At 71.4% G+C, this 55518-nt stretch carries 52 protein-coding genes, 7 tRNA genes and 1 pseudogene (1 of these 60 only partly in view); 21 read left to right on the forward strand and 39 right to left on the reverse strand.

The window, feature by feature from the left end; all coding sequences use genetic code 11:
• The first annotated feature begins 207 nt into the window (after nt 1-207).
• Entirely contained in the window at nt 208-1869 is a 1662-nt protein-coding gene (locus tag ACWDRW_RS15560; protein ID WP_451723467.1) for a hypothetical protein, read from the forward strand.
• Nucleotides 1870-1876: 7 nt separating this feature from the next.
• Here the strand turns inward: ACWDRW_RS15560 and ACWDRW_RS15565 are convergent, their stop codons facing one another.
• Nucleotides 1877-2422 (reverse strand): HIT family protein, encoded by a 546-nt coding sequence (locus ACWDRW_RS15565; RefSeq protein WP_451723468.1) that lies wholly within the window; start codon nt 2420-2422, stop codon nt 1877-1879.
• 78 nt (nt 2423-2500) lie between these two features.
• Here ACWDRW_RS15565 and ACWDRW_RS15570 point away from each other — a divergent pair, with 78 nt between their 5' ends.
• Nucleotides 2501-3160, forward strand: coding sequence for a potassium channel family protein (locus ACWDRW_RS15570; RefSeq protein WP_451723470.1), 660 nt, complete (start codon nt 2501-2503; stop codon nt 3158-3160).
• A 28-nt stretch (nt 3161-3188) separates the two neighbouring features.
• Here ACWDRW_RS15570 and thrS read toward each other — a convergent pair whose 3' ends face one another.
• From thrS to ACWDRW_RS15585, 3 genes are all read right to left on the reverse strand, one after another.
• Complete coding sequence (thrS, locus tag ACWDRW_RS15575) at nt 3189-5165, reverse strand: threonine--tRNA ligase (RefSeq protein ID WP_451723472.1); 1977 nt, start codon at nt 5163-5165, stop codon at nt 3189-3191.
• A 91-nt stretch (nt 5166-5256) separates the two neighbouring features.
• Entirely contained in the window at nt 5257-6477 is a 1221-nt protein-coding gene (locus ACWDRW_RS15580) for a hypothetical protein (protein ID WP_451723473.1), read from the reverse strand.
• On the reverse strand, nt 6474-7040 hold the full coding sequence (locus ACWDRW_RS15585) for a DUF4365 domain-containing protein (RefSeq protein ID WP_451723474.1): 567 nt from the start codon (nt 7038-7040) through the stop codon (nt 6474-6476). Before ACWDRW_RS15585 ends, ACWDRW_RS15580 begins: the two co-directional genes overlap by 4 nt.
• Nucleotides 7041-7208: 168 nt before the next feature.
• Between ACWDRW_RS15585 and ACWDRW_RS15590 the strand changes: the two genes are divergently transcribed.
• Nucleotides 7209-7934, forward strand: coding sequence for an exonuclease domain-containing protein (locus tag ACWDRW_RS15590; protein WP_451723475.1), 726 nt, complete (start codon nt 7209-7211; stop codon nt 7932-7934).
• 51 nt (nt 7935-7985) lie between these two features.
• Here ACWDRW_RS15590 and ACWDRW_RS15595 read toward each other — a convergent pair.
• Nucleotides 7986-8057, reverse strand: a tRNA-Val gene (locus ACWDRW_RS15595).
• Between the two features lie 39 nt (nt 8058-8096).
• Entirely contained in the window at nt 8097-8543 is a 447-nt protein-coding gene (locus ACWDRW_RS15600; protein ID WP_451723477.1) for an SRPBCC family protein, read from the reverse strand.
• 84 nt (nt 8544-8627) lie between these two features.
• Between ACWDRW_RS15600 and ACWDRW_RS15605 the strand changes: the two genes are divergently transcribed.
• Nucleotides 8628-10913 carry an SCO7613 C-terminal domain-containing membrane protein gene (locus tag ACWDRW_RS15605; RefSeq protein WP_451723479.1) on the forward strand — a complete coding sequence of 762 codons (2286 nt, stop codon included), beginning with the start codon at nt 8628-8630 and terminating at the stop codon, nt 10911-10913.
• A 7-nt stretch (nt 10914-10920) separates the two neighbouring features.
• Here ACWDRW_RS15605 and ACWDRW_RS15610 read toward each other — a convergent pair whose 3' ends face one another.
• The 7 genes from ACWDRW_RS15610 to ACWDRW_RS15640 all read right to left on the reverse strand — a co-directional run bounded on the left by ACWDRW_RS15610 (nt 10921) and on the right by ACWDRW_RS15640 (nt 18908).
• Nucleotides 10921-13659 (reverse strand): exo-rhamnogalacturonan lyase family protein, encoded by a 2739-nt coding sequence (locus ACWDRW_RS15610; RefSeq protein WP_451723480.1) that lies wholly within the window; start codon nt 13657-13659, stop codon nt 10921-10923.
• 95 nt (nt 13660-13754) lie between these two features.
• On the reverse strand, nt 13755-14345 hold the full coding sequence (locus ACWDRW_RS15615) for a hypothetical protein (RefSeq protein ID WP_451723482.1): 591 nt from the start codon (nt 14343-14345) through the stop codon (nt 13755-13757).
• 5 nt (nt 14346-14350) lie between these two features.
• On the reverse strand, nt 14351-15226 hold the full coding sequence (locus ACWDRW_RS15620; protein WP_451723484.1) for a carbohydrate ABC transporter permease: 876 nt from the start codon (nt 15224-15226) through the stop codon (nt 14351-14353).
• Nucleotides 15223-16179 carry a carbohydrate ABC transporter permease gene (locus ACWDRW_RS15625; RefSeq protein WP_451723486.1) on the reverse strand — a complete coding sequence of 319 codons (957 nt, stop codon included), beginning with the start codon at nt 16177-16179 and terminating at the stop codon, nt 15223-15225. The genes ACWDRW_RS15620 and ACWDRW_RS15625 overlap by 4 nt, the downstream gene beginning before the upstream one ends.
• Nucleotides 16180-16193: 14 nt before the next feature.
• Nucleotides 16194-17480 (reverse strand): ABC transporter substrate-binding protein, encoded by a 1287-nt coding sequence (locus ACWDRW_RS15630; protein WP_451723488.1) that lies wholly within the window; start codon nt 17478-17480, stop codon nt 16194-16196.
• An 815-nt stretch (nt 17481-18295) separates the two neighbouring features.
• Nucleotides 18296-18367: transfer RNA gene (locus ACWDRW_RS15635), tRNA-Val, on the reverse strand.
• Between the two features lie 88 nt (nt 18368-18455).
• Nucleotides 18456-18908, reverse strand: a complete 453-nt coding sequence (locus tag ACWDRW_RS15640) for a TIGR02611 family protein (RefSeq protein WP_451723490.1) — start codon at nt 18906-18908, stop codon at nt 18456-18458.
• Nucleotides 18909-19099: 191 nt separating this feature from the next.
• Between ACWDRW_RS15640 and ACWDRW_RS15645 the strand changes: the two genes are divergently transcribed.
• Together ACWDRW_RS15645 and ACWDRW_RS15650 are read left to right on the forward strand one after the other, a co-directional pair.
• The gene (locus tag ACWDRW_RS15645; RefSeq protein WP_004002642.1) at nt 19100-19513 is read left to right on the forward strand and encodes an SsgA family sporulation/cell division regulator; all 414 of its coding nucleotides are present in this window, start codon (nt 19100-19102) and stop codon (nt 19511-19513) included.
• A 291-nt stretch (nt 19514-19804) separates the two neighbouring features.
• Entirely contained in the window at nt 19805-20368 is a 564-nt protein-coding gene (locus ACWDRW_RS15650; RefSeq protein ID WP_451723492.1) for a CGNR zinc finger domain-containing protein, read from the forward strand.
• A gap of 175 nt (nt 20369-20543) precedes the next feature.
• Here ACWDRW_RS15650 and ACWDRW_RS15655 read toward each other — a convergent pair whose 3' ends face one another.
• Complete coding sequence (locus tag ACWDRW_RS15655; protein ID WP_176711650.1) at nt 20544-20696, reverse strand: hypothetical protein; 153 nt, start codon at nt 20694-20696, stop codon at nt 20544-20546.
• A 153-nt stretch (nt 20697-20849) separates the two neighbouring features.
• Entirely contained in the window at nt 20850-21284 is a 435-nt protein-coding gene (locus ACWDRW_RS15660) for a hypothetical protein (protein ID WP_451723705.1), read from the reverse strand.
• 196 nt (nt 21285-21480) lie between these two features.
• Here ACWDRW_RS15660 and ACWDRW_RS15665 point away from each other — a divergent pair, with 196 nt between their 5' ends.
• Nucleotides 21481-22008, forward strand: coding sequence for a DsbA family protein (locus ACWDRW_RS15665; protein ID WP_451723494.1), 528 nt, complete (start codon nt 21481-21483; stop codon nt 22006-22008).
• A 49-nt stretch (nt 22009-22057) separates the two neighbouring features.
• Here the strand turns inward: ACWDRW_RS15665 and ACWDRW_RS15670 are convergent, their stop codons facing one another.
• From ACWDRW_RS15670 to ACWDRW_RS15680, 3 genes are read right to left on the reverse strand one after another with little or no spacing between them, the layout of a single operon-like run.
• Nucleotides 22058-22882, reverse strand: coding sequence for a GNAT family N-acetyltransferase (locus ACWDRW_RS15670; RefSeq protein WP_451723496.1), 825 nt, complete (start codon nt 22880-22882; stop codon nt 22058-22060).
• Between the two features lie 52 nt (nt 22883-22934).
• Nucleotides 22935-23756, reverse strand: a complete 822-nt coding sequence (locus tag ACWDRW_RS15675; RefSeq protein WP_451723497.1) for an aminotransferase class IV — start codon at nt 23754-23756, stop codon at nt 22935-22937.
• Nucleotides 23753-24796: a chorismate-binding protein gene (locus ACWDRW_RS15680; protein WP_451723498.1), complete on the reverse strand. Its 1044-nt coding sequence runs from the start codon at nt 24794-24796 to the stop codon at nt 23753-23755. The genes ACWDRW_RS15675 and ACWDRW_RS15680 overlap by 4 nt, the downstream gene beginning before the upstream one ends.
• 189 nt (nt 24797-24985) lie before the next feature.
• Here ACWDRW_RS15680 and ACWDRW_RS15685 point away from each other — a divergent pair.
• The 5 genes from ACWDRW_RS15685 (at nt 24986) to ACWDRW_RS15705 (ending at nt 25442) form a co-directional block, all read left to right on the forward strand.
• A tRNA-Gly gene (locus ACWDRW_RS15685) sits at nt 24986-25058 on the forward strand.
• Between the two features lie 40 nt (nt 25059-25098).
• Nucleotides 25099-25172 (forward strand) — tRNA-Cys (locus ACWDRW_RS15690).
• A 1-nt stretch (nt 25173) separates the two neighbouring features.
• Nucleotides 25174-25245 (forward strand) — tRNA-Val (locus tag ACWDRW_RS15695).
• A gap of 19 nt (nt 25246-25264) precedes the next feature.
• Nucleotides 25265-25336, forward strand: a tRNA-Val gene (locus ACWDRW_RS15700).
• A gap of 34 nt (nt 25337-25370) precedes the next feature.
• Nucleotides 25371-25442: transfer RNA gene (locus tag ACWDRW_RS15705), tRNA-Val, on the forward strand.
• Between the two features lie 65 nt (nt 25443-25507).
• On the opposite strand, the gene ACWDRW_RS15710 is transcribed toward ACWDRW_RS15705, so the two are convergent.
• From ACWDRW_RS15710 to ACWDRW_RS15725, 4 genes are all read right to left on the reverse strand, one after another.
• On the reverse strand, nt 25508-25798 hold the full coding sequence (locus ACWDRW_RS15710; protein ID WP_451119578.1) for a TFIIB-type zinc ribbon-containing protein: 291 nt from the start codon (nt 25796-25798) through the stop codon (nt 25508-25510).
• A 79-nt stretch (nt 25799-25877) separates the two neighbouring features.
• Nucleotides 25878-26852 carry a phosphotransferase family protein gene (locus ACWDRW_RS15715; RefSeq protein WP_451723500.1) on the reverse strand — a complete coding sequence of 325 codons (975 nt, stop codon included), beginning with the start codon at nt 26850-26852 and terminating at the stop codon, nt 25878-25880.
• A gap of 322 nt (nt 26853-27174) precedes the next feature.
• Complete coding sequence (locus ACWDRW_RS15720; protein ID WP_315884701.1) at nt 27175-27354, reverse strand: hypothetical protein; 180 nt, start codon at nt 27352-27354, stop codon at nt 27175-27177.
• A gap of 196 nt (nt 27355-27550) precedes the next feature.
• Nucleotides 27551-27826, reverse strand: a complete 276-nt coding sequence (locus ACWDRW_RS15725; RefSeq protein ID WP_451723502.1) for a hypothetical protein — start codon at nt 27824-27826, stop codon at nt 27551-27553.
• A 196-nt stretch (nt 27827-28022) separates the two neighbouring features.
• On the opposite strand from ACWDRW_RS15725, the gene ACWDRW_RS15730 reads away from it, so the two are divergent.
• Entirely contained in the window at nt 28023-29375 is a 1353-nt protein-coding gene (locus ACWDRW_RS15730) for a serine/threonine-protein kinase (RefSeq protein WP_451723707.1), read from the forward strand.
• A 51-nt stretch (nt 29376-29426) separates the two neighbouring features.
• Here ACWDRW_RS15730 and ACWDRW_RS15735 read toward each other — a convergent pair whose 3' ends face one another.
• The 9 genes from ACWDRW_RS15735 to ACWDRW_RS15775 all read right to left on the reverse strand — a co-directional run bounded on the left by ACWDRW_RS15735 (nt 29427) and on the right by ACWDRW_RS15775 (nt 41792).
• Entirely contained in the window at nt 29427-30245 is an 819-nt protein-coding gene (locus ACWDRW_RS15735) for a TrmH family RNA methyltransferase (protein ID WP_451723503.1), read from the reverse strand.
• A 64-nt stretch (nt 30246-30309) separates the two neighbouring features.
• On the reverse strand, nt 30310-31542 hold the full coding sequence (cobA, locus tag ACWDRW_RS15740) for a uroporphyrinogen-III C-methyltransferase (protein WP_451723505.1): 1233 nt from the start codon (nt 31540-31542) through the stop codon (nt 30310-30312).
• A 404-nt stretch (nt 31543-31946) separates the two neighbouring features.
• Complete coding sequence (gene cobT, locus ACWDRW_RS15745; RefSeq protein ID WP_451723508.1) at nt 31947-35729, reverse strand: nicotinate-nucleotide--dimethylbenzimidazole phosphoribosyltransferase; 3783 nt, start codon at nt 35727-35729, stop codon at nt 31947-31949.
• Nucleotides 35730-36095: 366 nt separating this feature from the next.
• On the reverse strand, nt 36096-37316 hold the full coding sequence (cbiE, locus tag ACWDRW_RS15750; protein ID WP_451723509.1) for a precorrin-6y C5,15-methyltransferase (decarboxylating) subunit CbiE: 1221 nt from the start codon (nt 37314-37316) through the stop codon (nt 36096-36098).
• Nucleotides 37317-37381: 65 nt separating this feature from the next.
• Complete coding sequence (locus ACWDRW_RS15755) at nt 37382-38020, reverse strand: GNAT family N-acetyltransferase (RefSeq protein WP_451723511.1); 639 nt, start codon at nt 38018-38020, stop codon at nt 37382-37384.
• A 139-nt stretch (nt 38021-38159) separates the two neighbouring features.
• Nucleotides 38160-38990, reverse strand: coding sequence for a MetQ/NlpA family ABC transporter substrate-binding protein (locus tag ACWDRW_RS15760; RefSeq protein WP_451723513.1), 831 nt, complete (start codon nt 38988-38990; stop codon nt 38160-38162).
• Between the two features lie 67 nt (nt 38991-39057).
• Nucleotides 39058-39783 carry a methionine ABC transporter permease gene (locus ACWDRW_RS15765; protein ID WP_451723514.1) on the reverse strand — a complete coding sequence of 242 codons (726 nt, stop codon included), beginning with the start codon at nt 39781-39783 and terminating at the stop codon, nt 39058-39060.
• A complete protein-coding gene (locus ACWDRW_RS15770; RefSeq protein ID WP_451723516.1) occupies nt 39780-40820 on the reverse strand; it encodes a methionine ABC transporter ATP-binding protein in 1041 nt (346 codons plus the stop codon). Before ACWDRW_RS15770 ends, ACWDRW_RS15765 begins: the two co-directional genes overlap by 4 nt.
• A 321-nt stretch (nt 40821-41141) precedes the next feature.
• Nucleotides 41142-41792 carry an HAD family hydrolase gene (locus tag ACWDRW_RS15775; RefSeq protein WP_451723518.1) on the reverse strand — a complete coding sequence of 217 codons (651 nt, stop codon included), beginning with the start codon at nt 41790-41792 and terminating at the stop codon, nt 41142-41144.
• Nucleotides 41793-41861: 69 nt separating this feature from the next.
• On the opposite strand from ACWDRW_RS15775, the gene ACWDRW_RS15780 reads away from it, so the two are divergent.
• Nucleotides 41862-42221 (forward strand): hypothetical protein, encoded by a 360-nt coding sequence (locus ACWDRW_RS15780; protein ID WP_451723519.1) that lies wholly within the window; start codon nt 41862-41864, stop codon nt 42219-42221.
• A 1-nt stretch (nt 42222) separates the two neighbouring features.
• Nucleotides 42223-42639 carry a hypothetical protein gene (locus ACWDRW_RS15785; protein WP_451723520.1) on the forward strand — a complete coding sequence of 139 codons (417 nt, stop codon included), beginning with the start codon at nt 42223-42225 and terminating at the stop codon, nt 42637-42639.
• Here the strand turns inward: ACWDRW_RS15785 and ACWDRW_RS15790 are convergent.
• From ACWDRW_RS15790 to ACWDRW_RS15800, 3 genes are all read right to left on the reverse strand, one after another.
• A complete protein-coding gene (locus tag ACWDRW_RS15790; RefSeq protein WP_451723709.1) occupies nt 42629-43126 on the reverse strand; it encodes a GNAT family N-acetyltransferase in 498 nt (165 codons plus the stop codon). The two genes, ACWDRW_RS15785 and ACWDRW_RS15790, sit on opposite strands and share 11 nt — an antisense overlap.
• A 45-nt stretch (nt 43127-43171) precedes the next feature.
• On the reverse strand, nt 43172-43687 hold the full coding sequence (locus ACWDRW_RS15795) for an RNA polymerase sigma factor (protein WP_451723522.1): 516 nt from the start codon (nt 43685-43687) through the stop codon (nt 43172-43174).
• A 75-nt stretch (nt 43688-43762) separates the two neighbouring features.
• Complete coding sequence (locus ACWDRW_RS15800; RefSeq protein ID WP_451723523.1) at nt 43763-44929, reverse strand: glycerophosphodiester phosphodiesterase; 1167 nt, start codon at nt 44927-44929, stop codon at nt 43763-43765.
• A 367-nt stretch (nt 44930-45296) separates the two neighbouring features.
• Here ACWDRW_RS15800 and ACWDRW_RS15805 point away from each other — a divergent pair, with 367 nt between their 5' ends.
• Entirely contained in the window at nt 45297-45968 is a 672-nt protein-coding gene (locus ACWDRW_RS15805) for a lysophospholipid acyltransferase family protein (RefSeq protein ID WP_451723525.1), read from the forward strand.
• 53 nt (nt 45969-46021) lie between these two features.
• On the opposite strand, the gene ACWDRW_RS15810 is transcribed toward ACWDRW_RS15805, so the two are convergent.
• The 5 genes and pseudogenes from ACWDRW_RS15810 to ACWDRW_RS15830 all read right to left on the reverse strand — a co-directional run.
• Nucleotides 46022-47545: an MFS transporter gene (locus ACWDRW_RS15810; protein WP_451723527.1), complete on the reverse strand. Its 1524-nt coding sequence runs from the start codon at nt 47543-47545 to the stop codon at nt 46022-46024.
• Nucleotides 47542-48090 (reverse strand): TetR/AcrR family transcriptional regulator, encoded by a 549-nt coding sequence (locus ACWDRW_RS15815; protein WP_451723528.1) that lies wholly within the window; start codon nt 48088-48090, stop codon nt 47542-47544. The genes ACWDRW_RS15810 and ACWDRW_RS15815 overlap by 4 nt, the downstream gene beginning before the upstream one ends.
• A gap of 81 nt (nt 48091-48171) precedes the next feature.
• Nucleotides 48172-49143, reverse strand: a complete 972-nt coding sequence (locus tag ACWDRW_RS15820; RefSeq protein ID WP_451723530.1) for an aldo/keto reductase — start codon at nt 49141-49143, stop codon at nt 48172-48174.
• A gap of 57 nt (nt 49144-49200) precedes the next feature.
• Nucleotides 49201-50628 carry an argininosuccinate lyase gene (gene argH / locus ACWDRW_RS15825; protein ID WP_451723532.1) on the reverse strand — a complete coding sequence of 476 codons (1428 nt, stop codon included), beginning with the start codon at nt 50626-50628 and terminating at the stop codon, nt 49201-49203.
• An 81-nt stretch (nt 50629-50709) separates the two neighbouring features.
• Nucleotides 50710-51030: pseudogene (locus ACWDRW_RS15830) on the reverse strand (argininosuccinate synthase); the annotation flags it as partial.
• A gap of 308 nt (nt 51031-51338) precedes the next feature.
• Here ACWDRW_RS15830 and ACWDRW_RS15835 point away from each other — a divergent pair.
• The 5 genes from ACWDRW_RS15835 to ACWDRW_RS15855 form a co-directional block, all read left to right on the forward strand.
• Entirely contained in the window at nt 51339-52181 is an 843-nt protein-coding gene (locus ACWDRW_RS15835) for a hypothetical protein (RefSeq protein WP_451723533.1), read from the forward strand.
• Nucleotides 52182-52310: 129 nt separating this feature from the next.
• On the forward strand, nt 52311-52898 hold the full coding sequence (locus tag ACWDRW_RS15840; protein ID WP_451723535.1) for a pyridoxamine 5'-phosphate oxidase family protein: 588 nt from the start codon (nt 52311-52313) through the stop codon (nt 52896-52898).
• A gap of 3 nt (nt 52899-52901) precedes the next feature.
• Nucleotides 52902-53597, forward strand: coding sequence for a L,D-transpeptidase family protein (locus ACWDRW_RS15845; protein ID WP_451723537.1), 696 nt, complete (start codon nt 52902-52904; stop codon nt 53595-53597).
• A 74-nt stretch (nt 53598-53671) separates the two neighbouring features.
• Nucleotides 53672-55054, forward strand: coding sequence for a ferredoxin reductase family protein (locus ACWDRW_RS15850; protein ID WP_451723539.1), 1383 nt, complete (start codon nt 53672-53674; stop codon nt 55052-55054).
• A gap of 29 nt (nt 55055-55083) precedes the next feature.
• A protein-coding gene (locus ACWDRW_RS15855) for an FMN-binding protein (protein ID WP_451723540.1) crosses the window boundary here: on the forward strand, nt 55084-55518 show its 5' portion. The gene runs 366 nt beyond the window's last position; the window shows 435 of its 801 coding nt (coding positions 1-435); the start codon lies at nt 55084-55086; the stop codon falls past the right edge of the window.

Genomic DNA, 55518 nt, shown 5'->3' on the forward strand with positions numbered 1-55518 from the left:
ACCCCGGGGGGGGCCGGCCCCGGGGCCACCGGCCCCCCCCCCTCCTTTTTTTTGTCCACGCCCCCCCCCCGTGGGGGGGGAGGGCTGGGGCCGCCCCCCGACGAACTGTCGGTGGCTACGGATACGCTGATGACCTGATCAACAGGTGTGCCGGGTACGGAAGTCGGGAAGGCCGCAGGACGACAGTGGCGGCGATCGGGGGCGGGAATGACCGTAGGGATTGAGGACGTCTTCGGACCGCAAGTTCCCCTCACGGGCGACGAGGGCCAGACGGCCACCTTCGCCCTCGCCTCCGCGGCCTACCGGGACAACCCGGTCGAGGAGATCACCAAGGCCAACAACGAGTGGCACGAGACGACCGTCAAGGGCGGCCAGAAGTGGGCCGGCGGGCTCTTCCGGCCGAACCTGGGCGAGGCGTTCTCCCGGGCGGTGATCGAGCGCATGCTCGGCACCGGACGCAAGCCGCTGATCCAGTCCTTCGGGACCGAGCCGCAGGTCGTCGTCGACCACTGCCTGGCGGCCTACCGGCTGCGCCGGGACCGCGACAAGCGGCTGTCCGCCGTCATGATGGTGTGCGGCGTGCTGTTCCTGCCCGGACTGCTGGTCTGGCTCCTGGTGTTCATCCTGCGCACCAACATCGACAAGAACACCAACAAGAGGGCCTCCGCCCTCGCCACCGCCCTGCTCGTCGCCATGGGGGCGCTCGCGGTCCTCTTCCTGGTCCGGATGCCGTTCGCCGGATTCTGGGGCTGGTACGCGCGCGCCTGCGTGGTCGCCCCCGTCCTGGGCTGGTTCTGGGCCAAGCAGATCTGCGAGCGCTCGACGAGGGACCTGCGCGCCCGCTGGGACGGCCTGCTCGCGGGCAGCAGCGTCGGCGCCCAGGTGCCCGAGGCGGTACCGAGCAGCCCCAGCGAGGCCCGGGCCGAGCAGCTGCGCCAGTCACTGGCCAAGCTCAACCGCGAACAGCACTCCAACGCCGTCTTCTACGCCGGGCCCAAGGGCATCCTCGGCATGGGCACCCGCTGGGGCAGCTGGCAGCTCGCCGAGGACCTCACACCCGCCGACCCCTCCCGCGAGATCAACCCCTTCCGCAGCTGGGACGTCATCCGCGCCATCCACGACAGGCTGCGCATGCTGGAGCGGAACACGATCAACACCGGCGGCTTCCCCAAGGCGTCGGTACGCCACTGGATCGTCACGCCGATCGGGGAGAACGCCAAGGGGGTGGCCCGCACCGAGCAGTCGGCGGACGTGGAGGCCTTCCAGCACAAGCCGCACTCCATACAGGAGATCTGCAACAAGCAGCAGTTCGGCAGCGGTGACCGGCACTACCTCGGCGTGCAGTGGACGCTGTGGGACGGCCAGTTGATCCTCACCATGATGATCACCGTGACCGTGCTGCACGAGACGCTGCGCATCGAGGTGACGGGACACGCGCTGGGCCCGGTCAACCCCCTGTTCATGGGGAAGCCCGAGGACCCGACGAAGGAGGTCACGAAGTCCTTCAAGCCGTGGGAGACCCGCACGGTGAAGCTCCCGCTGGTCCCCACCAACGAGGTCGTACGGCTCGCCGTGCGCGCGCCGCTGTCGTGGTACCCACCGCTGCTCAACTGGCTCGGCGGGACGATAAGCCTGCCCGAGCCGTTCGGCCTGCGACACGTCTGGGCGGACAAGCCGTGGCGCCACCGCTTCATGGCCGACGACGCGATGCGCGCCGCGACGCCCGTGCTGCGCGTGGTGCACGCGGCGGCGATCCGGGTCCTCGAGGACAACGGCGTCGACACGGAGAAGTTCGGCAACCGGTCGGCGTTCCTCAGCGGCGCGGTCCAGGACCCGTCGCCGAGGAAGGCCGACCTGTACGACGCCTGAGCCGGCCCTACGCCGGCCAGGCCTCCGCCAGCATCTTGCGGGTGTCCGCCAGCAGCTGCGGCAGCACCTTCGTGTGGCCGACCACCGGCATGAAGTTCGTGTCGCCTCCCCAGCGCGGGACGATGTGCTGGTGGAGGTGGGCCGCGATGCCGGCGCCGGCGACCGTGCCCTGGTTCATGCCGATGTTGAAGCCGTGCGCGCCCGACGCCGTCCGCAGTGCCGTCACCGCCTGCTTGGTCAGAGCCGCCAGCTCGATCGTCTCGGCCTCGGTGAGGTCGGTGTAGTCCGCGACGTGCCGGTAGGGCACGACCATCAGGTGGCCGCCGTTGTAGGGGTACAGGTTCAGCACCGCGTAGACCTGCTCACCGCGCCGGACGACGAGCCCGTCCTCGTCGGACTTGGCCGGGATCGAGCAGAAGGGACAGCCGTCGTCGGCACCGGGGCCGGTCGGCTTGTTCTCGCCCTGGATGTAGGCCATCCGATGAGGTGTCCACAGGCGCTGGAACGCGTCCTGCGTCCCCACTCCCCACTGCTGCTCCGGCTCACTCGTCATGCGTGCAGCATATGGCTTCGTCCGTTCGCGGCGTGTCGCCGGGGCGACGGGAGCGCGGCCACCGGCCAAGCTGGGCCGGTGGACGAAGACAGCCCTTACCGGCGCTGGGAGCAGCGCACCGAGATCCCGCTGTTCCTGGCGTCGCTGCTCTTCCTGGCCGCCTACGCCGCCCGCGTACTGGCGGTGAGCATGCCTGCCGTCTGGAAGGACGTGTGCGGGTACACGATGATCGCGCTCTGGGTGCTGTTCGCCTTGGACTACCTGGTGCGCTGGCGACTCCTCGGGGGGCGCCTGCTGCGCTTCGCCAGATCCCACTTCCTGCACACGGTCGTGGTCGTCCTGCCGCTCCTGCGGCCGCTGCGGATCGTGCCGCTGTACGACGTCATCCAGCGCCGGCAGGGGGAGCCCCGGCTCCCCCTGCACGCGCGCGTGATCGCCTACGCGAGTCTGGCGACCCTGCTGCTCGGCTTCGCCGGCTCGCTCGCGGTCTACCAGGCGGAACGCGGGGCGCCGGGAGCCGACATGCGGAGCTTCGGGGACGCGCTGTGGTGGGCGGCGGCGACCCTCACCACGGTCGGTTACGGCGACATCACCCCGGTCACCGTGCGCGGCCGGACGATCGCGATCGCGATGATGGCCGGCGGTCTGGCCCTGCTCGGGGCGGTGACGGGATCGTTCTCCTCGTGGCTCCTTCAGGTCTTCTCCCGCGAGAGCGACAACAGGCCCCCGGAGAAGTGAGTCTCTCCGGGGGCCCTGAGTCGTGGGATCAGACCTGCGTCCGCTCCTCGACGACCTGCGCGATCTTGGCGATGGCCTCGTCGAACGGAATGCCGTTCTCCTGCGAGCCGTCGCGGTAGCGGAAGGAGACGGCGTTGTTCGCCATGTCCTCGTCGCCCGCGATGACCATGAAGGGCACCTTCTGCTTCTGGGCGTTGCGGATCTTCTTCTGCATCCGGTCGGAGGAGGAGTCCACCTCGACCCGCAGGCCCTTCTTCCTGGCGGCCGCGGCGAACTTCGCCAGGTAGTCCACGTGCGCGTCACCGATCGGGATGCCGATCGCCTGCACCGGGGCCAGCCACGCCGGGAAGGCGCCCGCGTAGTGCTCCAGCAGCACCGCGAAGAACCGCTCGATCGAGCCGAACAGAGCCCGGTGGATCATGACCGGGCGCTGCTTGGCGCCGTCCGCGCCGGTGTACTCGAGGTCGAAACGCTCCGGCAGGTTGAAGTCGAGCTGGATCGTCGACATCTGCCAGGTACGGCCGATGGCGTCCTTGGCCTGAACCGAGATCTTCGGACCGTAGAAGGCGGCGCCGCCCGGGTCCGGGACCAGCGGCAGCCCCTGCTTCTCGGCGACCTGGCGCAGCGTCTCGGTCGCCTCCTCCCACACCTCGTCGGAGCCGACGAACTTCTCCGGGTCCTTGGTGGACAGCTCCAGGTAGAAGTCCTCCAGGCCGTAGTCGCGCAGCAGACCGAGGACGAAGGTGAGCGTCTTGTCGAGCTCTTCCGACATCTGCTCGCGGGTGCAGTAGATGTGCGCGTCGTCCTGCGTGAAGCCCCGCGCGCGGGTCAGGCCGTGCACGACGCCGGACTTCTCGTACCGGTACACGGTCCCGAACTCGAAGAGGCGCAGCGGCAGTTCACGGTAGGACCGGCCGCGCGCGTCGAAGATCAGGTTGTGCATCGGGCAGTTCATGGGCTTGAGGTAGTAGTCCACGCCCTCGTCGAGCTGCATGGGCGGGTACATGCCCTCGGCGTACCAGTCCAGGTGCCCGGACGTCTCGAAGAGCTTCCCCTTCGTCGCGTGCGGGGTGTAGACGAACTCGTAGCCCTCTTCCTCGTGCCGGCGGCGGGAGTAGTCCTCCATCACGCGGCGGACGATGCCGCCCTTGGGGTGGAAGACGGCGAGGCCGGAGCCGATCTGCTCCGGGATGGAGAACAGGTCGAGCTCGTTGCCCAGCTTGCGGTGGTCGCGCTTCTCGGCCTCGGCGAGGAAGTCCAGGTAGCCCTTGAGCTCGTCCTTGGACGGCCAGGCGGTGCCGTAGATGCGCTGGAGCATCGGGTTCTTCTCGCTGCCGCGCCAGTAGGCGGCCGCGTTGCGCATCAGCTTGAACGCGGGGATCAGCCGGGTCGAGGGCAGGTGGGGACCGCGGCAGAGGTCCTTCCAGCACAGCTCGCCGGTCTTGGCGTCCAGGTTGTCGTAGATGGTCAGCTCGCCGGCGCCGACCTCGACGTCCGCGCCGTCGTCCGAGGAGGCGGAGCCCTTGAGACCGATCAGCTCCAGCTTGTACGGCTCGTTCGCCAGCTCCTCACGAGCGGCCTCGTCGGTCACCACGCGGCGGGCGAACTTCTGCCCGCGCTTCTGGATCTCCTGCATCTTCTTCTCGATGGCCTTGAGATCCTCGGGCGTGAACGGCCTCTCGACGTCGAAGTCGTAGTAGAAGCCGTCCTTGACGGGCGGGCCGATGCCCAGCTTGGCCTCGGGGAACAGCTCCTGCACGGCCTGGGCCATGACGTGCGCGGTGGAGTGGCGCAGGATGTTCAGACCGTCCTCGGAGGAGATCTCGACGCCCTCGACCTCCTCGCCGTCGGCCGGGACGTACGACAGGTCCTTGAGCTCGCCGCCCACCCGCGCGGCGATGATCGAGCGCTCGCCTGCGAAGAGCTCGGCGGCCGTAGTGCCCGTCGTCACCACGCGCTCTTCCCGCTCGGAATCGCGTTGGATGATCACACGGACGTCTGACACCGGTCTCTCCTGACTGCAGGTGGGGTGCGGCGCCATACCGGGAGCGCGCGCATTACGGGATCGTACCGACCCGCACCCGCCCAGGGCGAAATCAGTCCCCTCCGCAGGCCTCCTCGAAGAAGTCCAGATTCTCCTGGAGCGACTTCATCAGCCGGTCCCGTTCGGCCTCGTCCACCTGCACGGGTACGACGCCGGAGACGCCGGTGAGCTTGCGGAACCCGCCCCGGCTCTCCAGCCGGCCGTGCACCCGCACCGGAAGTCCGACCAGGTGGGCGTGGCCGGCGATGCGGTAGGCCTCCTCGTCCAGGGTGAGCCGGACGTGCGGGATCTCGGCGCCGGCCAGCACCCGCAGTCGTACCGTGCCCTCGCCGCGCGGGCCCGAGCGGCGCATCCGGACCACCGCGCCGGTGACGCGCACCGACACCGACGGCTCCTCGCGCAGATAGCGGGCCCCGGCCTCGCGCAGGACCGGCAGATCGCCCGGCGAGAACTCCACGGCCTCGGCGCCGGCCGCGCAGTCCCCGGGCACCCCGGCGGCGGGCGCCCACTCCACGGCGACGCGGGCGCCCTCGGTGCCCCGGACCAGGGCGATCAGCGCCTCGGTGAGCTCCCGGCTGACGCCCGCCTCGACGGCGCCGTCGAAGGCGTCCATGCCACCGGTGGCCCGCCGGTAGTCGATGGCCTCGCGGGCGGCGTACAGCGCCTGGTACAGGCGTACGGCGAGCGGGCGACCGGTGCCGACGGGCACGAAGGCGGTCAGCCGACGGCCGCCTGCCGGGGAGCCGACCAGGACGTTCTCCAGCATCGCGGCGGCGGGGCGGCGGTGGCGGGCGCCGTAGTAGCCGGCACGGGCGCGTGTGGCGAGGGCGGCGGCGAGGAGTGTCTGGCGGGCGGAGGCGCGCAGTTGCTCCTCCACGGTCCACGAGGTGGTGCCCGCCGGTCCGGTCGGGACGTCCCGCCACCAGCGGATCTCGTCGCTGGGCACGGCGAGGGAGACCAGCACCTCGCGTGCGGAGGGCGTGCCGCTGCGGGACAGGGCGACGAGCGCCTCGCCGAGCAGGTCCTCGCTGTCGGGGAAGGCGCGGCTCTCCGGGACGAGCAGGCTCGTACCACCGCCCCCGGGGCCGGGCGGGATCCAGCGGCCGTAGCGTCCGGCGGCGCCGCCGCGTCGCTGCCAGCCGTGCCGGCGCAGCAGGGCGCTGAGGACGGCGGGGTCGACCTGGTCGGGCTCGGGCGGCCGGTGCCAGACGGCGGCGTCGACGGGGTGCGGCCGGACCGGCCGCAGCGGCTCCTCGATCGGGCGGTGCGTCATGGTCTGCCTCCCGTCCCGACCCGCGTCATGATCTCGCACAGCGCACGGTCGTCGAAGATGCGTGAGGTCGGGATCCGCACCGTGGTCCGGGTGCGGCCGGTGATGGGATGTCCGGCGAGGTTGACCCAGTAGCAGCAGTGCCTGAGGTCGAGCCGGTCGTGGCTGGCGCGCAGCCAGTCGTCCTGCGAGCGCGGGACGAGCATCACGACGAGGATCTTGTGCACGGAGACCGGGGTGCGGGCGAGCTTGCGCAGGTGGTCGTTGTCCAGCGTGAAGGAGAAGGTGCGGCCCGGCGGGTTGGGCGGGACCTGGTAGGTCGCCTTGAGCTGCACCTTTATGGTGACCTCGTCGTCGACCGTGTGTCCGGGCGCGCTGTGGCTGACGTGCCAGTCGATGCCGTTGTCCGGGAACGGCTGGGACAGCGAGCAGCCGGCCGCCGCCGCGACGGCGTGCAGATATCCCACCTGCAGTGTCTCCATGCAGGCGGTGGTGGCGAGTGTGCCGCGATGAGGGCCCGTGCGTTCGGGCAGCAGCCCGCCCCGCTCGGGCTGCGCTATCGCCATGACCAACAGCCTTCCCCGCAAGGTGAATCCCCGTGGCGGGCCGCTGAACTGCAAAGACCCGCACTCCTGTTGTGTCCTTCCGGCGTACGGCGCAAACAGCCCGGGTATCACCAAACGGGCAGAAGACGGTGCGTCAGCTGCCGTGTTTGAGCGAGGGGTTGGGTAGGTATGGCGAGCTGGTATGAGGGCCCGCTGGCGGCATTCGACACGGAGACGACGGGCGTGGACGTCGAGACCGACCGGATCGTCTCGGCCGCCGTCGTGATTCAGGACGCCCCCGGGACCCGGCCGCGGGTCACCCGGTGGCTGGTGAACCCGGGCGTGCCGGTGCCGGAGGCGGCGACGGCGGTGCACGGACTGACGGAGGAGCATCTGCAGCGCAACGGCCGCTGGCCGGCGCCGGTGATGCACGAGATAGCCGAGGAACTGGGCGAACAGGCCGCCGCGGGCCGCCCGCTGGTGGTGATGAACGCGCCGTTCGACCTGACGATGCTCGATCGTGAGCTGCGCCGCCATCGGGCCTCGTCCCTGGACCGCTGGTTCGAGACGGCTCCGCTGCTGGTGCTCGATCCGAGGGTCCTGGACAAGCATCTGGACCGCTACCGCAAGGGCCGGCGCACCCTGACCGACCTGTGCGCGCACTACGGCGTCACGCTGGACGGCGCCCATGACGCGGGCGCGGACGCGCTGGCCGCGCTGGATGTCGTACGGGCGGTGGGGCGCCGTTTCGCGGCCCGGCTCGAACGCCTCTCCCCCGCCGAACTGCACACGCTGCAGGCGGTGTGGCACGCGGCACAGGCCCGGGGTCTGCAGGCCTGGTTCGCGCGCAGCGGCAGCGAGGAGGCGGTGGACCCGGCGTGGCCGCTGCGTCCGGATCTTCCGGCTGCGGCCTGAGGCGCGGCATGAAGAAGGCCGGTCCGCGATGCGCGGACCGGCCTTTCCCGGTGGGCGATACTGGGTTCGAACCAGTGACCTCTTCGGTGTGAACGAAGCGCTCTCCCACTGAGCTAATCGCCCGGGAACGCACTGAACAATACAGGTCCTCGCGGCTTTCCTTCAAACCGCTTCCAAGTGCGCGGTCAGTCCCCGCCGTCCGGCCCGCATCATCAGCCAGTGGTTGCCGCGGAAGACCGGTCGCCCGGGAACGGCCAGGCGCCGGAGCAGCGGCTTGCAGACGTCGACCTCCTGGTCGTAGCGGGCGAGGCTGCCCGCGGCGGCCGGGGTGATCGTCCAGCGCGCCCAGCCTTCGATGTCCCCGGACATGGCGATCTCCAGCACCCCGGCGTCCGGATCACGCCGCGCCTCCCGCGCGGTGAACGTCATGTCGTACGGCAGCAGCGAGCGGATGCGGATCACCGCGCTGACGTCGTCGAGCCGGTTCACCTCCCGCACCTGGGGCCACCACACGGGGTACTCCTCGGCGCGCTCCAGGGCGTCGTAGACCACGGCGGGCGACGCGGGCAGGGCCCACAGGCTGCGGAAACGGTAATGGGACCAGTCCATGGGCCGAGTGTGGCACCGGATCTGAGTACGTACTGAGTACCCGCACTCATGTCGTACGGCGTGACCCGGACCACACTGCCATGCATGACGCACATTCCGTCCCCCGCCGAGGAGTTGCGGCTCCTCGACGCCGAGCTACGGCAGCTGGACGCCCGCAGGTCCCAGTTGCTCGCCCGCCGCGGCTGGCTGATCGCCGCTCAGGAGGTGCGCCGCAAGGCGCCGGTCGTCGCTCCCGCGAGCTCCGAGGCCTCCCCTCCGAGCGTGCAGAACGTCCTGCTGGTGCTCGGCGGCGCCCTGCTCACCATCGCCGCGATCGCGTTCACGCTGGTCGGCTGGGGGCACCTGGGCATCGTCGGCCGAGCCGCGGTGCTGGGCGCGATCACGCTGGCGACGCTCGCGGCGCCGCTTCCGCTCCTGACGCGCGGTCTGCGCTCGACGGCGGAGACGGTGGCGGGGATCGGCCTGGCGCTGACGGTGCTGGACGCCTACGCGCTGCACGAGGTCGCGCTGGCCGGGGTGGACAGCCTCGGTTACACGGCGGTCGCGGCTGCGGTGCTGGCCGCCATGTGGGCGGCGTACGGCTTGCTGCCGAGGACGGCCGAGCTGCGCCTGCCACTGCCCGCCGCGCTGGCGGCGGCCCAACTCCCGCTGCCGCTGTGGGCGTTGGCCAGCGACTCCGGGTGGTACGGCCTCGCCACCGCCCTGCTGCTCACGGCCGGCCTCGACACGGCTGTGGCGCTCCGGGTGCCTGCCCGTGCCGTGCGGATCGCCGCGGTCGTCGGCGCGTACGGCATGGGCGCCGGGGGCGTTCTGACGGCCGGGGGTCTGTCCTGGACGGCCACCGGTCCGAGCGCCGCCGCCCGTGCGGCGGCGCTCCTCCTCCTGGGGGCGGCGATCGCGCTGACCGCGGCCTGGCGTACCGCGACTCCGGCCGCCCCCATCGGCGGGCTGCTGCTGGTCGCGGCGCTGGGAGGCGTCCCGCGCGTGGTGCTGCCGGAGGCCTGGACGGTCCCGGCGTATCTGGTGTTCGCCATCGCCCTGCTGGCGACGCTCCGCGTCTCCCGCGTCCCGGAACCGGTTAGGCAGGGCCTGACGCAGGCCTCCGCCGCCGTCCAGGCCCTGGCCCTGCTGTGGGCGGCGCAGGTCGTGGCGGTGACGCTGTTCGGCCCGCTCGCCTGGATCCTCCAGCCGTGGTCGGGCGCCCCCTCGGACAGCCGGGCCGCGGTGACGGCCGAGGTGCCCTGGCCTTTGGCGGCACAGACGGCTCCGCTCGTGCTGGCCGCCGTGGCCGCGGTGCTGGCCCGCACCGCCCGCCCCGGGGCGAGGCCGACAGCGCTGGTCCTGGCGTGGGCGACGGCTCTGGTGCTCCCACCGGTGCTGGAACTGCCGTACGAGGTGGGCTTGTTGACGGCCGTGGCGGTGGCCGCGCTGACCGTGACCTCGATGCCGGTCCTGGCGCTGGTGGCCTCCGCCCACGCCGCGCTCCTCGCCCTGGCCGCGCAGTCGGCGACGCTGACCGTGCTGACGGCGCTGACGCTCCTGTTCGCGGCGGCCTCCCGGCGCCGGGCCCTGACGGCCGCCCCGGCCGCTCTCGCCCACGCCGCCGCCCTGGCCTGCGCGATCGGCGCGGCGGCGGACTGGGCACCCCAGCACACGGCCCTGCTGGTGCTGACGGTGCCGGTCGCCGCGGCCCTGCTCGCCGCACGCCTCGACGCCGCGGCGAGGCCGCCGGTCGAGATCACCGGCGCCGTTGCGGGGCTGCTCGCCATCGGCCTGACGGTCACCGACCCGCCGATGCTGGCCCTGGTCCTGGCCCTGTCCGGCGTGATCACGGCGGGAACGGCGATCCGACCGGACCGCCGCCCCGTCGCCTACGCCTCCGCCGCCCTCTTCGTCCTGGCCACCTGGGTCCGCCTGGCCGCCTGGGAGATCGGCACGCCCGAGGCGTACACGCTCCCGGTGACGATCCCGGCCCTGCTGGTCGGGTTCCTGCGCAGGCGCCGGGATCCCGGGACCTCGTCCTGGACCGCGTACGGAACGGGCCTGGCCGCGACCCTGCTGCCGAGCCTGGCCGTGGCGTGGGCCGACCCCCACTGGACGCGCCCCCTCCTGCTGGGCCTGGCGGCCCTGTCGCTCACCCTGCTGGGCGGCGGGCACCAGCTCCAGGCGCCGCTGGTGCTCGGCGGCGGGGTGCTGGTCCTGGACGCCCTGCACGAACTGGCCCCGTACATCGTCCAGGTGACCGACGCCCTCCCCCGCTGGGCCCTTCCCGCACTCGCCGGTCTCCTGCTGCTCGCGCTGGGGGCGACGTACGAGCAGCGCATCCGGGACGTCCGACGGGTGCGGGAGGCGCTGGGGAAGATGAACTAGCCTGCTGCTAGGGCATCTTGTCTCCCAGCAGTGCCAGGTTCTCGATGGCGGCGAGGCCGTACAGCGCGGTGTCGTTCGTGGACACCCAGGCGGCCTCGCTTCCGGGGACCAGCGTGAGGGGCCCGCTCAGCCGCTCCGTCTTCCAGGGCGCGGACTCCTTGTACCCGTCGGAGTTGTAGAACTTCTCCCAGGCCCGCTTGGCCAGCTTCTCGTCCCCGGTCTTGACGGCCGCGTAGGCGTCCAGCCGGGAATGCCCCTGGAACAGCAGCAGGGTCCCGAAGTTGGCGCCGTACCGGGCCGCCTGCTCGGCCTTCGTGGCGTTGAAGTACCGGCAGTAGTCGAAGTAGGCCTCGTTGAACTCCGGCATGTCGACCAGGTCGATGAGCTCGGCACACAGCTCGTTGAGCCCGAAGACGGCGGACAGATGCGAGACCCCCACCACCGGCTGCTCGGCGATGGCGAACTTCCCCGTGTCCAGGTCGTACAGCCCGGTCCCCTGCACGAACCCGTTCGGCTGCGCGGCGATCGTCTCCATGGTCGACAGCACGCGCGCCTTGGCCTTCTCCCACTTGGGCCCCTTGCGCTCCCACTCGGTCAGCCAGGCGGACACCAGGCCGCTCCAGTCCGTGCCGAAGCCGATCGAGAGTGCGTGCCGGTCGGGGGTGTACGGCTCGGTGCGGATCTTGCGGATCGGGTCGAGCACGAGGAACGTCTCGTCGGAGTCGACGTTTGCGTGCATGAGGTCGCCGACGCGTTCGTCACCGGTGAGGAAGTAGTAGTAGCGCCGGTAGGTGGTGTTGGCGATGCGCTGCTGCTTGGCGCTGTCGGCATAGTGCTGGACACCGTGCCGGGTGCCGAGGCCCGCCCATTCGCCCAGGTGGTAGACGTCCACCTCGCCGGTGTGCCGGGTCATCGCCTCCGCGAACCGGAAGACGTCCGCGCGCCCGGAGCGCAGATACGCGAACCAGAGCCACAGGTCCGGCGACAGCTCGGAGTTGTCCCAGGCGTAGCCGCCGATGTCGTACCGCCACTGGTGCCGGACGGTGTCGTAGGTGTGCATGATGTCGCCGTAGTCCCAGAAGCCGTACCAACGGCGCATCTCCACCTGGTCCTTGTAATAGGTGAAGAGGAAGTCGAGGTGGTCCTCGATCCTGGCCTTGGCGGGGGTGGAACGGTCGGGCTCGGAGTACAGACCGGGGCCGAAGACACCGGCCTTGATGAGCTGCTTGGGCGGCGCGGCGAGCTGGGGCAGTACGCGTACGGCGTCGACCTGCCGTGCCAGGGCCTCGGCTGAGGGAGTCGACTCATTGGCCCAGAAGAGGAGTTCGGAGGTGCGGGCGATGCCGTACGGCGTCCCGAACCCCGGTTCGTAGTCCTCGTAGGTGATGTTGAGGCCTTCGAGCTGCTCGGGGAAGGTGTCCTGGCCCATACCGTCGTGGTAGAAGCGCAGGTCCATGGGCTGGGCTTCGGGCGACCAGAGCCAGAGGGTGACCTCGGCCGCCTCGGTGTGGGCGTCGCGGATGTCGAGCTGGGCGGGAAACTTCTCCCAGAAGTCCCGCAGGCCGAAGGAGAGTCCGCCGCTGACGCCTCCGACGTAACCGAAGCCGTTCGCGCGGCCGCCGCCTCCGGCGCCGATCCAGCCGTACCCCTTCTTCGTCCGCTTGCGCAGGGTGAAGCCGTCGGCGGAGAGCTGGGAGAGGGTGTAGTCGCCCCACTCGGGGATGTACTGCAGGCGGGTGGTGACCCGCTGGTCCCAGGTGGCGGGGTCGGGCAGCTTCTGCCCGGCGAACTGGGCCGCCTGGACGGCCGCGCCCGGGTCGCGGCGCAGGCCGGTGACGCCCTTGACGGCCTCCCGGAGCATGCCGGTGCCCTCGCCGCCGATGCGGATGTGGCGGTCGTACGACTGATCACGCATCGGGACGGTGAAGCGGACGCCGAGGCCGCGGACGAAGTCGCCGCTCGCCTTGCCGGGTTCCTGGGTGCCGTCGTAGGTGACGGTGTGCACCATGCGGAAGGAGTCGGCGCCCGCGTAGAAGTACAGCCGGATGGAGAACGGCAGCCAACTGCGGTTTCCCTTGCGGTGCTTGCCGTCGATGCGGACGACCGCGCGGACCGGTCCGTCCTGTTCGACGGTGACCTCGGAGATCGCCCCGTCGAACCGCTCGGTCTTCACCGAGCCCTGGTCCTCGTCCTCGATCTCGGGCTGTCGGATCAGGACGAGCCGGCCGTCGCGGGCGATCTCCGTCGAGCCACGGGTGACCGACTTGATCAGTGTGGCACCGGACTTGCCGATCCTCGCGGTGATGACGCCGGTCGAGATGTCGATCGTGCCGCCGCTCTTGTCGACGGTGACCTTCTTCTCCGGCACGGCGGCCTCGCCCGCGGCCAGGGTGAGCTTGCCGGGGCCGCCGGAACTCACCGCGTGCGCGGTCCACTTGAGCGATCCGTCGGGCCAGTGGGCGAGCGGCCAGGTCTGGACGGGCACGGCCTTGCCGTCCGCGTCGGTCAGCGCGAACATCTGGTCCTCCTGGAAGGCGCCCTTCGGCCAGGGCACGCCGACGGTCGAGCCGGGCGCGGCACCGAGGCCGCCGTCCTCCAGCCAGTCAAGGGTGACGGGGTCGCTGTCACCGGCGGCGGCTCCGGGCGCGGCCTGCGCGTCCTTCGCCCCCAGCGCCCAGCTGAACTGCGCGGCGGCTCCGGCGACGGCGGCCGCCTTGAGCAGGGACCTGCGAGGAATGGGGGACATGGCCTTTCCTTCCGTGCGGATGGATTGGGCAGGGGCATGACAGAGAGGGGTACGACGCGCAGGGGGCGCCGACCTGGTGCGTGGGCACCGCCGGATCAGCGGTGCCGGTACCGCGCCTCCACGGCGACGGCCGCCGCCGCCACGGCCCCGAGGACGGGGACCGCCAGCGGTGCGACGAACGCGGCGGACAGGGCCACCACGGCGAGGCCGGTGATGATCAGGAAGGATCCGGCGGGGTCGAGCACGGTCCGCCGCCCGGCGTCCGCGAGCAGCGCCCGCCAGGAGGCGTCCGGCGTCCACACGGCCGCCGCCCGCAGCAGGGCCGCGGCGAGCCCGATCAGCGCGACGAGCCCGACGGCCCCGACGACCGGCCCACCGGGCAGCCCGGCGCGCGCGGCCTGGACGTCCACCCAGACCGCCGCGCCCGCCGCCCATCCGGCGAGCCCGACGACCCACCCCCCGCGCACCGCGTCCCGGAAGTCGGCGACGAACTCCCGCCAGCCACCGGCCTCATGGCCGGTACGGCGCCGCAGATGCCGGGCGCCGGCGGCGAAGGCGGCGGGGTAGGTGACCAGACCGAGACAGGCCACCGCGATCCACACACCGGTGAGCAGGCACTCGGCGAACACCGCGAAGCGCTCGCCGAACACGGACTCCCTGCGAACTTTCCCTCGCGCCTCGGCCATGGTGGTCAGCCCTTCAGACCGGAGGTCGCCATGCCGTCGATGAGGTAGCGCTGGAAGGCCATGAAGAAGGCGATGACCGGCACCAGCGCCACCAGGGACATCGCGATCATGCTGCCGTAGTTGGAGATGCCCTCCTGGTCGCGGAACATCATCAGGCCCAGCGAGACGGTGTACTTGTCCGGGGTGTTGAGGTAGATCAGCGGCCCCATGAAGTCGTTCCAGGCGTTGATAAAGGTGAAGATGGCGCTGGTGATGAGCGCGGGCCGGCACAGCGGCAGCACGATGGACCAGTAGGTCCGCAGGTGCCCGCAGCCGTCGAGCTTGGCGGCCTCGTCCAGCTCACGCGGCAGACCGCGCATGAACTGCACCATCAGGAAAACGAAGAACGCCTCCGTGGCCAGGAACTTGCCCGCGACCAGCGGCACCAGCGTGTCGACGAGCTCCAGGTTGCGGAACAGCACGTACTGCGGGATGAGCAGCACGTGGTACGGCAGCAACAGGGTGCCGATCATCAGCGTGAACAGCAGGTTCCGCCCCGCGAAGCCGATCTTGGCGAAGGCGTACGCGGTCAGCGAGCTGGACACCACGACGCCCACCACGGCCAGGACGGCGTACATCAGCGAGTTCATGAAGAAGGTGCTGATGGAGATGCCCGAGATGCCGTCGGCGAGCCCGGAGAAGTTCGCCCAGACCGGCTCGGTGGGCAGCAGGTCGAGGCTGGCGATGATGTCCTTGCTCGGCTTGAACGAGGCGCCGACGACCCAGACCACGGGATAGAGGACGACCGCGAGGACGGCGAGCGCGCCCACGTGCCAGGCGATCGAACCGGTGCGTCGACGCTCGTGCTTGGCGCGTACGACGGGACGAATGGCGGTGGTCACTTGGCGGCCTCCTCGTAGTGCACCCACTTCTTCTGCGACCAGAACAGGACCGCCGTGACCAGCCCCACCGCGACCACCAGCGTCCAGGCCATCGCGGAGGCGAAGCCCATCTGGGCCTCCTTGAAGCCCTTCTGGTAGAGGTAGCAGGTGTAGACGAGCGTGGCGTCGGCCGGTCCGCACCGGGTGTCGGAGACGACGTAGGCGGAGCCGAACACCTGGAAGGCGTGGATGGACTCCAGGAGCACGTTGAAGAACAGCACCGGCGAGATCATCGGCAGCGTGATGTTCCAGAACCGGCGGAACGGACCGGCCCCGTCCACCTCGGCGGCCTCGTACAGCTCCCGCGGGACCTGCTTGAGGCCGGCCAGGAAGATGACCATCGGTGCCCCGAACTGCCAGATGCTGAGCGCCACCAGGGCATAGATGACGTAGTCCGGATTGCCGATCCAGCCGCCCACGTCCATGCCGAAGATCTTCTGCGTCCGGTCCACGACCGCGTCGTCCGAGAACAGCGCCCGCCACACGAAGCCCACGGAGACGCTGGCCCCGATGAGCGAGGGCATGTAGAACGCGGCCCGGTACAGGCCCTGTCCGCGCCGGCTCTGCGCGAGCAGCAGCGCCACGCCCAGCGCGAGCAGCAGCTTCAGCGGGGTGGCCACGACGACGTACTTCAGGGTGACCTCGACCGACTTCTGCCAGCGCGGGTCCTGGAACATCGTGGTGAAGTTGTCGAGGCCCACCCACCGGGGCGGCGTGAACAGGTTGTAGCTGGTGAACGCGTAGTACAGGGACGCGATCATCGGCCCCGCCGTGAGCAACAGGAACCCCGCGATCCACGGCGACATGAAGAGATAGCCGGCGAGGTTTTCGCGGCGCCGCCCGCGCCGCCCGGCGGCGGGCGCGGCGGGCCGCTTCCCGGCCGGGCGCACGGGCGCTTCCTTGACGAGCGTCATGGTGGTACGTCCCCTCAGCCCGCGAACGCGGCCTTGGCCTCGCTGAACAGCGCCTTGGCGGCATCGGCCGGCTTGGTCTTGCCCTGGGCGACCTCACCGCCCAGGCGCAGGAACGCGGCCTCGATGACGTCGGCGCCGGACGGGTGCGGGGTGATCTTCCCGAGCACTCCGGCGTCGGCGACCTCCTCCTCGTACGCCTTGACGCCCTTGTTGTTGTCGTCGGTGGGCGTGAACGCCTCGTACTGCTCGGTGGTGGCGAGGATGCCGCGGTCGTAGCCCATGATCTTGCCGACCTCGGGGTCGTGCACCATGAAGTCGATGAACTGGGCGACCTCCTTCGGGTGCTTGGTCCCGGAGAAGGCGCTGAGCATCAGCGAGCCGAGGTACTGGCCGGTGTCCTTGCCGTCCGTGGTGGGGATCGGCGCGAGCCCGTAGTCCGACTCGCCCTCGCCCTCGTAGCGGATGGAGAAGTTGTCCCAGGTGAACTCGGAGGCGGCGAGGCCCGCGGAGAGACCGGACTTGGGGGCGACCTGCTCGATCTTCTTGGGGTCGGCGACGAGCCCGGACCTGACCCGCTTGTAGCCGTCCTCCCACCACTGCGTCAGATCGTCCTCGGTGAAGCCGAGATCGGAGTCGGTGAAGAAGGCCTTGCCGTTCTGACGGAGATACAGGTCGTAGAGGTACATGATGCCGAAGTAGCCCGTGTCACCGGAGATCTTCAGCTTGTCCTGGATCGTCTGGAGGGCGTCGAAGTACTCGTCCCAGGTCCAGCCGAACTTCGCCTCCACGCCTGCCTTCTCGAAGGCCTTGAGGTCGACGACGAGAGCCATCGTGTTGGCGCCGACGGGGATGCCGAGCTGCTTGTCGTCGACCTGACCGTTCGCCAGAACGCCGTTGCGGAAGTTCTCCAGGCTCAGATTCCCGGCATCCGCCTGGGTCTTGAGGTCCATCAGAACTCCGCGCTTGTCGTACTTGCGCAGGAACCCGACGGCATTCTGGAAAACGTCCGGCGGATTTCCACCGGAGGCCTGCGTCTGGAACTTCTCCCAGAACGCGGCGTAGTCGGTGAATTCCGGCTTGATCTTGATCTTCGGATACTTCTTCTCGAAGAGCGCGATCGTCTTCTTGATGGCGATGGTGCGCGGCTCGCCACCCCACCAGGCGTAACGGAGCGTCACCGTCCCGTCGCCGGAGCCACTGTCTCCGCCGCACCCTGTGGTCGCGGCCAACCCGAGCGTGGCGGCCGAAGCGCCGGCCACCTTGAGGATCGTTCGCCTCTCGACATTCCTGCTGGTTCCCACAGTCGGGCCCTCCCCGCGGCGTCGTTGCCGATTGCATGAATCGTTTCAAGTAAGCGCTTGCTGGCACAAGTTACGGAGGGCCTCGGGGTGCGTCAATGATTAGGACAGGAATTTCTTGGGGCGCGGGTGAGCGAAGTGGCCGGGAGCGGGGGCGGATCGTCGCGTGCGGCGGCGAGTTGTCGCAGGTGGAGTGGGTGGGGTCGGCCGGTCGAACGGGCCGTGGGGCGTCGGACGCGGGGGCGCCTCGGCCGAAAGTCGTCCGGGGGTGGCGGCCGGACGGGCGGGAGCGGGCGTGCGGGTGGCCGGGGGCGGGGGCCGGGGGCGTCTCTTCTGCCGATCAGGCCCGGGGGTACACCGAGCGCCGTCGCCGGCTCTCGAGCCCTGCGGACGGGCTCGCCCGGGGACCGGGGACGGGCTTCTCGGGCCTGGTCACGGGCTTGATCGGGATCTGGCGGCGGGCTCGCCCCGGCCTGGCCACGAGCTTGATCGGGGCCTGGCGACGGACTCGCCCCCGGCCTGGCCACGAGCTCGCTTGGGGCCTGGCGACGGACTCGCCCCCGGCCTGGCCACGAGCTCGCTTGGGGCCTGGCGACGGGCTTGATCGAGGCCGACGATGGCCTCACTCGGGGCCTGGCCCGACGGCTTCTCGCCGCACACCGGACCCCGGAAACGGCGTCTCGCGGCACACGGGACCCGGAAACGGCACCGTTCTCGCGGCGCACCGAACCCCGGAAACGGCACGGTGTCCCGCAGCGCTCCGAGCCCGGAAACGACTGCGGCCCGTCTGCTCGAAGCAGACGGGCCGTGGTCCCGGGTGGGCGATACTGGGTTCGAACCAGTGACCTCTTCGGTGTGAACGAAGCGCTCTCCCACTGAGCTAATCGCCCGGGCGCAGGAAGAACATTACCCCATGTCAGGGGGTGCCTGTGACCAGCGCGGACGCGGCCGGGGCGGCGCCCGCACCCCCTCGGCGGATCACTGGTCCTTGATCTTCCAGGGCATCACGACGCCGAACTTCCACAGGTAGATGCCGCCCAGGACGGCCACGATCACCAGCCCGGTCGAGGTCAGGATGATGTTGCGGCGGCGCACCTTGGGATCGAGGGCGCGCTGCGCGGCCTCGGTGACCTTGCGCTTGGTCCAGCGGAGCACCAGCTGGGCCCAGACGAACTCGGTGGCCCAGATCGCCATACCGCCGAAGATCACGACCCAGCCCGGGCCGGGCAGCGGCAGCATGACGATGCCGAGCGCCACGACCGCCAGACCGATGACGAAGACGCCCACCTGCCAGCTGAGGTGCAACAGACGGCGCGCCTTGATGAACTCGGGCGCCCGCGAACCGAGCCCCTGCTCGCTCCTCGCACCGTCCACTTCGGCCTCGTTCGACGCCATGGCCACCTCGCCAGGCTCGCTACTCCCCGTATTCATACGGCCAAACCCTACCGGAGAGAAACCAGTCACCGGAATGGTCGTACCTCGCGAACGGGTCGTCGGCCGGAAGAGTTACGTAAAGACACGCAAAACACTCAGAGGGGTTTACAACGGCACCGTAGGTGGCATGTCGATTTCGCCGACGTGCGAATCCCCGAGCGCACACTGAGCGAAAGGCCCTGGCGCTTATGAACACCACGGTCAGCTGCGAGCTGCACCTGCGCCTCGTTGTGTCGAGCGAGTCCTCCCTGCCTGTCCCCGCAGGCCTGCGGTACGACACGGCCGACCCCTACGCCGTGCACGCCACCTTCCACACCGGAGCCGAGGAAACCGTCGAGTGGGTGTTCGCCCGCGACCTTCTCGCGGAGGGCCTGCACCGGCCCACGGGCACCGGAGACGTCCGAGTCTGGCCGTCGCGCAGTCACGGTCAGGGGGTCGTGTGCATCGCCCTGAGCTCTCCGGAGGGCGAGGCCCTCCTCGAAGCCCCGGCACGGGCCCTGGAGTCCTTCCTGAAGCGAACAGACGCCGCCGTGCCGCCCGGCACGGAACACCGGCACTTCGATCTCGATCAGGAGCTCTCACACATCCTGGCGGAGAGCTGAGGCGGGCCGCCACGAAGCCGCCCGGCGCCGTCGACTCGGGGTGACGGCTCGGGCCACGACAAACAATCGCATACGGTATGCGCCGACGCAGTCACCGTGGGTCACTCACGGTGACGGCGTCGGCGTGCGTGGGATCCCTGCGGGCGCGGCCTGATCTCGCGGTTCGCGGGCACATTCGGTTGCCCCCGGCTACCACGTCCCTGGCGCGGCCGTGCCGTCGTCGGCGAAGCTACTACCATCGGCCAGCATCGGCGGGCGCCCGCGCCCGACCCTCAGGCCAGGGAGCGAAACGTGCTGATCACCCACGACACCCGGTGCGCCCTCGACGCCGTGGTGGATCTGGTGAACACCGCGCCGGAGGAGGACGACCCGACGGCGGAGGCGTTGCCGGACGTCGCGGCGCTCGCGGACTTCGTGCGCAGGCACGAGATCAGCGATGTCGGGGTGCTCTCGGAGCTGGATCTGTCCGCGGTGCGCAAGGTGCGGGAGAAGTTCGCGCGGGTCTTCGCGGCGCCCGACGCGCGGACGGCCTCCGGCCTGATCAATGAGCTCGTCGCGGCCGCCGGCACCACTCCGCGGCTGACCGACCATGACGGTTACGACTGGCATGTGCACTACTTCGCGCCGGGCGCGTCCGTGGCCGACCACCTCGCGGCCGACTGCGGCATGGCCCTCGCGTTCTTCGTGGTCGCCGGTGAGCAGGAGCGACTGCGCCGCTGCGAGGCACCCGACTGCCGCCGCGCCTTCGTCGACCTCTCCCGCAACCGCTCCCGCCGCTACTGCGACAGCCGCACCTGCGGAAACCGCCTGCACGTAGCCGCATACCGAGCCCGCCGCAAGGAAGCGGCGGGCTGAGACAGGGCCCGACGGGGCCGGACCGAGCGGCAGAGGACCGGGGCCGGTCGGTCGGGGCCGAGGTCGAGGGCGAGCGCTATACGGTGACGTCGGACAGACCCCGGGGATCTTGATGGTGCTTGCCTCGGTGTCGTCGCGGGCCCCGGCGGGTGGCGCCGGGGGCCGCGGGTACGGCTCAGAGCAGCAGCAGGTCGTGCAGCGCAGCCATGAGCAGCAGACACCCGATCACCGCAAGGAAGATCATCAGCGGTGGCTGGGAAAGGGCGAAGAGGCATCCACGCGGCTCGTCCTGCGGCGGCGCGGTCTCGCTCTGTGTCGTGTCCAGCATCTCGCGGCGATGATGACGCAGCCGACCCGCCCGGCGCGATCAACACGCCCGGAAGAAGCGGGAGTTCGCCTTAATCCGCGATGTCCGTTCCAGGTCGTGATCGGTTACGGACGGGCGGCGACCCACTGTGTCGTTTCAGCCGACGTGCGGCCGTCATATGCCGTGCTTCTTGAGGATGGCCTCGATGTCGCTGAAGTCCTCCTGGGGCGCCGCCGTCGGCTTGGCCGCCGATCGCGAGCCCGAGCCCAGCGAGGGCGCCGAGGCCGCCGGGGCCACCGCGCCGCGCCGCTCGGCGCGCGCCTCCTTGCGCTCCTTGCGGGTGCCGCCGCCCTCACGGCGCCGCTCCACGGCACGGGTGCTCGCGAAGAGCAGCCAGGAGGCGCCGAGCACGCCGAAGCCCGCCCAGGCGGTGGGACTGAAGGCGGTGTCCGCCAGCCACTCGACCACTCCGGTCATCACCAGCCCCAGCGGGACCAGCGCGTACGCGGCGATACGAGCGGCGGACAGGTAGCGCTTGCGGTACGCCGTGACCGCCGCGATGCCCAGGCCGGCCGCGGCGACGGCGGAACAGACGGTCTCGGCAATCATCCGGTCCTCCAGACAGGATTCGGTCATGCACGGTGCGCGCGGTACTTCGTCCCTTCCATCCTGCACCTGCGAGACCCCGCCGGGCCATGGTCCGGCCGGACATCAGGGACATCTCCGGGTCGGCTCCTCCGAAGGTGCCGGTCGGGGGTGCATCCCTGATTGGGTCGCACCGGGCCCGGGCTGGGAGACTGGGCCCATGAGCGACTCCTCCCCCGTCCGTCCCACCGCCCCCGTCCTCGACGTGTGGTGCGAACTCCAGTGCTCCGACTGCCGTACGGCCCTCGTGGACCTGAAGGCCCTGCGCGCCCGCTACGGCGACCGGCTGGAGCTGCGGCTGCGGCACTTCCCGCTGGAGAAGCACAAGCACGCCTTCGCCGCCGCGCAGGCCGCCGAGGAGGCCCTCGAACAGGGGCAGGGATGGCCGTACGTCGAGGCGGTCCTGGGCCGGGTCGAGGAGCTGGACCGTAAGGGAGAACCCCTCCTGGTCGAGGTGGCCCAGGAACTCGGGCTGGACGCCGAGGAGTTCGACACCGCGCTGATCGACGGCCGCCACATCCTGATCGTGGACGCCGACCAGGCCGAGGGCAAGGCGATCGGCGTCACCGGCACTCCGACGTACGTCATCGGCGGCGAGCGCCTCGACGGCGGCAAGAGCCAGGAGGGCCTGCGCGAGCGGATCGAGGAGATCGCCGACCGCCTGCTGGCCGAGACCGGCCAGGCCTGAGCCGAGGCCGGTGCTTCGGGCTCGGCACCGGGTGGTCGTCCCTCCGGCCTCAGAGCAGGTTCTTGTACATCGAGTAGCCCACCGGCACATAGCCCAGGGACTCGTAGAGGCGCTCGGCCGGCGTGTTGTCCGCGAAGACGTTCAGGCCGATGACCGGCTTGCCGGCGGCCACCGCCTGGGCCTCGGCCAGCAGCATCAGCGAGCGGCCGTGGCCCCGGCCGCGGAAGCGCTCGTCGGCCTCGACGTCGAACACGAACGCCTTCTCCCCCGCCGTCGACACCCACAGGGTGCCGACGGGGGTCCCCTCGTGCTCCAGGACGCTGATCAGCACGTCCTCGGTGTCCAGGCCCTGCGGCAGCAGTCTGGCGAAGTCGCTCAGGGCTTTGGCCCACGCCTCGCTCTCGGGCACCCCGCGGTCGATCCAGCTCTGCGCGTAGTGCGCGTTTCCGTGCTCCACCCACGGCCCGTACTCGGCCTGCGTCATGGGGCGGCCGCGGCTGCCCTCGGGCAGTTCGGGCGGGGTGCCGGTGAGCCGCTTCTCCATGCCGCGGTTGCGGTGGACGTAGCCCAGCGCGGTGGCGAGACGCAGCGCGGCCTCGGCGTCGCCCGGCACCCGGATCTCGACGCGCGTGCAGCCCCAGCCGCGGGCCACCTCCTCGGCGGCGAGCGCGGCCACGGTGCCCCGGCCGCGCCCCCGGTCGGGCTCCGCGATGCTCAGATCGCTGATCTCCGCGACGGTCGGCCCGAAGACGGGGTGCGTGGCGATGCGTATCGCGCCCACGGGACGGCTGTTCACGCACACCTGGAAGTGGCGGGACAGCGCCCCGTCGGCATCGCGCTGGAGCGGCTCGGTCGGCCGCAGGGTCGTGGTCATCACGGGTGTTCTACCCGCGATGGGGGCCCACGTCAGCTTCTTTTCCCCCGACTCAGGGATCTTGGTCCTGGCCGGACCTCTCGTCGAAGATCCGCATGGCCTTGGCGGTCACCGGGCCCGGGGCGGCGGACAGTTCGCGCTGGTCGACCCGGTGCACGGCCTGGACGTCGCGGAGCGTCGACGTCAGGAAGATCTCGTCGGCCCGCTCGAGCACGTCCAGCGGCAGGTCGGTCTCCCTGGCGCCGGTCCACTCCACGACCAGCTCGCGGGTGATACCGGCGAGGCAGCCGGAGGCGAGCGGCGGGGTGTGGATCTCGCCGTCCAGGACGACGAAGACGTTCGAGCCCGTGCCCTCGCAGAGCCGCCCGACGGTGTTGGCGAACAGCGCCTCGGAACCGCCGTGTTGGTGGGCGCGGGCGAGGGCGACGACGTTCTCCGCGTACGAGGTCGTCTTCAGGCCGGTGAGGGCGCCGCGCTCGTTACGGGTCCAGGGGACCGTGATCACGGCGGTGGTGTCGGGGCGGCGGGTGGTCTCGCCGAGGGCGACGACGAGGGTCGGGCCGTGCTCGCCGCGGTCGGAGCCGAGGGGGCCGTGGCCGCCCGTGTAGGTGATGCGCAGCCGGCCGAGCGGCATCGGATTGGCCTCCAGTACGGCCGTACAGGCGCGGCGGACCTCGTCGTGGTCGGGGTCGGGCAGACCCAGGCCGCGCGCGGAGCGGGTCAGCCGGTTCAGATGCCGGGTGAGCGCGAACGGCTTGCCGTCGGTCGCCTTCACCGTCTCGAAGATGCCGTCGCCCACGGTCAGCCCGTGGTCGAAGACGGAGACGCGGGCGGACTCGATGTCCTGGAGCCCGCCGTCGAGCCAGATCGTCACTGCAGTGCCTCTCCACTTGCCTCGTACTGTCCCGACGCTACCGCGAGCAGCCGGGAGGCTTTCAGTTCGGTCTCCCGCCATTCGCCGTCGGGGTCCGAGCCCCAGGTGATGCCGGCGCCGGTGCCGAAGCGCAGCACGCCTGCCGCGCGGTCGATCCAGAAGGTGCGGATGCCGACGGCGAGCTCGCCGGTGCCCCGGTCCGCGTCGACCCAGCCGATGCCGCCGCAGTACGGGCCCCTGGGCGCCGTCTCCAGCGCGTCGATGATCCGCAGCGCACTCGACTTCGGGGCGCCGGTGACCGAGCCGGGCGGGAAGGCGGCGGCGAGCAGCTCGGGCCAGCCGGCGTCGGGGCGCAGCGCGCCGCGCACGGTGGAGACGAGGTGGACCAGGCCCGGGTGCTTCTCCACGGCGCACAGATCGGGGACGCTGACGGAGCCGGTGGCGCAGACGCGGCCGATGTCGTTGCGGACCAGGTCCACGATCATCACGTTCTCGGCGTAGTCCTTCTCCAGGAGGTCCGCCTCGGTACGACCGGTGCCCTTGATCGGTCCGGACTCCACGATCCGGCCGTCCCGGCGCAGGAACAGCTCCGGGGAGGCGGTGGCGATCTCCACGCCGTGCCCCGGCAGCCGGATCGTTCCTGCGTACGGCGCCGGGTTGCCGCGGGCCAGCAGCGCGGTGAGGGCGTCCACGTCGGCGTCGGGCGCGACGGGCGCGGAGAGCACCCGGCAGAGGTTCGCCTGGTAGACCTCGCCCGCCGCGATGTGCTCGCGGATGCGCCGGACGCCCGCGGTGTAGGCGGCGCGGTCGAGGGAGGACGTCCAGTCCTCCGCCGCCGGGCCGTGCCAGGCGCCCGGCACCGGGGCGGGCACGGGCGCGTCCCGTACATCCTGGAAGCGGGCGCAGGTCAGCCGCCCCTCGAAGTCCGCGGCGACGGCCCAGAAGCCGGTGGAGTCCAGGGCCGCTGGATCACTGGTGACGTCGAGGAGGCCGGTGGCGAGACGGTCGCCGAAACGGGCCAGAGGAGGGAGGTCGAGCACGTTGTCGAGTCTATGGCGGGTGTCACCCGGGTGACCTGGGCATGTCCTCGTGGGGGCTCTGACCACGTCGGACTGCAGGCGGAGCGGGGGTGCGGCGCAGCACGCTGCACAAACGCGTTTTTGTACTGGCCCAGGAATCCGCTAGAGTTCAACACGTCGCCGGGACGCGCAAGCGGAACGGAAAGACAGGCGAACGTAGCTCAGTTGGTAGAGCGCAACCTTGCCAAGGTTGAGGTCGCGAGTTCGAACCTCGTCGTTCGCTCGGAAGAGCAAGGGGGATCATCCCGAACCCCCACACTCCTGGTGGAGTGGCCGAGAGGCGAGGCAACGGCCTGCAAAGCCGTCTACACGGGTTCAAATCCCGTCTCCACCTCCAAGGACGATTAGCTCAGCGGGAGAGCGCTTCCCTGACACGGAAGAGGTCACTGGTTCAATCCCAGTATCGTCCACTGGATCTCCGGATCCCCCGCGCGATTAGCTCAGCGGGAGAGCGCTTCCCTGACACGGAAGAGGTCACTGGTTCAATCCCAGTATCGCGCACGCAAGATCCACGACCCTCGGGTCGTGAGCCCGAGGACGATTAGCTCAGCGGGAGAGCGCTTCCCTGACACGGAAGAGGTCACTGGTTCAATCCCAGTATCGTCCACACACCGACAAGCCCCGGCCGCCGCTGAGCGACCGGGGCTTCGTCGTGCGCGCGCCGCTCCCGCCTCAGCTGGAGAACAGCATGTGGCCGAAGCTCTTGTGGCGCTTGTGGCCGTAGTGGCCGCCGCCGTGCTGCGGGGCACCCCATGCGGGGGCCGCGGGGGCGGGGGCCGCCGGGTAGGCCTGGGGGGCCGGGGGCGCCGGTGGGGCGGGCTGGGACCACTGGGACTCCAGGCGGGTCAGGGCCTCCAGCTCGCCGTAGTCGAGAAATATCCCGCGGCAGCCGCTGCACTGCTCGATCTGGACGCCGTTGCGGTTGTAGGTGTGCATCGGGGCACGGCACTTCGGACACTGCATGTCGGCTCAACTCCTCGCCGGTCGGTCCTGCTTCGCGTATCGCCAGGACAGACTCTGTCCGGCTGCGGTCGGTTGCACCCTACTTGGCTGATTCGTACGTCAACTCGGGCGGGGTCGAGGCCATTCGACCGCAGGCGTCGATGAGGGACCGCTCGACCTCGTCGAGGGCGCGGCCGGCCTTCGTCGCCTTGGCGATCGCTGTGGCTGCCGTCTGGACGGTCAGGGCGCGGGCGGGGATGTCGAGGGTGGGCCACGGGTCGCCGTGCGGGGCGAGAGCGGGGCCGTGGGCGGTGCGGTACGCGGTGAGGAAGCGGGTCCACTCGTCGGGCGCGAGGAGTCCGCAGGCGTACCAGGCGGCGGGGCGGGCGAGGTCCCAGGCGGGAACGCCGGTGCCGAGGTCGTCGACGTCGATGAGGCGCCAGGGGCCGTTCTCGGCCGGGTGGCGGACGAGCTGGCCGAGGTGGAAGTCGCCGTGGCACAGGGTGGAGGTGCCAGTGGTGCCGGGCGGCATCGGGGCCTCTGCCCGGGCCCACGCGGGGAGGGTGTGCCAGGCGTGGAGGACGGCGGTGGCGGCGCTCTCGAGCGGGGTGGTGGCCTGATGCCGGGTGGCCGAGGCTCTCATCCGGTCGATGGCTCGGGCCGCCTTCTCCGGGCCGCGCATGGGGGGCGTGCGCGGCAGGGGTGGGTGCCGGTGGAGGCGGGCGAGGAGGGTGGCGGCGGCTTCCCAGGGGGCGGCGTCGGGGGCGTGCGGATCCACGGGCGTGCCGTACGGCCAGCAGGTCGTCAGGCGGTCGCGGAGGGGGGTCGCGTGCGGGGTGAGGGGTGGGAGGAGGACGTCGGGGAGGGCTGTGGCGGTGGCCAGGCGGACGGTGAGGTGGATGGGGTCGGCGTCCGGGGCGTGAGCCTTGGCGACGGTGTGCGCGTGACGGACGACGGTGGCGTCGGGGCGGTCGGCGAGGGTTTCGGGGGTGCCGCAGGGGCAGGGGGTGCTTCGTGCGTGGGCGGCTGCTGTGGCGGCGCGGGTGAGGTCCGGCACGAGGGGGTTGGCGGTCACGTGGCTCCCTGCGGGGGATGTGTCTGCGGTGAGGGTACGCAGGGGGCGGTGCCGTGCGGGAGTGCGGGGCGCCGGGGCTGGGTGGGAGTGGCTCACGCTTGCCCGCGCTTGCGGGGTGGCTCCCTCAGAGGGGCCCAAGCCCACCCGTGCCGCCCGGCGGTACGACTGCCCGCGGCTCCGCCGGTTTGCGCGGAAAAAGGTAATGCCGGCGCAGCTCCCCAGCTGCGCCGGCATTGTTGCCGTCCGCCGCACCCCCGTCCCCACGGGGTTTCATGGGTGGATGTCCCCGCCCGGACCGCTCTTCCGGGCCTGGGGTCGCCGCTCAGCGCCCCAGCATCACTCCCACGGACGACGCTTGTGTGGCCACCGTCTCCCAGCCGTCGAAGACGAGGAGGAGCAGGGCCGCCAGGGGAAGGGCCATCAGTGTCGCCACCAGCGGGTGGCGACGGCCCTGGCGGCGCGTCTGTGTGCGGAGCAGTGTCCGCGGAGCCGTCTGGGCCATGGTCCCTCTCCTGACCGTTCTGTTGTCCTTGGCAGCGGCGGGTGTCTGACCTCGGGGGACGAGTGCTGCACCCGCCGCTTGACCTCAAATCTACGGGCGCGGCCCTCGTCGTACGTCATGCCCTCGTACCGATTGCCGGGCCTCCCGGAGGATGAGCCGTCACCTGCGGAGTACTCCCCTGGGTGGAGACGGAGTCCTAGGTCTCGGGGTCTTCCCGGAGGGGGCGCCCGGTGTGCCCCGCTTTCTCCGAGGCGTCCTCGCGCGGCACCGGCTGCTCGACCAGCGCCAGGACCCGGTTCGCCATGAAGCGGGCCGTGCGCACGACCGATCCGCTGCGCGTGACTTCGCTCACTTCCACGACACCTCGGCGTACCGCCGTCTCCACCCGGCGGCCCGCCCTGCTCGCCACCACCTCGTACGTGCGGGTCGTGTCCCCCGCGTCCACGACTATCTCCACGCGATCGCCCTTCACGGGTTCAATCCCCCTTCTGTGACGGGTGGTTGGGATCAACGGCAGGGCGAAGTCGGCCTGTTCGCCCGCTCCCTGACCACCCCTCAAGTCTCCCACCGAGCACTGACAATCCGTCCGGACGAGAGGGCGCGGCCTCTGCGCGCGGGCGGCCGGGGAAACGTAAGCTGTGGCTCGTCACAGGGACCGGGCAGCGGGGATGAACATGGCGATGATGCGCCTGAGGCGCGAGGACCCGCGCGTCGTCGGCTCGTTCAGGCTTCACAGGCGGCTCGGCGCGGGCGGGATGGGCGTGGTCTACCTGGGCTCCGACAAGAAGGGGCAGCGGGTCGCGCTGAAGGTCATCCGGCCTGATCTGGCCGAGGACCAGGAGTTCCGTTCGCGGTTCGCGCGCGAGGTCTCCGCCGCGCGGCGGATCCGCGGGGGCTGCACCGCGCGGCTGGTCGCCGCCGACCTCGACGCCGACCGGCCCTGGTTCGCCACCCAGTACGTGCCCGGCCCCTCCCTGCACGACAGGGTCGCCGACGAGGGGTCGCTGGTCGCCGCCGAGGTCGCCGCGATCGGGGCCGCGCTGTCGGAGGGGCTCGTCGCCGTCCACGAGGCCGGGGTCGTGCACCGGGATCTGAAGCCGTCCAACATCCTGCTCTCCCCCAAGGGCCCGCGGATCATCGACTTCGGCATCGCCTGGGCCACGGGGGCTTCGACGCTCACCCATGTCGGTACGGCCGTCGGGTCCCCCGGGTTCCTCGCGCCCGAGCAGGTGCGCGGCGCCGCCGTCACCCCGGCCACGGACGTGTTCTCCCTCGGGGCGACGCTGGCGTACGCCTCCATGGGCGACTCGCCCTTCGGGCACGGCAGTTCCGAGGTGATGCTGTACCGCGTGGTGCACGAGGAGCCGCAGCTGCACGGCGTGCCCGACGCGCTGGCCCCGCTCGTACGGGCCTGTCTCGCCAAGGATCCCGAGGAGCGGCCGACCACGCTCCAGCTGTCGCTGCGGCTGAAGGAGATCGCGGCCCGTGAGGCGCAGGGGATCGCGGAGCTGCGTCCGCCGGCGCCGCGCTCGGGTGACACGGACCGCCCGACCGGACGGCTCGCGGACACCTACCCGGACCGCGCCCAGCGTCGCCCTCAGGGCGCCCCGGGAACGCCCGCGCCCCGCGCCACCGGCCCCTCCTCGCGCGGCCCCGCTCCCTCACGCGGGGGCAGCGCCTCCCGCGGCGGCGGTCCCGCCTCCTCGTCCGGCCGGTCCGGGTCCGCGAGGCCCACGCCCGCCTCGCGCAACACCGGCCGCACCGGCGGCGGCAGCCGTCCCGGTCCGCGCAGCGGCAGCGGGCGTCCGGCACCGCGCACCACGGGCACGGGCCGCCGGCCCGCCAACCCGCAGTTGCTGCGTCAGCGTCTGTTCGTGTTCGTCGTGGTGACCCTGCTGGTCGCGCTCGGCATCGCCGCCGCCCAGGGCTGCCAGGGTCCGAGCCGGGGCATGGGTGACCAGCGGGACGTCGTCCGGCAGGAGCAGGCGGCGCCGGGGCACGGGTCGCCGCACGGGTCGTAGGGCGCCTCGACGTCGTCTTACTGCGAAGGGGAGAACGGGGTCGGACGACCGCTACGCCTCCGGGCGGCCCGTCGCCACCGCGTAGAAGGCGACCGCTGCCGCCGCGCCCACGTTGAGGGAGTCGACGCCGTGGGCCATGGGGATGCGGACCCATTCGTCGGCGGCCACCAGGGCCTGGCGGGAGAGGCCGTCGCCCTCCGCGCCGAGCATCAGGGCGACCCGGTCCATCTTGTGCGGGGCGGCCTCGTCGAGCGACTTGGCCTTCTCGTCCGGGGTGAGCGCGAGGAGGGTGAACCCGGCCTCGCGGACCGACTCCAGACCCTTGGGCCAGGTGTCGAGACGGGCGTACGGGACGGAGAAGACCGCGCCCATGGAGACCTTGACGCTCCGGCGGTACAGCGGGTCCGCGCAGTCCGGCGAGAGCAGGACCGCGTCCATGCCGAGGGCGGCGGCGGAGCGGAAGATCGCGCCGATGTTGGTGTGGTCGTTGACCGACTCCATGACGACCACCCGGCGAGTGGTCCGGAGCAGATCGGCCGCCGTGGGCAGCGGCTTGCGCTGCATGGAGGCGAGCGCGCCGCGGTGCACGTGGTAGCCGGTGACCTGTTCGGCGAGCTCGGGGCTCACCGCGTAGACGGGGGCCGGGAGTTCGTCGATGACATCGCGCATGACGTCAACCCACTTGGCGGACAGCAGCATCGAGCGCATCTCGTAGCCGGCGTCCTTCGCCCGGCGGATGACCTTCTCGCCCTCGGCGATGAACAGGCCCTCGGCGGGTTCGCGCTTGCGGCGCAGTTCTACGTCGGTCAGGCCCGTGTAGTCGCGCAGGCGCGGGTCGTCGGGATCCTCGACGGTGATGAGATCGGCCACAGAGTGATACTGCCTTGTCGTGCGTGCGGTGCCAACGGCTCGGGAGAAGGTGAGTTACCTCGGGTTACGCCATGGTCGTCGGGCCGACCTTCACCACCTCGCCGATGACGATCACCGCCGGCGGCTTGACCTCCTCGGCGACGACGGCCTCGGCGGCCGTGGCGAGCGTCGCGTCCACCCGGCGCTGGGCTGCCGTGGTGCCCTCCTGGATCAGGGCCACGGGGGTGTCCGGGGACTTGCCGTGCGCGATGAGCGTCTCGGCGACCTTCCCGAGGGTGCCGACGCCCATGAGGATCACCAGCGTGCCGGTCAGCTTGGCGAGCGAGGGCCAGTCGACCAGGGAGCGCTCGTCGTCGGGGGCGATGTGGCCGCTGACCACCGTGAACTCGTGGGCGATGCCCCGGTGGGTGACCGGGATGCCGGCGGCGCCCGGCACCGAGATCGAGCTGGAGATGCCGGGTACGACCGTGCACGGGATGCCGGCCTCGGCCAGCGCCTGGACCTCCTCCATGCCACGGCCGTAGACGAACGGGTCGCCGCCCTTGAGACGGACGACGGACTTGCCCTGCTTGGCGTGCTCGATGAGGGCGTTGTTGATGGCCTCCTGGGCCATGAAGCGGCCGTACGGCAGCTTGGCCGCGTCGATCACCTCGACGCCGCTGGGCAGTTCGGCGAGGAGGTCGCGCGGGCCGAGGTGGTCGGTGATGACGACGTCGGCCTCGGCGAGGAGGCGACGGCCGCGCACGGTGATGAGGTCCGGGTCGCCGGGTCCGCCGCCGACCAGGGCGACACCGGGGGTGCGGGTGCGGTGGTGGGGGGCGACGAGCGTGCCGTCGCGCAGGCCCTCGACGACCGCGTCACGCACGGCGGCGGTGTGGCGGGGGTCGCGGGACTTGGTGTCCGTGGTGAGGATCGCCACGGTGACGCCCTCGCTGTGGCCGGTGGCCGGGGTCCACGCGGTGGCGGCCTCGGCGTCGTCGGAGCGGACGCAGAAGACACGGTGGCGCTCCGCCTCCGCGGAGGCCGCGGTGTTCGCCGCCTTGTCGCTGGTGGCGATGAGGCCGTACCAGGCGTCCGCGAGGTCGCCCTCCTCGTACGGCCGCTTCGTCCAGGTCAGCTCGCCCGCGTCCACCATCGCCTCGACGGAGGGGGTCGCCTCGGGGGAGATCAGGTGGATCTCGGCGCCCGCCGCGATGAGGGCCGGGAGGCGGCGCTGGGCGACCTGGCCGCCGCCGAGGACGACGACCCGGCGGCCGGTGAGGCGGAGGCCTACGGGGTAGGCGGGGTTTTCGGCCATGGGGTACGGCTCCCTTGTGCGGCGGCGGTGCGATGCCCTGACGTGCGGATTTTACGGGTCGGATGGCGGGGGCGGTTCAGGTGTCCGATGGCTGGGCGTCGGTGCGGGGGCGGGTGCGTGGGGGCTGTGCCACTCGTTCCGCCCAGCGGAACGACTGCCCACAGCCCCACGGACATGCGGCAGAGCCCGGCGGACGACTGCACAGAGCCCAACGGGCTCAGGAGAACCCGGCGAACGACTGCGCAGGGCCCGGCGGGTGGCTGCCCGCCGCCCTGTGAAGGCCGGGACAGCGAGGCGAAACAGCCCATGACCTCAAGGCAGCCCGGCGCAGCAGTCACAGCCCAACGCGTGCAGGAGAGTCAGAGCCCGGGGTGGTCGGCACCGGCTCCGGGCTCCTGGCTCGCCTACTTCTCGGTGACCCCGGCGGAGTCGAACGTCGCCACCTCGTGCATGGCCCTCGCCGTGCTCTGGACCAGGGGCAGGGCGAGCAGCGCGCCCGTGCCCTCGCCGAGGCGGAGGTCCAGGTCGACCAGGGGGCGCAGGCCGAGTTTGTTCAGGGCCGCCACGTGGCCCGGTTCCGCGCTGCGGTGGCCCGCGATGCAGGCCGCGAGGACCTCGGGGGCGATCGCTCGGGCGACCAGAGCGGCCGCTCCCGCGCTCACGCCGTCCAGGATGACCGGGGTGCGCAGGGACGCCCCGCCCAGCAGGAGGCCGACCATCGCCGCGTGCTCGAAGCCGCCGATGGCCGCGAGGACGCCGATGGGGTCGGCCGGGTCCGGCTGGTGGAGTTCCAGGGCCCGGCGGACGACCTCGGTCTTGCGGGCGAGGGTCTCGTCGTTGATGCCGGTGCCACGGCCCGTCACCTCGGCCGGGTCGGCGCCGGTGAAGACCGAGATCAGGGCGGCGGACGCGGTCGTGTTCGCGATGCCCATCTCGCCCGTCAGCAGGGCCTTGTTGCCCGCCGCCACCAGGTCGCGGGCCGTCTCGATGCCCACCTCGATGGCCTGCTTGGCCTCCTCGCGGGTCATCGCCGCGCCGGTGGTCATGTCGGACGTGCCGGCGCGGATCTTGCGGGGCAGGAGACCGGGGGTCGCGGGCAGGTCGGTGGCCACGCCCACGTCGACCACGCACACCTCCGCGCCCACCTGGCCCGCGAACGCGTTGCAGACCGCGCCGCCGCCGAGGAAGTTGGCCACCATCTGGGCCGTCACCTCCTGCGGCCAGGGGGTGACGCCCTGGGCGTGGACGCCGTGGTCACCCGCGAAGATCGCGACGGCCGCGGGCTCCGGGATCGGCGGCGGGCACTGCCGGGACAGTCCGGAGAGCTGTGCCGAGATGATCTCCAGCATGCCGAGCGCGCCGGCCGGCTTGGTCATGCGCTTCTGCCGCTCCCACGCCTCGCCGAGCGCCTTGGCGTCCAGCGGGCGGATCTGGGCGACGGTCTCGCCGAGCAGGTCGTGCGGATCCTCGCCGGGCAGGGCGCGACGGCCGTACGTCTCCTCGTGCACGACCCACGACAGCGGGCGGCGCTTGGACCAGCCGGCCTGCATCAGCTCGGGCTCGTCCGGGAACTCGTCGACGTACCCGACGCACAGGTAGGCGACGACCTCCAGGTGCTCGGGCAGGCCGAGGGTGCGGACCATCTCGCGCTCGTCGAAGAAGCTGACCCAGCCGACGCCGAGGCCCTCGGCGCGGGCGGCGAGCCACAGGTTCTCGACGGCGAGCGCGGAGGAGTACGGCGCCATCTGCGGCTGGGTGTGCCGGCCCAGGGTGTGGCGGCCGCCACGGGTCGGGTCGGCGGTGACCACGATGTTCACCGGGGTGTCGAGGATGGCCTCGATCTTCAGTTCCTTGAACTGCTTCGCCCGGCCCTTGGGCAGCGACTTGGCGTAGGCGTCGCGCTGGCGCATCGCCAGTTCGTGCATCGTGCGCCGGGTCTCGGCGGAGCGGATGACGACGAAGTCCCAGGGCTGCGAGTGGCCGACGGACGGGGCCGTGTGCGCGGCCTCCAGGACCCGGAGCAGCACCTCGTGCGGGATGGGGTCGCTGCGGAAGCCGTTGCGGATGTCGCGGCGCTCGCGCATGACCTTCAGTACGGCCTCGCGCTCGGCGTCCTCATAGGCGGGCGCGGCCGGTCCGCTGGGCTGTCGTGCTTCTGCCACTGCGGCCGTGCTCTCTTCCTGGTCGGCGGCCCTGGTGTCCAGGTCCTCCGCGTGTTGTACGGCTTCGGGGTCCCCGGCGCGAGGAGCGGGCACCGAGCCCGGCTCCTCGGCGGGCAGCACGATCGGCTGGGGCGGGGTGGGCGCGAGGTGCGGGGTGGTCGGCACCTGGCCCTCCACCGGCACGAACTGGCCGAGCGGCTGCTCCGGGTGCGGCTCCGACGGGAACCCGGGCGTGGCGCCCTCCGACGGCTGGATCTGGGGGCCGGCGGGGTCGGCGACGTAGGGCTGGGGCGCGGACGCCGGGCCGGCCAGGCCCGGGGGCGTGGCCGGCGGCGCGCCGAGCATGTGGGGCTGCGGCATCGGCACGGGCTCAGGGGCGACGTCCGGAGCGTCCGGTACGACGGTGGCGGCGGCCTCCGGAGCTGGGGCGGCCATGACTTCCTGGGCGGGGGCGCCGGCGTCGGCCGCCTGGACCTCCGGGACTGCCGCGACGGGAGGGTGGGGCTCGGTCGTCGCTGCCTCGCCGGTCGCCGGGTGCGCGTCCGGGGCGGCCGGGTCCGGGGTGGGGCTCGGCGCGAGAGCCTCGGGAGCGGGGGCCTCGGGAGCGGGTGCCGGTTCGGGCAGCTGGGCCTCGGGAGCGGGCTCGGCGGCCGCAGCGGCGACCGGCTCGGGGGCAACGGCCTGGGAGGGGTCGGACACGACGGGGTCGGGGCCGTCGGCGAGCGGCGAGGCGTCGGCCGTGGTGGGCTCGGGGGCCGCGGGTACGGCGGACTCGGGGCCTGCGGACTCAGGGTCCGCGATCTCGGGGGCCGCGGGCGCGACGGTCTCGGGCACAGCCGCCACGACAGTCTCGGGCGCCACGGGTGCGTCGGCCTCGGGACCCTCCTGCTCCGTCACCTCGGCCGCCGGGGCCTCCGCCTCGGCGAGCGGCGCGGACTCGGGCGCGACGGGCGCGGCCGGAGCCTCGACGGCGTCGGTCCCGTCCGCCGGGACATCCGCGGCCACGTCGGTCTCGGTCCCGTCCGCCGGGACGTCCACGGCCACGACGGCGTCCTCCGGCGCCGGTACGCCCTCGGGGCCCTCGGTCTCCACCGCGCCCGCAACCGCCTCAGGACCCTGGACGCCCGCAAGCGCCCCTTCACCCTCAGCACCCGGCACCGGCTCGGCGACCGACGCGTCACCTCCGGGCACCGGGACCTGCGCGGCGGGCGCGACGGCATCCCCGGCGCCCGGCGCGACCGGAACGGCCGTGTCTTCCGGTCCGGTGACCGGCGTCGGCTCGTCGCCCTGGGGTTCCGCGACCACGAGCGCGGGCTCCGGCATCTCCACGGGCTGCGTCGCGGCGACCGCCTCGGTCGTGAGGCGGGCCATGGCCGCCTGGGCCGCGTCCGCCTGTCCCCCAGCGGGCGCCGGGACCGCGGCGGGAGCGGGGGCCTGCGCGGGGACGGGAGCCTGCGCGGACTGCGGAACAACCGTTTCGGCAGCCGGCACCTCGGCGCTGACCGGCGCGGGAGCCTGGACGGCCGCCGGAGCCGGCACCGGGCTGCCCCACGGCGCCGCGGGCTGCGGCTGGGGCACGTCCAGGTACTCCGGGCCTGCCGTCGCCGCCGGCCCCGGCTGGCGTACCGGCGCGCCCACCGCGCCGCGGTCGGCCAGGGAGCGGACCGGGCTAGCGGAGGCATCGGGGGTCGGCGGGCCGAGGTGCAGGGGACGCCGCGGAGTGGTCGGCGGGATCGGCGCCGCAGGCGGCATCCGGACCGCGCTGAGGTCGACGGAACCGCTGTCGCGGCCGGACATCTCGTGCGCACCGGGTTCGTGCAGGGCCTCCACGACCGGTTCCGGCGCGGGCGGGGCGACCTCGTTGCCCCAGGCGCTCTGGGCACCGGGCAGCAGCAACAGGTCTTCGTCCTCGGCGGTGGTCTCGGAGAGGTAGGTGTACGCACCGGGCGCGGGGACGCCCGGCTGCTCCACCATGCCTGCGTTCTCCGGCAGTCCCTCGCCCGGGACCTGGCCGGTGTCGGTCATGCGTACCCCTCGCCCATCGGTTAGTGCTTCTACGACCAGCTCACCCGGAACGGCGCACCGACCGCCCCGTAGTGAAGAACGAGCGTGTGTGCCCAGCGGCACGAACGACCCGTCCACAAAGACGACAAAGCCATTAACTGGCATTGTCGCGGCCGTTCCCCCGTCACGACAGCTTCATCCGCGACGATCCCGCTGTGGACTGCGCCACGTTGCGCGTCCTCCGGTTCTGCCGTACCACACCCACCCCAAAACGAGCGTGTTTTCCGGACATTGACCTACGAAGCGTCCGGCGTCCGAGTGCGGTGCAACGATCGGCCAGCCTACCGCGCGCGGTACGACAACAGGATCACGGGGACGGGATCCGGATCAGCCCGTACGGTCCGGCAGCACGCCGCTGAGCAGGAACGCGACGCTCCGCTCCCGCTCCGTCCAGGCCCGCGTGTCGAGTTCGACGGACTGCAGCAGGGCGCACTCGACGCGGTAGCCGTGTTCGGTCAGGTCCCGGCCGACGATTTCGGCCTCGTCGCGGGTGGCCGCGTGGGTGACGATGCGCTGCGGGCGGCGGTCGGCGACCGCGGAGACGACCGCCGCTCCCCCGCCGCCGACGCGGACGACATCGGGTTCGGGGAGGTTCTCCAGGACGTGCGGGGCGACGCCCTCCACGACCTGGAGCTGGACGCCGAGGGCGCGGGCGTTGGACTCGGTGCGGTCGCAGGCCCGCGGGTCGCGGTCGACGGCGATGACGGCGGCCCCGGCCCGGGCCGCCTCGGTGGCGAAGGCGCCGCTGCCGCAGCCGATGTCCCACACCAGGTCGCCGACGCGTGGTCCGAGCCGGGCGAGTTGGGCCGCGCGCAGCGGTTCCAGCTCTCCTTCGCCCATGAGTCCGCCGTAGGACTCGGCGGGCAGGGTCCAGCCGCGCGGTGCGGCGGACGGGTCGCGGCCGGCGATCCAGCCGCCGCCGTCCGCGGTGACGCCCGTTCCGGAGGTTCCGCCGATGACGATGACGACGTTGGGGTCGCGCCAGGTGTGGTCGGCGGCCTTGTCCGAGGTGACGACGGTGACCTGTTCGCGGTCCGTGCCCAGTTCCTCGCAGATGACGAAGGTGCGGAGGACGCCCTCCAGGAGCAGGCCGAGTTCGGCGGGGCCGGCGCCGGGCGAGGTGAGGACGGCGACCTTGGTGTGGGCCCGGCACACATTCACCGCGCGTCGCAGGGTGCGACGGTGTGCGACGACCACTTGTGCGTCGTCCCAGGGCATGCCGGCCCGGGCGAAGGCGGCGGCGACCGACGAGACCGCGGGGACGACCTCGACCTCCAGGCCGAACTCGGGCGCGCGCAGAGTCCGTACGACTCCGAAGAATCCGGGGTCGCCGTCCGCGAGCACCACCGCGGTGCCGCGGTGCCCGGTGATCCGGCGGGCGGCGAGGGCGACGCTGCCGAGGCGGATGCGCTCGGCGCCGGGCGGCAGCTCGGGCAGCGCCAGATGGTGGGCGGCGCCGGCCACGAGTGTCGCGGCACCCAGGGCGGCGCGTGCCGCGGCGGTCAGGGGCGAACCGTCCCAGCCGATCACCGTGACCCGGTCGGCCATCGTCGTCAGTCTCCAGGTTTGCGCAGATGGACGGGGCAGCCCGAGCGTATACGGATCGGCCGGGGTCAGTTCCAGTCGGAGTACGACGTGAAGCCGCCGCTGTCGGCCAGCTGCTCCCCCGCGCCCTCCAGGTCCTCCGGGAGCAGGCTCCAGACGATGAAGTCGGTGCGGACGTCGGCCCAGGTGCCGTCGTCGGACCGGACGTGCGCTATGCAGGCGTTGCGCAGGACGCCCTCGCTGATGCAGCCGATCTTCTGCGCGACCTGCTGGGAGGCGGTGTTGTCGGCGGCGGTGCGCAGCTCGATGCGCTCGAACTTCTGGTCGCCGAACAGCCATTGGGCGGTGGCGAGGGCGGCCTCGGAGGCGTAGCCCTCGCCGCGGGCCCAGGGGGCGATGATGTACGACAACTCCGTGGATCGGACGTGCCAGTTGGTCTTGCCGAGCTGTACGACGCCCACCAGGCGCTGGGTGAGGAACTCGGTGACGGCGAGGTCGAGTCCGTGGCCTCCGGTGCGCTGCGTGGGTGCGTAGTCGGTGATCCAACTGCGCGCGCCCGCCTGGGTGAAGGGCTGCGGGACGTCGGTCCAGGCGGCGATCTGCTCGTCGTTCATCATCTCGGTCAGCGCGGGCACGTCGTCCTCGTCAAGGGGACGCAGCACCAACCGCTCCGTGCTGATGGAGATGTTGGGGAAGGTGCTCGTCATGCGCCGCTCCGTAACCTTCGAAACCGTCAGGCCTGCTGAACTGCCCAGCATGCAGCATGAAACCACCGCACCGCACCACGGGGGTCCACCCGTGATGCGGTGCGGTGCGGGAAGGCGCAGCTGACAGCCGTGAGGTCCGTCAGAAGGAGGCGATGACCGAGCCGGCGTACTTGTCCTCGATGAACTTCTTGACCTCCGGGGAGGTCAGGAGCTTCGCGAGCTTCTTGACGCGCGGGTCGTCCTCGTTGCCCTCCTTCACGGCGAGGAAGTTGCCGTAGGGGTTGTCCTCGGCGGACTCCAGGACCAGGGCGTCCTGGGCGGGCTTGAGGTCGGCCTCGATGGCGTAGTTGCCGTTGATGACCGCGGCGTCCACGTCGTCCAGGGAGCGCGGGGTCTGGGCCGCCTCCAGTTCCTTGAACTTGAGGTTCTTGGGGTTCTTCGTGATGTCGGCCGGGGTCGCTTCGTTGCCCACGCCGTCCTTGAGCGTGATGATCCCGTTGGCGTCGAGCAGCTTGAGGGCACGGGCCTCGTTGACGCTGTCGTTCGGGACGGCGACGGTGGCACCGCTCTTGAGGTCGTCGGCGCTCTTGACCTTGTTCGAGTACAGGCCGAGCGGCTCCAGGTGGACCGTGACGACGGGCACGATGTGGGTGCCGTTCTTCTTGTTGAAGTCGTCGAGGTACGGCTGGTTCTGGAAGTAGTTGGCGCCGACCGATCCGTCCTCCGTCGCCGTGTTCGGCGTGACGTAGTCGGTGAACTCCTTGACCTCCAGGTCCAGGCCCGCGTCCTTCGCCAGGTTGTCCTTGACGTAGGTGAGGATCTCGGCGTGCGGGACGGGGCTCGCGGCCACGACCAGCGCGCCGCTGGTGTCGGAGGCGGAGTCGCTGTCGGAGGAGCCGCAGGCGGTGAGCCCGAGGGTGAGGGCTCCGGCGGCGAGGACGGCGGTGGTGATCTTGGCGGTGTTACGCACGAAAAGTGCCTTTCCTGAATGGGTGGTGCGACCCCGCGCGGGTGGGCGGGGAGTTCTGGGGGAAGCGTCAGAAGGTCTTGCTGTTGGCCGGGGCGGCCTTCAGCAGCCTGAGCTTCGGGATGGGGCCCGAGCGGCCGCCGCGGCGGTGCAGGGAGCGGGCCGCGTAGTCGCCGGCGAACTGGATGAGGGAGATGACCACGGCGAGGATCGCCACGGTGATCCACATCAGCTCGGTCTCGAAGCGCTGGTAGCCGTAGCGGATGGCGATGTCGCCGAGGCCGCCGGCGCCGACCGTGCCGGCCATCGCGGAGTAGCCGATGAGGGCCACGATCGTCGTGGTGGTGGAGGCGATCAGCGAGGGCAGCGACTCCGGAACGAGGACCTTGCGCACGACGGTCCAGGTGTTGCCGCCCATCGACTGCACGGCCTCGACGAGCCCGCCGTCCACTTCACGGACAGCCGTCTCGACCAGGCGCGCGAAGAACGGGATGGCGCCGATGGCGAGCGGCACGATGGCGGCCTCACGCCCGATGGTGGTACCGGTGATGGAGCGGGTGAAGCCCATCAGCGCGACCATCAGGATGATGAACGGCATCGAGCGGGCGACGTTCACGACCTGCCCGATGACCTTGTTGGCGACGACGTTCTGGAGCAGTCCGCCCCTGTCCGTGAGGACGAGCAGGATGCCGAGCGGGAGGCCGCCGAGCACGGCGATGAGCGTGGACCAGCCGACCATGTAGAGGGTGTCCCAACACGCCTGCTCCAGCAGCGGCTGCATCTCGGACCAGGTCACTTGGCACCTTCCTTCACCAGCACGGACGTGGGTTCCTGGCCCACCACGTCGATCTGCAGGCCCTGCTCGCGCAGGAAGCCGATCGGCACCACGTTGTCCTCGTAGCGGCCGGGCAGTTCGATGCGCATCCGGCCGACCTGGAGGCCGCCGACGGTGTCGATGGCGGCGCCGAGGATCGAGATGTCGACGTTGTAGGTGCGCGCCAGCTGGGAGATGACGGGCTGGGTGGCGGTCTCACCGTGGAAGGTGACGTCGACGACGGTGCGGTCGGCGTCGGTGGCCTCACCGCCCACCGGGAACAGCGCGGTGGCCAGCTCGGAGCCGGGGGTGGCGAGCAGCTCGGAGACCGTGCCGGACTCCACGACGCGGCCCTTGTCCATGAGCGCGGCCGAGTCGCAGATCTGCTTCACGACGTCCATCTCGTGCGTGATGAGCAGAACGGTGAGGCCCAGCTGGCGGTTCAGGTCGCGCAGCAGCTGGAGGATGGAGCGGGTGGTCTCGGGGTCGAGGGCGCTGGTGGCCTCGTCGGAGAGCAGCACCTTGGGGTCGCCGGCCAGGGCGCGGGCGATACCGACGCGCTGCTTCTGGCCGCCGGACAGCTGGGCGGGGTAGGCCCCGGCCTTGTCGGCCAGCCCGACCAGGTCGAGCAGTTCGAGCGCCTTGCGGGAGCGCTCCCTGCCGGACGTGCCGAGGATCTCCAGCGGCAGCTCGACGTTGTCCTGCACGGTCCGCGAGGACAGCAGGTTGAAGTGCTGGAAGACCATGCCGATGCGGCTGCGCGCCTGCCGCAGCTCCTTGCCGGCGCGCGGCCCGCGCCCGGCGAGGGCGGTGAGGTCCTGGCCGGCGACGGTGACCGTACCGGAGGTGGGGCGCTCGAGGAGGTTGACGCAGCGGATGAGGGAGGACTTGCCGGCGCCGGACTGGCCGATGACGCCGTACACCTCGCCTTCGCGGACGTGCAGGTCGACGCCGTCGAGGGCGGTGACCTCTCGACCGCGGGTGCGGTAGACCTTGGTCAGGCCCGATGTGGTGATCACTGGGGGTTTCCGTCACTGTCGAGTACGCGGGCGTGGGTGTGCCCTGGTACGGGAGGGAATGTGTGCGCGGGGCAGCTGGATCACGTACGGCAGCAGGCGTACGGACAGGCCGAGGCAGGCTCGCTTCGGGGCGCGAGGCTCAGGGAGTGGTGCGGGGGCCCTCTAGAAGGCGCACATTCGACACATACAGCGAGCACCGGGCGTCATGGTCGCCTCGGTCGCAAGGATGCGGGTGCTCGTCGTGGTCATGCGATCAGTAAAGCAGACGGTGTACGTCGACCAAGAACCGCTGTCCGCATTGCGGACAGCGGTGGACGGTGGTCAGGCCCGGACGGAGATCTCGATGCCCCCGGCGGTGACCAGGGCGGACAGGGCCGAGAGGTCCTTCACCACCAGATCGGCGTCGAGTTCGTGGGCCTGGTGGGTTGTGGCCAAGGCCACGGTGGTCATCCCGGCGGCGCGGCCCGCCTGGAGCCCCGCGGGGGCGTCCTCGAAGACGACACATCGGGCCGGGTCGACGCCGAGTTCGCGCGCGGCCAGCAGATAGGGCTCGGGGTCGGGCTTGCCACGGGTGATGTCGTCGGCGCTGATCAGGGTCTTGGGCAGGATGCCGACGGCGTCGAGGCGGGCCTCGGCGAGGCGTCGGGTGGCGGAGGTGACGACGGCCCAGCGCTCGGCGGGCAGGGAGTCGAGGAAGGCCCGGGTGCCGGGCAGCAGTTCCACGCCTCCGTTCGGCACGTCCTCCACCTCCAGCGTCTCGATCCGCGCGACGGCCTCCGGCACGACGGCGGCGGGCAGCAGATCGGCGGCTATCTCCACGGCCGGGCGCCCGTGCAGCTCGACCCGGCCGAACTGTTCCGCGGTGATGCCGTACTCCCCCGCCCACCGCGTCCAGCAGCGGTCGACGGAGGCGAGCGAGGAGACGAGGGTGCCGTCGTTGTCGAACAGCAGGGCTTCGGCGTGGATGTGCATGCCCTCGACCCTACGGCGCCCGCCGGGGTCGGCCGCACCTGGCCTTTTGGCCCGTAATAGGGTCACTGCATGCTTGATGCCCTGACGCTCGTGACCGGCGTCGCCGCCCTGCTCCTCGCCGCGTGGTGCGGCTTCGCCGCGTACCGCGACGAGCCGACGAAGGACTGGCACTTCATCGGGATGGCCGTGGTGACCCTGCTGGCGCTGGTCCAGCTGGTGGTCGGGATCGTGCAGCTGGCCCGCGGCGAGGAGCCGGACCAGGGGACGACGATCTTCGTGGCCTATCTGATCGGGGCGTTCTTCTGCGTACCGGCCGCCGGGTTCATGTCGCTGGCCGAGCGCACGAAATGGGGTTCGCTCACCGTCGCCGCCGGCGGTGTCGTCCTCGCCGTGCTGGAGGTGCGGCTCTATGACATCTGGGGAGGCTGAGATGACGGCCGTGGAAGGCAAGCGGACGCGGCTCATCAGTGGGCCCGGAATGCTGCTGGTGTGGCTGTACGGCGTGATGGTCGTCGGCGCGGTGTCGCGCTCGGCGGTCCAGATCTCCACCGAGTTCGACCACGCCCCGCTCGCCTACTCGCTGTCGGCGGTGGCGGGGCTGGTCTACGGCTTCATCACCTACACGCTGGTCAGGGGCGGCGAGACGGCCCGTAAGGCGGCGCTGTACTGCTGCGCCGCCGAACTCGCGGGCGTGCTGGTCGTCGGCACGTGGACCCTGGTGGAGCCTTCGGCGTTCCCCGACGCGACGGTCTGGTCCGACTACGGCATGGGGTACCTGTTCATCCCCGTACTGCTGCCGCTCTCGGCCATCTACTGGCTGCGCAGGGCGGGCGGCGTCAGGCCGTAGCCGCGTACGCCCCGGCCGCCTTCTCCAGGACGATCATCGGTACGCCGTCCGTGCCCTCCGAGGTGCCCACCGCCGTGTAGCCGACCTTGCGGTAGAGGCGGAGGCTGGTCTCGCTGCGGTGGCCGGTGTGGAGGCGGAACCGCTTGGCGCCGCGCTCCTCGGCGAGGGCGGATTCGGCCGCACGGAGGAGGCGGGCGCCGATGCCGTGGCCCTGGAGGCGGGGGTGGACGCAGAGCTTGCCGATGGCGGCGGCGCCGTCCTCGGTGACCGAGCCGCGGACCGAGCCGACCACTTCGTCGCCGAGGCGGGCCACGAAGACACAGTCCCCGGCGACCTCCTCACGCACGGAGTCCAGCGTCTGGACGAGCGGGTCGATGCGGTAGTTGCCGTACAGCGCCGCCTCGCTCTGGAAGCACAGGTACTGCAACTTGAAGATCTGCTCCGCGTCCTGCTCGGTCGCCGCAGAGATGGTCACGCTCATGCCCATGTGCGCACGCCTCCCGCTCACCTGATCACCTGTCGTCCCTCACTCCTATCCCCGCGCTCCGCGAGCCGCAACCTCCGGCGCAAGCAATCGCCGCAGACATCCCAGGCATCTGGAACGTTCCGGGCCAAGACTGCCCTGTGAGATACCCAACTCCCCGGCGATCTCCCGGTATGTCAGGTCTTTCGGGGACAACAGCGCCTCGACGAGCCGGGGACAGCGGCCGGGCAGCCGGCGGATCGCGTCGCGCAGGGCGCGATGACGGGCGGCCCGCAGGGCGAGGTGTTCCGGGTCGCGCTCGGACTCGTCCACGGGTTCGGCGTCGTACGGCCGTTCGAGGCGGTGGGTGCGGCGGCTGCGGCGGATCTCGGAGCGGACGGCCGAGCGGAGCCAGCGCTGGGGGTCGGACGGCGGGCCTTGGGCGTCGAGGAGCTCCAGGAGGCGCAACCAGACGGCCTGTTCCAGATCGCCGGGCTCGGTTCCGGAGGCGTGCGCCTCCGCGGAGACCTCGGCGGTGAGCAGCGGGCGCAGCGCGAGCACCTCGAGATCAAAGTCATGCGTCATATGCGGCACGACGCGGCCGCCCGGGCAACGGGTTGCCCGGGCGGCCGCTTTTCACCCCAACCGGGGCGTTTAGGCTCAGCCGTTGACGAAGTCCTCGCGGGCCAGCAGGCCGGTGTCCGGCTGGTCGGTGAAGACACCGTCGATGCCGGTGGCGAAGTACGTCCTGTACGCGCCGAAGACATCGCCGTAGGCGTCCGCGTCCGTGCCCTTGCGGAAGTTCGCGGGCAGGAACGGGTTCTCGTTGCGCAGCGTGTAGGGGTGCAGGAGCAGGCCCACCCTGTGCGCGTCGGCGACCAGGGTGGTCGGCTGGGTGAGGTTGCCGCTCGCGTCCCTCGGGATGATCAGGTCGAGGGTGGGGCCGATGCCCTGGGCGTAGGAGGCGATCTCGCGCAGCCCGGCCGGCTTGATCAGATCGGCGACGGTCCGCGGGTCACCGCTGTCCACGAAGTCGTACGGCCGGGTGCTCGCACCGGACAGCAGCACCACCAGTGGGTTGTCGATGAGCCTGTTCAGGCGCTGGATGCTGGTCGGCTCGAACGACTGCACGATGACCGGCGAGTTCCACTTGTGCCTGCCGTACTTGCGCAGCACCTTGGCGATCCGCTCCTCCAGGCCGAGGCCCAGCTTGCGGAAGTAGGTGGGGTGCTTGAGCTCGGGATAGATCCAGACCTGCTCGCCGCGCTCGCGGGTCTGCTTCTCCTGCCACTGGAGCACCTCTTCGAAGGTGGGGATCTCCCAGCGGCCGTTGTAGAGGGTGTTGTGCGGGCGGTTGGCCGGGATGCGCTCGATCGCGCGGAGCGTCTTGAGCTCGGCGAGCGTGAAGTCCTCGGTGAACCAGCCGGTGGTGGCGACGCCGTCGAGCGTCTTGGTGGTCCTGCGGCCGGCGAACTCGGGGTGGTCCGCGACGTCCGTGGTGCCGCCGATCTCCGGCTCGTGCCGGCAGACGAGATGGCCGTCCTTGGTGGGCACCAGGTCGCCGGCCTCGACGACGTGGGCACCCATGTCCAGGGCGAGCTGGTAGGCGCCGAGGGTGTGCTCGGGGCGGTAGCCGCTGGCCCCGCGGTGGCCGATGATCGTCGGCTTGGGCAGGCTCCTCACCCCGCCGCTCCCGTACCCGGCGCCCGCGGCCCGGGCCGTGCCGGACAGTCCGAGGACCGCGCCGCCCGCGCCGAGCACGGCGGCTCCCAGCAGTGCCCGGCGCCCGGTGCCCCGCTCCCGCTCGTCCGACTCCTGCGTTCCCATGAGCCCTCCCGCCCTCGTCCATCCGGTGCGGGCCGATCGTAGGGGGCCGCGCATGACCGGAGGGAGACCCCGGATCGAACACGCGGGTGACACCTGATGTCCTGTGGGGGCGGAGTTCTGACGCCCCGTCGGCATCGAACGCATGCCTGAGGGTACGCGTAGGGCGGACGCCCCGGAGCGGGCTCGGCGCGACGTCCGTCACACTGTTCCGCGCTGGTTTCCGGGGGGCTGGGACACGGCCCCGCAGGTAAACCCGCGTCAACAGTGCGTAAGACCTCGGTGAACCCGATGTGCGCGACCCCGGGGACCGCGAGTATCGTCCTCACCTGCACAGACTTATAGGAACCCCTTGACACCGGAGGGCACGTTGTCCCGCTTCGCGCTCATCAAGGCAGTGCTCGGACCGATCATGCGCCTGATGTTCCGCCCACGGGTGGAGGGCGCGGAGCACATCCCGGGCGACGGTCCCGTCATCCTCGCGGGCAACCACCTCACGTTCATCGACTCGATCGTGCTGCCGCTGGTCTGCGACCGCCAGGTCTTCTTCATCGGCAAGGACGAGTACGTCACCGGCAAGGGCTTCAAGGGCCGGCTGATGGCCTGGTTCTTCACCGGCGTCGGCATGATCCCGGTGGACCGGGACGGCGCGAGCGGCGGAGTGGCCGCGCTGATGACCGGGCGGCGGATCCTGGAGGAGGGCAAGGTCTTCGGCATCTACCCCGAGGGCACGAGGTCGCCCGACGGGCGGCTGTACCGGGGGCGCACGGGTATCGCCCGGCTGACCCTCATGACCGGTGCGCCGGTCGTACCGTTCGCGATGATCGGCACGGACAAGCTGCAGCCGGGCGGGGCGGGGATTCCGCGGCCCGGCCGCGTGACGGTGCGCTTCGGTGAGGCGATGGAGTTCTCCCGGTACGAGGGGATGGACCGGGACCGGTACGTGTTGCGGGCCGTGACCGACTCCGTGATGGCTGAGGTCATGCGGCTGTCGGGGCAGGAGTACGTGGACATGTACGCCACGAAGGCGAAGGCCGCGTAGGCAGTTTGCCGGGTGCGGGTGTGCGGGGGCTGGTCGCGCAGTTCCCCGCGCCCCTAATGTCCGTTCTCTAGCCGTTGGTTCCTCAGCATGAACCATGCTGCCGCCGATGCCATGAGCAGGACCGTCGCTCCCACCCCCGCCGCCAGCGCCAAGCCGTCCACGAAGGACTGGCGGGCGGCATCCAGCATGGTCTCCGCCGTCGCCGTCGGCATACCGGCCGCCGCCTCCACCGCTCCGCCCAGGGATTCGTGGGCGCCCTCCGGGGTGCCCGCCGGGCCGGTGAAGTCGCGGTAGACGCCTGTCACGATCGAGCCCAGGACCGCGATTCCCAGGGCCGCGCCCAGTTCGTACGCCGTTTCCGACACGGCCGAGGCCGCGCCCGCCTGCTCCGTCGGCACGGAGGACAGGATGACGTCCGCCGTGACCGTGAAGGAGAAGCCGGCGCCGATGCCGACGATCAGCAGGGCGGCGCCGAGGAGCGGGTAGCCGGTCGACTGGTCCAGGACCGTCAGGGCGGCCAGGGACAGGCCCACCGCGGCCAGACCGCCGGAGACCACCGCGCGCACCGAGAAGCGGCGCGCTGCCCGGCCCGCGACCAGACCGGCCGCCACGGCGCCCACCGCGGCGGGGAGTTCGGCCAGACCCGCCTCGAGCGGACCGCGGCCCTGGACGAGCTGCAGGTACTGGGAGAGGAAGAACACCAGGCCCGACAGGCCGAGGATGGTCAGCAGGTCGGCGAGGACCGCGCCGCTGAAGCCGCGGTTGCGGAACAGGCGCATGTCCAGCAGGGGGGCCGGCAGCGTCAGCTGGCGGCGGACGAAGCCGTGCAGAGCGGCGGCGCCCAGCAGGCCGACGGCGAGGGAGTCCCAGGTCACGCCGTGTGCGGCGATCTCCTTGACGGCGTAGACGAGGCCGACCATGCCGATCAGGGAGAGCGTGACGCTCAGCATGTCCCAGGGGCCCGGGTTCGGATTCCTGGACTCCGGCAGCATCTTGACGCCGACCACGACCAGCACCGCCATCACGGGCAGGTTGATGAGGAAGACCGAGCCCCACCAGAAGTGCTCCAGCAGGAAGCCGCCGACGATCGGGCCCACGGCCGTACCGGCGGAGGCTGTCGCGCCCCAGATGCCGACGGCGAGGCTGCGCTCGCGGGGGTCGTGGAAGAGGTTGCGGATCAGGGCGAGCGTGGCCGGCATCAGGGTGGCACCGGCGACGCCGAGCAGCGCTCGGGCCAGGATCATCATCTCGGGGGTGGTCGCGTACGCGTTCAGCACGGATATCGCGCCGAACGCCGTCGCGCCCACGAGCAGGATCTTCTTGCGGCCTATTCGGTCGCCGAGGCTGCCCATGGAGACCAGCAGACCGGCGATGACGAAGGAGTAGACGTCGCCGATCCACAGCAGCTGGGTGCCGGAGGGGTTGAGGTCCTCGCTGATGTAGGGGGTCGCGAGACCGAGGACGGTCGCGTCGACGGCCACCAGCAGCACGGCGAGCACCAGGACGGACAGCGCGAGCCAGCGGCCCGGGCGCTTCACCGCCTCGGTCGGGTTCGCCGGCTGCAGGGTGCTGGTCATGATTCCTCTCTCCGAGTCGCGCCACCGAGCAACAGCTCGGTGATCATGTGCGTGAAGTCGTTGGGGGCCACGCGGCCCGCTTGAATGGCCCAGGCTCCGGAGGCGATCAGTCCGTAGAGCGCCTCGGTGAGCCAGACCGGGGTGAGGTCGATGCGGAACTCTCCGCTCTGCTGTCCTCGGACGAACAGCGCGGCGATGCGGAGGTCGAGGCGCGACCAGGGGTCGTCCCCGCCGGACTCCCACAGCTCGTTCTCGCCGTAGAGGAAGGCCAGCAGCCCGGCGACGGGCTCGATCTCGCGTACGAGCCTGCGTACGGCGTCGCTCGCGGAGCCGTCGTCGAGGCGGGCCCGCTCCAGCGCGGCCTCGCATTCGGCGATGCCGTGCACCTCCAGCGCCCGCACGAGCGCCTCGCGCCCGGCGAAGTGGCGGTGCAGCGTCGCCCTGCTGATCCCGGCCGCCTTGGCGACCTCGTCCATGGTGGACGTGGATTTCCGGGCGAGCAGGGCCGCTGCGCTGCGCAGCACGTGGTCACGATCGACAGCCATGAGACGAGCATAGCCCATGTGAGACATTCGTGTCTCACGATGGGCACATACGTCTCATGGACTACGACTCTCCGTGATCTCTCAGTGCCAGGGCAGCCGGCCGCGCCGCTCCCAGTACTCCCCCGGCTCCTCTACCAGCGTCGCGAGTCGGGCCAGCTGATCCTCGTCCAGGTCCACGGCGGCCGCGTGCAGGTTGGAGGCGAGCTGGACGGCGGTGGCGGCGCCGGAGAGGACGACGCCGGCCCAGGGCTGGCGCAGGACCAGGGCGAGGGCCACCGCGTCGGTGCCGAGGGAGGTCTCGGCGGCCACGGCCTTCAGGGCTTCCGGGGCGTGGGGCCCGGCGAGACGGCCGTTGGCCATGCCCTCCTTGACGATCACCGTGAGCCCCGCGTCATGAGCCTCGGCGAGAGCGGGGGCGGCGGAGGTCTCCAGGGCGTTGTACGTCGACTGGACGGTACGGAAGAGGGGTTCGCCGTCGACGGTGACCGCGAGGGCGGCGCGGATCGCGTCGGCCTGGGCGGGGCCGCTCGTGGAGAAGCCGACGGTGAGGCCGCCGGCCGCGGCCTCGGCGAGCCTCGCGTGGAGGTCCTTGTCGGTGAGGGCGGGGCTGTCCGGGGTCACCGAGTGGATCTGGTAGAGGTCGAGCCGGTCGCCGAGCAGTTGCGCGGTCTCGGCGCGCTGGCGCTCGTACGTCTCGAGGCTGTGGTCCTTGACCTCGTGCGTCTCGGCGTCGGCCGACCAGCCCGCCGTGTAGGTGTAGCCCCACTTGCTGCCGACGACGATGTCCTCGATGTCGGGGCGGGCGTTCAGCCAGTCGGCGAGGAACTCCTCGGAGCGGCCGTAGGACCGGGCGACGTCGAAGTAGCGGACGCCCTGGGCGTAGGCGGCGTCCAGGAGTTCGTGCGTGCGGGCGCGCAGGGCGTCGACGCTGCGGTTCTCTCCGAGGTCCTGGTCCCGGCCCAGGTTGATGTAGCCGGGGCGCCCGACGGCGGCGAGGCCCAGTCCGATGTGGCAGGTGGGCGTGGTGGCGGTCGCGAGGCGGGCGAAGGGCATCGCGGGCTCCGTTCGGTCGACAGACTTGCCACCAACGTAACTCGCGATGCCCGCAGGTCACTTCTTGGCGTTCGCCCACTCGTGCTGTGCCGCCACGTCCGCCTTCACCTCGGCCAGCTGGACGGCGACCGCGCTCGGAGCGGTGCCGCCGCGGCCGTTCCGCGAGGCGAGCGCCCCGGGGACGTTCAGGACCGTGCGCACCTCAGGCGTCAGGTGCTCGGAGATCTTGGCGAACTGCTCGTCCGTCAGCTCGTCCAGTTCCTTGCCCTCCGCCTCCGCCGCCTTCACACAGGCGCCGGCCACCTCGTGGGCCACGCGGAACGGCACGCCCTGCTTGACCAGCCACTCGGCGACGTCGGTGGCCAGGGAGAAGCCGGCCGGGGCCAGTTCCTCCATGCGCTCGCGGTGGACGGTGAGGGTGGCGATCATGCCGGTGAAGGCGGGGAGCAGGACGTCCAGCTGGTCGCAGGAGTCGAACACCGGCTCCTTGTCCTCCTGGAGGTCCCGGTTGTAGGCGAGCGGGAGCGCCTTGAGGGTCGCCATCAGGCCCGTCAGATTGCCGATCAGACGGCCCGACTTGCCCCTGGCCAGCTCCGCGATGTCCGGGTTCTTCTTCTGCGGCATGATCGACGAGCCGGTCGAGAACGCGTCGTGCAGGGTCACGAAGGAGAACTCCTTCGTGTTCCAGATGATGATCTCCTCGGCGATCCGGGAGAGGTTCACGCCGATCATCGCGGTGATGAAGGCGAACTCCGCGACGAAGTCCCGGGAGGCCGTCCCGTCGATGGAGTTGCCGGAGCTGCCGTGCTCGAAGCCGAGGTCCTGCGCCACCGCCTCCGGGTCCAGGCCCAGGGAGGAACCGGCCAGCGCGCCCGAGCCGTACGGCGACACCGCCGTGCGCGCGTCCCACTGGCGCAGCCGCTCCGCGTCCCGGGACAGGGACTGCACGTGTGCCAGGACGTGGTGCGCGAACAGCACCGGCTGGGCGTGCTGGAGGTGGGTGCGGCCGGGCATCGCCACGTCCGGGTGCGCCTCGGCCAGGCCGATCAGGGCGTCCTGGAGGTCGGCGATGAGACCGGCGATGTTGCGGGCCTGGTCCCGCAGGTACATCCGGAAGAGGGTCGCCACCTGGTCGTTCCTGGAGCGTCCCGCGCGCAGCTTGCCGCCGAGGTCGGGGCCGAGACGCTCCAGCAGCCCCCGCTCCAGGGCGGTGTGCACGTCCTCGTCGGCGATCGTGCCGACGAAGGTCCCGGCGGCGACGTCCGCGGCCAGCTGGTCGAGCCCGGCGATCATCCGCGTCAGCTCGTCGTCCGTGAGCAGGCCCGCCTTGTGCAGCACGCGCGCGTGGGCGCGGGAGCCGGCGATGTCGTACGGCGCGAGCCGCCAGTCGAAGTGGACCGACGCGGACAGCCTGGCCAGCGCCTCGGCGGGTCCGTCGGCGAAACGTGCGCCCCAGAGCCGGACGTCTCCGCTGTTGCTGCTCACTTGGTGTGCTCCTCAGAGGATCTGGATGGGCACCGCCTCCCCGTGGCGTGAACGGGGAGGCGGTTGTCTGGGTGGCCCCGGTTACGCGAGGGCGCGCCGGGCCGCGATCTTCGACGACAGACTGTAGATGTCGGTGAAGCCCTTCGCGGCGGCCTGGTCGAAGGTGTCGCCGGTGTCGTAGGTGGCGAGGCCGACGTCGTACGGCGACCACTCCGCGCGCCGGCCGGTCACCCCGGCGCGGCCGCAGTACGGAGTCATCCGGCTGTCGCCGGTGACGTGCCGGCTCACCTCGTCGACGAAGCCGTCCAGGGCACGCTTGAGCGGGGAGAACCCTGGGCCGTCGCAGCCGGGTTCGCCCCGGGGCTGTTCGATCTGCCGCTCGTACCGGGCGAGTTCGCGCTCGCCGCAGTCCTCCCCTGCGGACTCGTCCCCGGCGATCACCTCGGCGCCGGTCTCCTGCGCGATCCAGCCGAAGGCGACGGAGGTGTGCGGGCCGCCCGAGGGGGCGAGTACGACGCGCTCGGTCACGGCTTGCTCCTCTCCTCCGCCGCGAGTGATATGCATGAGTATGCAGAAGTCTGCATGAATCGTCAATCTGAGTTCGCCTTGAACGCGGGAAACCGCTTTCCCGTATCTCTCGCCAGACGCAGGCGCCGCGTTCGTTCACAGCAAGCACACCGCGAACACCCAGACCCGAGTGAGGCTTCCGCATGTCCAGGGCTCTTCCGAAGTACAACAAGCGTCGTGTCGCGCTGATCGGCGGCGCCGCCGCGCTGGCACTGTCCGGGGCGGTGATCGTCAACTCCGCGCTCGCCGGGGAGACGCCCAGGAGCACCGACGCCCGCACACTGGCCGGTCCCGGCACGATCGGCTGCCCCGACGTGGCCTCGCGGCTCCCCGCGATCCCGGCGACGGCCCAGGCCGAGGTCGACCGGAACCTCGCGCTGCTGCAGACCCAGATCGAGGAGGCGAACAAGCGCCTGGTGGCGACCGTGGGACAGGGCGGACCGAACTTCGTCCAGAACGCCATCCTGGGCCCGCTGGAGGACAAGCGGATCGCGACGGTGAACCGGATCGCCACGGCCATCGGACGTACGGCGGAACGGCCGCAGGGGCTGGAGGCGCTGGCGACCTGCACGCTGAACGCGGACGGCGCGGCCGACGCCGGGGCCGGGGCGGAGGAGGGGGCCGGGGAGGAGGTGGAGGCGACGCCTAGCGAGGCGGCACCGGAGGAGGAGGGCGGCACGGGCAACACCGGTGTCGGCACCATCAGCTGCCCCGACGTCGCCTCCCGGCTCCCCGCGATCCCGGCCACCGCCCAGGCCGAGGTCGACCGGAACCTCACCCTCCTCCAGACCCAGATCGACGAGGCGAACAAGCGCCTGGTGGCGACCGTCGGACAGGGCGGACCGAACTTCGTCCAGAACGCCATCCTCGGCCCGCTCGCGAGCAAGCGCACCGCCGCCATCGACCGCATCGCCATCTCCATCGGCCGTACCGCGGAGAAGCCCCAGGGCCTCGGCGCCCTGGCCGCCTGCACGCTCGACAAGTGACGTGACAGGCAGCCGTGGCCGCCCCGTTGCACGCCGGCCGGGGTGGCCACGGCCGTGAACAAGGCGCGTGGAGTCCGGCATCGCATATTCGTTAGACAGGCAAACTAACTTCCCGCATAATCATGAACCATGGGAAAGACGTATGAGCGCATAGACGGCCGCCTCCGCACCTTCATCGAGGAACAGCCCCTCTTCTTCACCGCGACGGCACCGCTGTCCGGTGACGGCACGATCAACCTCTCCCCCAAAGGCCTCAAGGGCTCCTTCGCGGTCCTCGACGAACTGACCGTGGCGTACCTGGACTTCGCCGGATCCAACGCCGAGACCATCGCGCATCTGCGGGAGAACGGCCGGATCACCCTGATGTGGACCGCCTTCCAGGGCCCCCCGAACATCGTCCGGGTGCACGGCCGCGGTGAGCCGGTCTTCCGGGACGACCCGCGCTTCCCGGAACTGCTCACGCACTTCCCCGACATCGACCCCACCCCGCACGGGCTGCGCGCGATCATCGTCGTGCGGGCCGAACTCGTCCGGGACACCTGCGGGTACGCGGTGCCCTTCATGTCGTACGACGAGGACCGCGACCTGCACCAGAAGCGGTTCGCGCGCGAGGACGACCAGTCGCTCAACGCCTACTTCGCCAAGAAGGAGCACATCGCGAGCAGCCTGGATGGCCTACCCGGGCTGCCGCTGCCGCTGCCGCCGTCTACGGTCTGAGCCATGCGCCCCGGTGTCGTCGCCCTCGTCTCCGCCTCCCTCCTCGTGCTCGGCACCGCGCCCGCCGGTGAGCCGCCGCTGCCCGCGCGGATGGCGGACACCGGCGGCGGCACCCAGCTCATCACCGCCGTCGCCGCGCGCACCGGCGCCACCTCCGGCACGGTGACCTGGTGGGACCTGCGTGACGGCCGCTGGCTGAGGGCCGGTTCCGCCGCGGCCCGCTTCGGGGCGAACGGCCTCGTCGAGGGCTCCGCCCGCCGCCAGGGCACCAGCACCACGCCGACCGGGCTCTACGGTCTGCCGTACGCCTTCGGCATCGAGGCGGCGCCGCGCGGGACGACGTACAAGTACCGTCCGGTCCGCCAGGACTCGTGGTGGTGCCAGGACAACGACTCGCGCTCCTACAACCGCTGGACCGAGCCGCGTGCGGCGGACTGCCGGGCCGCCGAGTCCGAGCACCTGATCTCCTACGGCACCCAGTACGCCCTCGCCCTGGTCATCGGCTTCAACTACGCGAAGCCGGTGCGCGGCCGGGGCGCCGGGATCTTCCTGCACGTGAACGGGCGAGGCGCGACGGCCGGTTGTGTGTCGGTGCCCGCGGCGGACATGCGGCGGATCCTGCGGTGGGCCGAACCAGCCCGAAAGCCGCACATCGCCATCGGCACGACGAGCGGCGGAACAGCCGTCACGCGGTACTGAACACTCCGGCCGCCCCACACGTACCTCTGGGCCGAGGGACCACGCCACCCCCCTTGTCCGTTCCCGGAGGAACCGTGACCACCACGCTCGCCGGCGGCCGTGCCGCCCGCCGCCAGACGATGCGCCGCATCCGTCCGCGCCGCTCCCCGGCCGTCCCGCTGGTGATCGCCCTGTGGGCCGGCGCGGCGGCGGTGCTGTGGCTGTGGTGGGACAACACGCCGTCCCTCGCGGACAACACCGCCAAGATCCTCGCCGCGGGCCGGATCACCGGTCTGCTCGCCGGCTATCTGATGGCGCTGGTCGTACTCCAGATGGCCCGGGTGCCCGCGCTGGAGCGGCGGGTGGGTTCCGACCGGGTGGCGCGCTGGCACGCGATGAGCGGCCGGTACACGATCTGCCTGGTCATCGCGCACGTGTTCCTGATCATGTGGGCGTACGCGCTCCAGGCGGGCAAGACGCTCGGCGACATCGTCCAGCAGACGATCGACTCGATCAACACCCTGCCGGACATGGGCAAGGCGGCCATCGGCACCGGCCTGTTGTTCCTGATCGCGTTCCTGTCGATCGGGGGCGTGCGCCGCCGGATCCCGTACGACACCTGGTACCACGTGCACCTGCTGACGTACGCGGCGGTGTACCTGACGTTCTGGCACCAGATCACCACCGGCAACGAGTTCGCGGTCGAGCCCTCCGCGAAGACCTTCTGGTACGGCCTGTACGGCGTGGTCACCGCGCTGGTGGTCTGGTACCGGATCCTCACCCCGATCCGGCTGAACCTCAAGCACCGGATGTACGTCGAGGCGGTCATCGAGGAGACGCCGGGCGTGGTCTCGGTGCTGATCGGCGGGCGCAAGCTGCACCGGATGGGCGCGGAGGCGGGGCAGTTCTTCCGGTGGCGGTTCCTGGCGCCGGGGATGCGGTTCAGCTCCCACCCCTACTCGCTGTCGGCGGCGCCCCGCCCCGACATGCTGCGGATCACCGTCAAGGCGATCGGCGACCACAGCGAACGGCTCCGCGAGTTGGAGCCCGGGACCAAGGTCTGGGCGGAGGGCCCGTACGGCGCGCTCACCGCGCAGCGGCGCAGCCGCGGCAAGGTGCTGCTGGTCGCGGGCGGAGTCGGGATCACCCCGATGCGGGCGCTGTTCGAGACGCTGCCGGGCGCCTCCGGTGACATCACCCTGCTGTACCGGGCCAACAGCACCCAGGATCTGGCCCTGTGGGACGAGCTGGCCGCCATCGCCGACGAGCGGGGCGCGCGGCTGATGTACGCGGTCAACAGCCCCGACGGGGAGCGGCCGGACATCTCGGCGGAGCGGCTTCAGCAGAAGCTGCCGGACATCGACAAGCACGACGTCTTCCTGTGCGGGCCGCCCGGTTTCGCGCAGTCCGTGTACGAAGCACTGCGCGGCGCGGGAGTGCCCGCCCGCCGCATCCATCACGAGTCGTTCGAGATGTGAGCGACGGGACTTCAGGAGCTGTAGGAGCGATGAGGAAGACTCACCCCATCCGGCGTGTCGTGCTGGCGGGCGCCGCCACCGTGTCCGGGATCGTGCTGCTGCTGTCGCTGAAGCCGGCGTCGGACCCCGGGGCCGCGCAGGCGGCGGGCGCCGCGCCGCAACAGACGGCGGCGGCGCAGGAGTCGGCGCAGGGCGGCAACTCCGGGGAGGCCGGGGCGGTCACCGGGGACGCCGTGCAGACGCAGTACGGCCCCGTGCAGGTACGGCTGACCGTCAGCGGCGGGAAGATCACCAACGTGCAGGCCGTGCAGGCGCCGAGCGGCGGTCGCAGTACCCAGGTCACCGAGATGGCGGTGCCCCGGCTGAATCAGGCGGCGCTCGCGACGAAGAGCGCGGAGATCGACGCGGTGTCGGGGGCGACGTACACGAGCAGCGGCTACAAGCAGTCCCTGCAGTCCGCCCTG

The organism is Streptomyces sp. NPDC003635 (assembly GCF_053587635.1).

Bases quoted from the DNA above. Each gene is read 5' to 3' on its own strand.
- ACWDRW_RS15560 (WP_451723467.1), top strand. From the start codon at position 208: ATGACCGTAGGGATTGAGGACGTCTTCGGACCGCAAGTTCCCCTCACG.
- ACWDRW_RS15565 (WP_451723468.1), bottom strand. From the start codon at position 2,422: ATGACGAGTGAGCCGGAGCAGCAGTGGGGAGTGGGGACGCAGGACGCG.
- ACWDRW_RS15580 (WP_451723473.1), bottom strand. From the start codon at position 6,477: ATGACGCACCGCCCGATCGAGGAGCCGCTGCGGCCGGTCCGGCCGCAC.
- ACWDRW_RS15585 (WP_451723474.1), bottom strand. From the start codon at position 7,040: ATGGCGATAGCGCAGCCCGAGCGGGGCGGGCTGCTGCCCGAACGCACG.
- ACWDRW_RS15590 (WP_451723475.1), top strand. From the start codon at position 7,209: ATGGCGAGCTGGTATGAGGGCCCGCTGGCGGCATTCGACACGGAGACG.
- ACWDRW_RS15600 (WP_451723477.1), bottom strand. From the start codon at position 8,543: ATGGACTGGTCCCATTACCGTTTCCGCAGCCTGTGGGCCCTGCCCGCG.
- ACWDRW_RS15605 (WP_451723479.1), top strand. From the start codon at position 8,628: ATGACGCACATTCCGTCCCCCGCCGAGGAGTTGCGGCTCCTCGACGCC.
- ACWDRW_RS15610 (WP_451723480.1), bottom strand. From the start codon at position 13,659: ATGTCCCCCATTCCTCGCAGGTCCCTGCTCAAGGCGGCCGCCGTCGCC.
- ACWDRW_RS15615 (WP_451723482.1), bottom strand. From the start codon at position 14,345: ATGGCCGAGGCGCGAGGGAAAGTTCGCAGGGAGTCCGTGTTCGGCGAG.
- ACWDRW_RS15625 (WP_451723486.1), bottom strand. From the start codon at position 16,179: ATGACGCTCGTCAAGGAAGCGCCCGTGCGCCCGGCCGGGAAGCGGCCC.
- ACWDRW_RS15640 (WP_451723490.1), bottom strand. From the start codon at position 18,908: ATGAATACGGGGAGTAGCGAGCCTGGCGAGGTGGCCATGGCGTCGAAC.
- ACWDRW_RS15645 (WP_004002642.1), top strand. From the start codon at position 19,100: ATGAACACCACGGTCAGCTGCGAGCTGCACCTGCGCCTCGTTGTGTCG.
- ACWDRW_RS15655 (WP_176711650.1), bottom strand. From the start codon at position 20,696: ATGCTGGACACGACACAGAGCGAGACCGCGCCGCCGCAGGACGAGCCG.
- ACWDRW_RS15660 (WP_451723705.1), bottom strand. From the start codon at position 21,284: ATGATTGCCGAGACCGTCTGTTCCGCCGTCGCCGCGGCCGGCCTGGGC.
- ACWDRW_RS15665 (WP_451723494.1), top strand. From the start codon at position 21,481: ATGAGCGACTCCTCCCCCGTCCGTCCCACCGCCCCCGTCCTCGACGTG.
- ACWDRW_RS15670 (WP_451723496.1), bottom strand. From the start codon at position 22,882: ATGACCACGACCCTGCGGCCGACCGAGCCGCTCCAGCGCGATGCCGAC.
- ACWDRW_RS15710 (WP_451119578.1), bottom strand. From the start codon at position 25,798: ATGCAGTGTCCGAAGTGCCGTGCCCCGATGCACACCTACAACCGCAAC.
- ACWDRW_RS15720 (WP_315884701.1), bottom strand. From the start codon at position 27,354: ATGGCCCAGACGGCTCCGCGGACACTGCTCCGCACACAGACGCGCCGC.
- ACWDRW_RS15730 (WP_451723707.1), top strand. From the start codon at position 28,023: ATGAACATGGCGATGATGCGCCTGAGGCGCGAGGACCCGCGCGTCGTC.
- cobA (WP_451723505.1), bottom strand. From the start codon at position 31,542: ATGGCCGAAAACCCCGCCTACCCCGTAGGCCTCCGCCTCACCGGCCGC.
- cobT (WP_451723508.1), bottom strand. From the start codon at position 35,729: ATGACCGACACCGGCCAGGTCCCGGGCGAGGGACTGCCGGAGAACGCA.
- cbiE (WP_451723509.1), bottom strand. From the start codon at position 37,316: ATGGCCGACCGGGTCACGGTGATCGGCTGGGACGGTTCGCCCCTGACC.
- ACWDRW_RS15755 (WP_451723511.1), bottom strand. From the start codon at position 38,020: ATGACGAGCACCTTCCCCAACATCTCCATCAGCACGGAGCGGTTGGTG.
- ACWDRW_RS15775 (WP_451723518.1), bottom strand. From the start codon at position 41,792: ATGCACATCCACGCCGAAGCCCTGCTGTTCGACAACGACGGCACCCTC.
- ACWDRW_RS15780 (WP_451723519.1), top strand. From the start codon at position 41,862: ATGCTTGATGCCCTGACGCTCGTGACCGGCGTCGCCGCCCTGCTCCTC.
- ACWDRW_RS15785 (WP_451723520.1), top strand. From the start codon at position 42,223: ATGACGGCCGTGGAAGGCAAGCGGACGCGGCTCATCAGTGGGCCCGGA.
- ACWDRW_RS15790 (WP_451723709.1), bottom strand. From the start codon at position 43,126: ATGGGCATGAGCGTGACCATCTCTGCGGCGACCGAGCAGGACGCGGAG.
- ACWDRW_RS15795 (WP_451723522.1), bottom strand. From the start codon at position 43,687: ATGACGCATGACTTTGATCTCGAGGTGCTCGCGCTGCGCCCGCTGCTC.
- ACWDRW_RS15800 (WP_451723523.1), bottom strand. From the start codon at position 44,929: ATGGGAACGCAGGAGTCGGACGAGCGGGAGCGGGGCACCGGGCGCCGG.
- ACWDRW_RS15810 (WP_451723527.1), bottom strand. From the start codon at position 47,545: ATGACCAGCACCCTGCAGCCGGCGAACCCGACCGAGGCGGTGAAGCGC.
- ACWDRW_RS15815 (WP_451723528.1), bottom strand. From the start codon at position 48,090: ATGGCTGTCGATCGTGACCACGTGCTGCGCAGCGCAGCGGCCCTGCTC.
- ACWDRW_RS15820 (WP_451723530.1), bottom strand. From the start codon at position 49,143: ATGCCCTTCGCCCGCCTCGCGACCGCCACCACGCCCACCTGCCACATC.
- ACWDRW_RS15835 (WP_451723533.1), top strand. From the start codon at position 51,339: ATGTCCAGGGCTCTTCCGAAGTACAACAAGCGTCGTGTCGCGCTGATC.
- ACWDRW_RS15840 (WP_451723535.1), top strand. From the start codon at position 52,311: ATGGGAAAGACGTATGAGCGCATAGACGGCCGCCTCCGCACCTTCATC.
- ACWDRW_RS15845 (WP_451723537.1), top strand. From the start codon at position 52,902: ATGCGCCCCGGTGTCGTCGCCCTCGTCTCCGCCTCCCTCCTCGTGCTC.